This window comes from Halomonas sp. ND22Bw (genome assembly GCF_003011945.1).
GTDB classification, from domain to species: Bacteria; Pseudomonadota; Gammaproteobacteria; order Pseudomonadales; family Halomonadaceae; genus Halomonas; species Halomonas halophila.
In genome coordinates this window covers 1-57,260 of sequence record NZ_PXWD01000007.1, presented here as the reverse complement: position 1 = coordinate 57,260, position 57,260 = coordinate 1, and the positions used below count along the sequence as shown (strand labels likewise).

Genomic DNA, 57,260 nt, shown 5'->3' with positions numbered 1-57,260 from the left:
CCATCGGCGAACGCGCCGCGCAGCGCATGGATCGCGCCGAGGCCGGCATCACCGCGCGTCATCGGGGCGCCGTCACCGGCCTGCTGATCTTCGCCGGGCTGGCCGTCGCCGCGGCCGTGCTGCTGTCGCTGATCATCACCCGCAGCATCGTGCGTCCGCTGCACCAGGCGCTGGCCGTCACCGAACGGGTCGCCGAGGGCGACCTGCGCCAGGTCATCGAGGCGCGAGGCAGCGACGAGACCGCCCGCCTGCTCGGCGCCCTGCGCCGCATGAGCGACTCGCTCTCGGGCCTGGTCGCCTCGATCCGCCGCACCAGCGACACCGTGCATCGGGGCGCCACCTCGATCGCCCGGGACGGCCACGAGCTGGCCGCCTATACCGAACAGCAGGCCAGCGCCCTGCAGCAGAGCGCCGCCAGCATGGAAGAGATCACCGGCTCGGTGACGCAGACAGCGGAGAGCAGCCGCCAGGCCGACCGGCTGGCGGAGGACGCCACCGTCCAGGCCCGCGTCAGCCACGAGAGTGTGGCCAGCAGCGTGGCGCTGATCCGCGACGTGGTCGCCGATGCCGCCCGCATGGACGGCATCATCGAGACCATCGACGCCATCGCCTTCCAGACCAATATCCTGGCCCTCAACGCCTCCGTGGAGGCGGCCCGGGCCGGCGAGCGCGGCCGCGGCTTCGCCGTGGTGGCCACCGAGGTGCGCGCCCTGGCCGGCCGCAGCGCCGAAGCCGCCGGCGAGATCCGCCAGCTGCTGGAGGGCACCCGTCGTCAGCTCGACGAGTGCGCCCGCCAGGCCGAGCAGAGCGACGCCAGCATGACCGACACCAAGCAGAGCATCGAGCGCCTCGGCGAGGAGGTGCTGAGCATCGGCGCGGCCACCCGCGAGCAGTCCGACGGCCTGACGCAGATCGGCACCGCCGTGGCCGAGCTCGACTCGGCGACCCAGCGCAACGCCAGCCTGGCCCAGGCCACCACCGCATCGGCGGCGTCGCTCGAGCAGGACTCGGGCGAACTCAATGCCCTGGTCGCCCGCTTCCGCCTCGCCGAATCGTTCGAGGAGGCACCGGTTCCCCTCGCCGCCCCGACCTCCCGCCGCGCCCACACACCGGCGCTCGCCTGAACGGGCTTTCCCCGCGGCGGCGAAATCGCGAAGATGGACGCGAACCCTTCGCCGCCCGGAGAACCGATGCGAGTCCTGGTCCACACCGATGCCGCCGAGGCCTGGCGCGACGCCCTGGCCGAGCGCCTGCCCGACGCCGAGATCCTCACCAGCGCCGCCCCCGCCGACGAGCGCCGCCGCGCCGACTATCTGGCGGCCTGGAAGCCCTCCGCCGAGCTGCTCGACGAGCTCACCTCGCTCAAGGGCATCGTCAACCTCGGCGCCGGGGTCGATGCGCTGCTGGGCAACCCCGCCCTGCCCCGGGGCGTGCCCATCGTCAAGCTGCGCGACGCCGGCATGGCCGGTCCCATCGCCGACTACGCGCGCTACGGCTTGCTGCACTTCCAGCGCGACTTCGACCGCTATCGTCGCCAGCAGGCCCGCGCCGAGTGGCGCGAGTGCCCGCCGGTCGACAAGGCCGACTGGCCGGTGGGCGTGCTGGGGCTCGGTGCCATCGGCGCCCGGGTGGCGCAGTCACTGGCCGACGACGGCTTCCCGGCGCACGGCTGGAGCCGCTCGCCCAAGACGCTGCCCGGCGTGCGCTGCCATCACGGCGACGACGGCCTGCGCGAGCTGCTGCCCGAGGTGAAGAGCCTGGTGCTGCTGCTGCCCGATACGCCGGCGACCCGCGGCATCATCGACGCCGAGGCCCTGGCCGCCCTGCCCGAAGGCGCCAGCCTGATCAACCCGGGGCGCGGCAGCCTGATCGACGAGGCCGCGCTGCTCGCCGCGCTGGGCGACGGCGAGGCCGAAGGCCGGCTGCGCGGCGCGCTGCTCGACGCCTTCCCCGAAGAGCCACTGCCGGCATCGAGCCCACTGTGGTCGCATCCGCGGGTACTGGTCACCCCGCACATGGCCGGCCCCACGCCGCTCGGCGAGGCGCTCGACCAGGTGGCCGAGGCGCTGCGCGCCATGGATGCCGGCGAGGACGTCGAGACCATCGACCCCGACGCCGGCTACTAGGGTTCTCCAGGTTCGCGAGCCCCTACACGAACGCCGGCTCAGGGCATACGCTGAAGGAGACGTCACCGACCCCGAAGGAGGATCCGATGCCGCATGCCCAGCTGGACTACGGCCCCGCGGACGCGCTGCTGGTGGTGGACATGCAGAACGACTTCTGCGAGGGCGGCCCCCTGGCCGTCGCCGGCGGCAACGCCCTGGTGCCGGGCATCAACGCCGAGATCGCCGCCGCCCGGGCCGGCGGTGCGCTGATCGTCGCCTCGCGGGACTGGCACCCCATCGACCACGTCAGCTTCGACCACCGCGGCGGCCCCTGGCCGGTGCACTGCGTCCAGGACACGCCGGGCGCGGCCTTCCACCCCGACCTCGACCTCGACGCCGATACGCTTCGCGTCAGCAAGGCCACCGCCTTCGACGCCGACGCCTATTCGGCCTTCGACGCCACCGGCCTGGCCGGCTACCTGCGCGAGCGCGGCGTCACCCGGGTGGTCGTCTGCGGCCTGGCGCTGGACGTCTGCGTGCGGGCCACGGTGCTCGACGCCCGCCGGCACGGCTTCGAGACCCTGCTGCTCGAATCGCTGAGCGCGGCGGTGGCCCCGGACGCCGTGGCCGACTGCCGGGCCGCCTTCGCCGAAGCCGGCGCCAGGGTCATGCCGTGAGGGACACGAGCATGGACCATATCGCCCCGCTGAGCGTCGACGAAGACGAGCTGGCACTGCTGACCGACCTCTACCAGCTGACCATGACCCAGGCCTACTGGAAGGAGGCCATGACGGCGCCGGCCACCTTCAGCCTGTTCTTCCGCCGGCTGCCCCCGGAGCGGCGCTTCATGCTCGCCTGCGGCCAGCAACATGCCGCCGAACGCGTCAGCCGGCTGCGCTTCACCGACCGCGCGCTCCGGCGGCTGGCCGAGGTCGATCATCTGGAACCGGCCTTCCTCGACTGGCTGGCCGACTGGCGCTTCGAGGGCGATATCTGGACGCTACCCGAGGGCACGCCGGTGTTCGCCAACGAGCCGCTGCTGGAGGTCGACGCGCCCATCGCCCAGGCCCAGCTGCTGGAAAGCCTGATCATGAATCTGGTGCAGCTCGAGACCGTGCTGGCCTCCAAGGCGGTGCGCATGGTGATGGCCGCCCGGGGCCGGCCGGTGGTGGACTTCGGCCTGCGCCGCATGCACGGCGTGGACGCGGCGGTACGCGGGGTGCGCGCCTATCGCGCGGCGGGGCTTGCCGGTACCAGCAACGTGCTGGGCGGGCTGCGCCACGGCCTGGCGCTGAACGGCACCATGGCCCACAGCTACGTGCTGGCCCACGACAGCGAGCGCGAGGCCTTCCGCGCCTTCGCTCGCCACTACCCCGGCACCACCCTGCTGGTGGACACCCACGACACCCTCGAGGGCGTGAAGACGGTGATCGCGCTGATGCGCGAGGAGGCCGGGCTCGAGATCGGTGCCATCCGGCTGGACTCCGGCGACCTGGGCGAGCTGGCCCGCGGCGCCCGGGCGCTGCTGGATGCGGCCGGCCATACGGACGTGAAGATCGTCGCCAGCAGCGGCCTCGACGAGCACGCCATCGAGGCGCTGATCGCCGACGGCGCGCCGATCGATGCCTTCGGCGTCGGCACCCGGATGGGCGTGGCCGCCGACGCCCCGGTCATCGACCTTTCCTACAAGCTGGTGGAATACGCCGGGCAACCGAAGGTCAAGCGCTCCCCCGGCAAGATCAACCTGCCCGGGCGCAAGCAGGTCTACCGCCGCCACGATGCTCACGGCGGCTTCAGCGGCGACGTCATCGCCGGCCGCGACGAGCACGTGGACGAAGCGACGTCGCTGCTGCATCCCTGCGTGGTGCGGGGCGAGACCGTGCCGGAGGCCATGGCGTCGGCCGACGCCGCCCGGGAACGGGTCACCCGGGACCTCGAACGCCTGCCGGCCGCGCTGCGTGTCCTGGCCCCCGGCGATGGCGACTATCCGGTCACGCTGTCCGAGCACCTCGCCCGCCGCGCCGGCGAGGCGCCCTGACCTCTGCTCTTGCAGCAGCGTTCCCCTTACAGCAGCTCGTGGAAGCGTGCCAGCCAGGCCGGATGCGCCGGCCAGGCCGGGGCGGTCACCAGCTTGCCGCTGACGATGGCCTCGTCCATGCCGATCTCGGCGTAGTCGCCGCCGGCCAGGTGCACCTCCGGGGCGCAGGCGGGATAGGCCGAGACCCGATAGTCGGCCAGCGACACCGCGGCGGCCAGCAGCTGGGCGCCGTGGCAGATGGCGGCCACCGGCTTGTCGGTGTCGAAGAAGTGGCGTACCAGCTCCAGCACCCGCTCGTCCAGGCGCAGATACTCCGGCGCCCGGCCGCCGGGGATCACCAGCGCGTCGTAGTCGCCGGGGGCGACCTCGGCGAAGGTGGCGTTGAGGGTGAAGTTGTGCCCCGGCTTCTCGGTGTAGGTCTGGTCGCCCTCGAAGTCGTGGATGGCGGTGCGGATGCTGTCGCCCTCGCGCTTCTCGGGACACACCGCATCCACCTGGTGACCCATGGCCTGCAGGGCCTGGAACGGCACCATGATCTCGTAGTCCTCGACGAAGTCGCCGGCGATAAGCAGCAGTCTGGCCATGACAACACCTCCTGTGAAAGACGAAAATGGGAGCCTGCCCCGCCAGCCTAACCGCTCACCGATGACTCGGCCATGTCAGAGATATAGCCATCGAGATAGCCAGCGAAAGAGCCGTCGAGCATGCCCGGCGAGCATGGCGGCAGGGAACCCGGCGGCCGCCGCGCCCTCTCAATCGAGTCACCCCGATGCTTTTTCCCGCGAGGAATTCCCGATGACGCTTCGCCTGCCGCGCCGCGCCTGGCTGCTGGGCCTGGCCCTGTTGATCACGGCCCTGCCGAGCCTGGCCGCCACCGCGCCCCAGCCCTTCGACGCCCGCTACCACCTGGAGGTCTCGGGCTGGCCAGACGTCGATATCGAACATCAGCTGTCGCAGGAGGCCGGCCACTGGCACAGCGAGATGCGCGCCAGCCTGCCCGGGGCCAGCGGCCACGAATGGGGCCGCTTCCGGCTCGACGATGAGCGGGTGCGCTCGCTGCACTACGCCGCCGGCTACTCGCTGCTGGGCATCCGCCGCTCCTATTCGCTGCGAGACGCCGATCTCGCCCCCCTGCCCGACCGCCAGAGCGCTCTGGTCGCGCTGGCCCGGCGCGTCATCGACGAGACCGACGGCGGCGAGGCCCGGCTGCGCTATCGCGACCATCGCGGCCGCGAGGAACGGCTCGACTACCGGGTGCTGGACCGCGATCCCGTGACGCTGCCGGCCGGGCGCTTCGCGGCAGTGCGGGTGGCGCTGGCCGAACCCGACGAGGACGACCGCCGCATGGAGATCACCTTCGACGCCGATCGCCCGGGCCTGTTGCTGGGCATGGCCTACTACCGCGACGGCGAGCGCAAGAGCCGCCTCTCCCTGACCCGACTCGACGACGACTGACGCCGCTGCCGCGGCACCGACAAGCTGCTAGAGTGGTCGGTTTTGGCCGTCGCCGACGGCCCGAACGGCCCCATGGCCTGAACCGAAAGGAATCGGAAAAGGAACTCTCGCATGCTCACCGGACTGCTGATCGTCCTGCTACCGCTGATCCTGGGCTATCTGGTCCGGGTGCGCCACGATGCTGTCATGGCGGCGATCAATCGCGGCGTCAACGTCGCCATCTACGCTATCCTGCTGCTGATGGGGGTGAGCCTGGCCGGGCTCGACGACCTCGGTAGCCAGCTCTCCGGCATGGGCGGCCAGGCGCTCGCGCTGCTGGCCATCACCTCGGCCTTCAACCTCGCCGCCCTGGGCTGGCTGTCGCGTCGACTGCACCTGACCGTGGACCCGAGCCATGCGGTGGACGGCGCGCCCACCAGCAAGCTGGCCGCCATGGCCGGCTCGTTGGCGCTGGTCGGCGTGGTGTTCGCCGGCATCGTGCTGGGCCTTCTGATCCATGCCTTGTTCGCCGGCAACGAGGCGCCCTTCGCCTGGGCCGAGCGCCTGTCGGAATGGGTGCTCTACGCCCTGCTGGCGCTGATCGGCTGCCAGCTCAGGAATTCCGGCATGCCGCTCAGGCAGATACTGCTCAACCGCCACGGGCTGGCCATTGCCGTGACCCTGGCGGCGAGTTCGCTGATCGGCGGGCTGGTCGCCGCCCCGCTGCTCGACCTGCGCTGGAACGAGGGCCTGGCCATGGCCGCCGGCTTCGGCTGGTACTCGCTGTCCGGGATCCTGATCGGCGATGAGCTCGGGCCGCTGCTTGGCGGCGTGGCCTTCTTCAACGACCTGGGCCGCGAGCTGCTGGCCTTCGTGCTGATTCCGCTGGTGATCGGCCGCCACCCGGCGCTGGCCATCGGCTACGGTGGCGCCACCTCCATGGACTTCACCCTGCCGGTGATCCAGCAGCATGGCGGCGTGAGGTGCGTGCCGGTGGCCGTGGTCTCCGGCTTTATCCTCTCACTGCTCTCGCCGCCGCTGATCCTGTTCCTGCTGACGCTGTAACGCCAGGTGTCGGGTGTCGGGTACCGGCGACGGTGGCCTCGGGCGTCATCCTCTCGCTGCGCTCTCTACCTTTCCCGCCGCCGATCCTGTTTCTGCTGACGCTGTAGGCCCCAACGAAAATGCCCGCGACCTCGGTCGCGGGCAAGCATCGAAACAGCACTCGGCCAGCGGTTCGCGTCAGAACCAGACCTCGCTCTGCACCCCGAAGGCCCACTCGTCGCCGGTGAAGCCGCCGCTGCCGAGGGCGTCATCCGCGGAATAGTCGTTGAGCTCCTCGTCCCAGTCGCTCCAGGAGGCGAACAGGCGAATCTCCGGACGCTGCCAGAAGCCGCCCACCTCGGGCTTGAAGGTCGGGGCAATGGTGAACTTGGTATAGCTCCCCTCGGCCGCGTTGTTGCCCCCATACCCCTCCGGGGAGAGGTCCATCCACTGATAGCTGCCCTCGTACTGCATCTCGAAGTTCTCGGTCAGCTCGTTGGCCAGGCGCACGTTGAACGTCGCCCAGTCATACCGGTCACCCTCGACATAGCGATCCTCGCTGGTCTCGGCCAGGATGGCAGGCGCCACGCGCCAGCGGGGCGCCAGATAGGTGGTGCCGTACAGCGCGAGGCGGGTCGCGGTGGCATCCTCGCTCAGGTTGCCATTGGAACCGAGGCTCTTGGTTTCGGCGCCGAGTCCCTGGCCATGCAGCACTGCCGCCTTGAAGCTGCCGTCACTCAGGCCGAAGAAGTCATCGCCATGGTAGGCCACCATGGTATGGAGGCCGTCATCCGCCGCATCGACATTGCCTTCGGTCAGCCGCTCTTCGTTGTCGGTGGCGCTCATGCCGCTGATCATCCACTGCCAGTCACCGACGTAGTTGTTGGAGGTCAGGATCAGGTTGTCGGTGCTGCCGGTGTCGTCTGCCGGATTCATGCTGTCGACCGGGAAATCGGTGAAGCTGCGTCCGTAGAGGGACAGGTTGGATGTCCAGTTGTCGGCCAGCTGCATGTCATAGATGCCGCCACCGGTGCCGGCCAGGAAGATGACGTCGCTGTCGAGCCAGTGGATATCGAAGTTGTCGCGGTCGAAGCGCTTGCCGGCCCAGATGGAGGCATTCTCGAAGGCACCGGTGAAGCTCGGCAGGTCGCTGAACTCGGCGTAGACCTGGCGCACGTTGAGACTGGACTCGTCGGACGTCCAGTCATTACTGGTCTGCACCCCGTCGGCGATCATGGTCCGGTAATGCGCCTTGGCGCCGTTGTCGAAGCGCATCTTGTAGTTGAGCACGGCCTCGGCATAGGTATCCGGCTCGTTGCCCAGGCGCCCCACGGCGCCCCCCTGTGCGCCCGCTGGCGACAGATAGGGGCCACCCTCGGCGCTCTTGCCGTCATCGCCGATCAGCAGCCCCGAGCGGGCGTAGGCGTTGAAGGAGAAGCCCTCCTCGCCGCTGGCCTGGCGCTCCACGGCGGCCAGCCGGGTCTCCAGCTCCTCGTCGGACAGCTGCTCGGCCATCTCCTGCTCGGCCTCGTCGGCGCGTCGCTCGGCGGCCGCGGCACGCTGTTCGGCGGCGACGATGCGTTGCTCCAGCTCGGCCAGGCGAGCCTCGAGGTCGCTCGAGGCCTGGGCACTGGCCAGTCCGCTGGCGCTCAGGGCGGCGGCGGCAACGGCCATGACGAGCGGTGACTTGCGCGGGCGTTGGGTCGGAATTGTCATCGTGATCAATGCCTTTGTTGTTGTCGCGTGAGATCTCGATCGCGTCCGGCGAACCGACGCCCTGCCCAGCCGTTGAGCGATGCCGGGCAGCTCCGGGCATCCGGACTTAATCGTTTAAGACAGTAGTTGGAATGTAACGCGAAAAACACACGACTTATGTCTAAAACCCGGCGAGAGACATCAAAAAGTAGTAAATAAACAAGTTTTAACGTCGAAGGTCGCCATTTTCACGACCAAAGTCTAGGTTGCACCGCCGTCTTCGCATCGCTTAACTGAGCGCAGAACTTAATCGATTAAGACACGTCCTGGCAGGCCAGGCTTCCATGCGCCATCGCCGTGCCGGAACGCGACAACAACAAGTGACGAGGATACGCCATGCAACGCAAGTTCCTGATCGCCTCTGGACTCACCCTGCTGGGCACGGCAGGCGCCGCTCCGGCCCTGTCGGCCGAGCTGACCATTTCCTGCGGCGCGGTCGGCGCCGAACTCACGCTCTGCGAGCAGGGCGTCGAGGCCTGGGAGAACGAGACCGGCCACGACGTGGAAATCGTCTCCACGCCCAACTCCTCCACCGAGCGGCTGTCGCTCTATCAGCAGATCCTGTCGGCGCGTTCCGGCGATATCGACGTGCTGCAGATCGACGTGGTCTGGCCGGGCCTGCTGGCCAACCACCTGATCGATCTCGAGGAGACGCTCGGCGAGGATGCCGCCGAGGGCCACTTCGAGACCATCGTCGCCAACAACACCGTCGACGACCGGCTGGTGGCGATGCCCTGGTTCACCGATGCCGGCGTGCTCTACTACCGCAAGGATCTGCTCGAAAAGCACGGCGTCGCGCCGCCCGAGACCTGGCAGCAGCTGACCGACATCGCCGTCGAGATCCAGGCCGCCGAACGCGAGGCGGGCAACGACAAGCTATGGGGCTACGTCTTCCAGGGCCGCGCCTACGAGGGGCTGACCTGTAACGCCCTGGAGTGGGTGGCGAGCCACGGCGGCGGCACCCTCGTCGATGCCGACGGCGAGATCACCATCGACAACGAGAATGCCGCCACGGCGCTGGACCTGGCCGCGAGCTGGATCGGCGAGATCACCCCGCGGGGCGCCCTGAACTACACCGAGGAGGAGGCCCGCGGCATCTTCCAGTCGGGCAACGCCGTGTTCATGCGCAACTGGCCCTATGCCTGGTCGCTGGCCCAGAGCGAGGACAGCGAGGTGGCCGGCAAGGTCGGCGTGGTCAAGCTGCCCCACGGGCCGAATGGAGAGAGCGCGGCCACGCTGGGCGGGTGGAACCTCGCGGTGTCGAAGTACAGCGAGAATCCCGAGCTCGCCGCCGACCTGGTGGCCTACCTGACCGGCGAGGCCGAACAGAAGCGGCGCGCCATCGAGGCGGCCTACAATCCGACGCTCACCTCGCTCTACGCCGACGAGGAAGTCCTCGAGGCCGTGCCCTTCTTCGGCACCCTCTACGACACCTTCACCAACGCCGTGGCCCGACCCTCCGCCGTCACCGGCGACAACTACGGCCGTGTCAGCAACGCCTTCTTCAACGCCGCACACGGCGTGCTCACCGACGAGCAGGACGGCGCCGATGCCGTCGCCGAGCTGGACAGCGAGCTGTCACGCATCAAGCGTCGTCGCTGGTAACCGGAGGTCGACATGTCCACTTCTGCAACCGACAGCGCCCCCCGCGAGGGGCGCACGGCCAAGGCGGGTTATCGGGGCACCAAGGTCCGCCGCCAGCGGGTCCGCGCCGCCTGGACCTATCTGACCCCGATGCTGGTCGCCCTGGCGATGGTCGCCGGCTGGCCGCTGCTGCGTACCTTCTACCTGAGCCTCACCGACGCCTCGCTGTCGGACACCGCCGGCGCGGCCTTCATCGGCTTCGAGAACTATCTGGTCTATGACGACGGCGCCTGGTACGGCCTGCTCACCGACCCGGTGTGGTGGAACGCGGTGTGGAACACCGTCTACTTCAGCGTGGTATCGGTCTCGCTGGAAGTGGTGTTCGGCATCATCGTCGCCCTGCTGCTCAACGCCGAGTTCAAGGGCCGCATGCTGGTGCGGGCCGCGGTGCTGATCCCCTGGGCCATTCCCACCATCGTCTCGGCCAAGATGTGGGCCTGGATGCTCAACGACCAGTTCGGGATCATCAACCACCTGCTGATGGCCCTGGGCCTGATCGATGCGCCCCTGGCCTGGACCGCCGATGCCGACCTCTCCATGTGGGCGGTGATCATGGTCGATGTGTGGAAGACCATTCCCTTTGTCGCCCTGCTGGTGCTGGCCGCCCTGCAGATGCTACCCAAGGACTGCTTCGAGGCCGCCGAGGTCGACGGTATCCATCCGGTCAAGGTGTTCTTCCGCGTCACCCTGCCGCTGATCACCCCGGCACTGCTGGTGGCGGTGATCTTCCGCCTGCTCGATGCCCTGCGCGTGTTCGACGTGATCTACGTGCTGACCTCCAACTCCACCAGCACCATGACCATGTCGATCTATGCCCGTCAGCAGCTGGTCGAGTTCCAGGACGTGGGCTATGGCAGCGCCGCCTCGACGATGCTGTTCCTGATCATCGCCCTGGCCGTGGTCGTCTACCTCTACCTGGGCCGCCGTCAACTGGGAGTCGACCAATGAACCAGTATCAGCTGTTGAAACTCGCCAAGCGCGTCGGCCTCTACGCCCTGATCGCCGTGGTGATGGTCTACGCCATCTTCCCCTTCTACTACGCCGTGATCACCTCGCTGAAGCCCTCGAGCGAGCTGTTCCGGGTCGATTTCTGGCTGTCGTCGGTGGACGTCAGCAACTACGTGCAGATCTTCACCCAGAAGAGCTTCGTGCGCGCCATCTTCAATTCCATCCTCATCTCGGTGTCGGTGGTGGTCATCGCCCTGCTGCTGGGGATCACCGCCTCCTACGCCCTGGGCCGGGTGCGCTTCCGCGGCCGCGCCACGGTGATGCTGACCATCCTCGGGGTGTCGATGTTCCCCCAGGTGGCGGTGCTCTCCGGCCTGTTCGAGGTGATCCGCGCGTTGAACCTCTACAACAACCCGGGCGGCCTGATCCTGAGCTACACCATCTTCACCCTGCCCTTCACCGTCTGGGTGCTGACCACTTTCATGCGCCAGCTGCCCATGGAGCTGGAGGAGGCCGCGATCATGGACGGCGCCACCCCCTGGGTGACCATCACCAAGGTATTCCTGCCGCTGATGTGGCCCGCCATGGCGACCACCGGACTGCTGGCCTTCATCGCCGCCTGGAACGAGTTCCTGTTCGCCCTGACCTTCACCCTCACCGACGACCAGCGCACCGTGCCGGTGGCGATTGCCCTGATCTCCGGCGGCAGCCAGCACGAGCTGCCCTGGGGCCCGATCATGGCCGCCTCGGTCACCGTCACCGTGCCGCTGGTCATCCTGGTGATGATCTTCCAACGCCGCATCGTTTCCGGCCTCACCGCCGGCGCCGTCAAGGGATAGGCCTCATGTCATCAAGGACCCCGATCATGCAAGACAACCTGAGCTGGTGGCGCGGCGGCGTCATCTACCAGATCTACCCGCGCAGCTTCATGGACGCCAACGGCGACGGCATCGGCGACCTGGCCGGCATCACCGAGAAGCTCGACTACGTGGCGAGCCTGGGCGTCGATGGCATCTGGCTGTCGCCCTTTTTCACCTCGCCGATGGCCGACTTCGGCTACGACGTCAGCGACTACCGCGATGTCGACCCGATGTTCGGCACCCTGGACGACTTCAAGGCCCTGCTGGCCCGTGCCCATGCCCTGGGCCTGAAGGTGATGATCGACCAGGTGATCAGCCATGCCTCGGATCAGCATCCCTGGTTCCGGGAGAGCCGCCAGGACCGCACCAACCCCAGGGCCGACTGGTTCGTGTGGGCCGACCCCAGACCCGACGGCACGCCGCCCAACAACTGGCTGTCGATCTTCGGCGGCTCGGCCTGGACCTTCGACTCCCGGCGCCGCCAGTACTACCTGCACAATTTCCTGGCAAGCCAGCCGGACCTGAACTTCCATCACCCGGAGGTCAGGAAGGCCCAGCTGGACAACCTGCGCTTCTGGCTGGAACTCGGCGTCGACGGCTTCCGCCTGGACACCGTCAACTTCTACTTCCATGACACCGAGCTGCGCGACAACCCGCCGCTGCCGGCGGGCGCGGCCAAGACCCTGGGCGCCCCGGACAGCAATCCCTACACCTGGCAGCGCCACGTCTATGACCTGAGCCGCCCGGAGAACCTCGACTTCCTGCGCGAGCTGCGCGCGCTGATGGACGAGTTCCCCGGCACCACCACGGTGGGCGAGATCGGCGATGACAACCCCCTCGAGCGCATGGCCGAGTACACCGCCGGCGGCGACAAGCTGCACATGGCCTACGGCTTCGACCTGCTCAACGACCCGCACTCGCCGGCCTATATCCGCGAAGTGATCGAACGCTTCCAGCGTCTGGCCGGAGACGCCTGGCCATGCTGGGCGCTGTCCAACCACGACGTGGTGAGAAGCGCGACGCGCTGGGGCGCCGACGAGGACCCGCTGGCCTATCCCAAGGTGGCGCTGGCGATGGTGCTGTCGCTGCGCGGCAGCGTCTGCCTCTACCAGGGCGAGGAGCTGGGACTGCCCGAGGCCGAGGTGCCCTTCGAACGCATCCAGGATCCCTACGGCAAGGTGCTGTGGCCGGAATTCAAGGGCCGCGACGGCTGCCGCACGCCGATGCCCTGGACCGATGCGCCGCGGGCCGGCTTCACCGCCGAGGCCGTGGAGCCGTGGCTGCCGGTCGACGCCCGCCATCTGCCGCTGGCCGTAGCGCGCCAGCAGGATGACGCCGCCTCGGTGCTCAATGCCACCCGACGGCTACTGGCGTTCCGCCGCGAACACCCGGCGCTGGTCGACGGCGACCTCGAACTGGTCGACGTCGGCGAGGACCTGCTCGGTTTCCTCCGCAAGAAGGGCGAGGAGACGCTGCTGTGCGTCTTCAACCTGGACGACGAGACGCAGAGCACGACGCTGCCGATGGCCGGCCCCCTGCTCGACGGTCATGGTTTCACCGCCGAGCTGGACGGCGCGACGCTGACCCTGCCGCCCTACCAGGCCGCCTTTCTCCAGCTCGACCGTTAACACTACACAACAACGCCGGCCCCGGGGCCGGCGAGGAGTCGCCAGATGGCAAGCGTGACCCTGGAAAAGCTCAACAAGATCTTTGGCCACACCCCTATCATCAAGGACGTCGACCTCGAGATCGGCGACGGCGAGTTCGTGGTCTTCGTCGGCCCCTCGGGCTGCGGCAAGTCCACCCTGCTGCGGCTGATCGCCGGTCTCGAATCGATCACCGACGGCGAGCTCAGGATCGCCGGCGACGTGGTCAACGACCTGCCGCCCCGCGAACGCGGCGTGGGCATGGTGTTCCAGTCCTACGCCCTCTACCCGCACATGACGGTGTACGAGAACATGGCCTTCGGTCTCAAGCTGGCCAAGACCGACAAGGAAACCGTCGAGCAGCGAGTGATGGCCACCGCCCGCATCCTGCAGCTCGAGGAGCTGCTAGACCGCAAGCCCAAGGCGCTGTCCGGCGGCCAGCGCCAGCGCGTGGCCATGGGCCGCGCCATGGCCAGGGAGCCGCGCATCCTGCTGTTCGACGAGCCGCTGTCCAACCTCGACGCCTCGCTGCGCGTGCAGATGCGCAACGAGATCGCCCGCCTGCACCACCGCCTGGGCTCGACCATGGTCTACGTCACCCACGACCAGGTCGAGGCCATGACCCTGGCCGACAAGATCGTGGTGCTGCGCGACGGCCGCGTCGAGCAGGTCGGTAGCCCCCAGACGCTCTATCAGCAACCGGCCACCAAGTTCGTGGCCGGCTTCATCGGCTCGCCGACCATGAACTTCATGCCGGCGGAACTGCTCGGCAGCGATGGCGACGGCTGCAAGGTCCAGGCCCCGGGCCTCGGCGAGCTGGCCCTGCCCCAGGACGCTGGCAGCGCCGCCCAAGGCACCGGTCTGACCCTCGGCGTACGCCCCGAGCACCTGCACCTGACCGAAGCGGAGGGCGACAACGCCTTCGAGATCGTCAACGTCGAGTACCTGGGCAACGAGGTCTACGTCTACCTCGAGCCCAAGGCCGGGGACACCCTGCTGATCCATCGCAGCGAGGCGCCGAGCCGCTGGGACGTCGGCCAACGGGTGGCACTGGCTCCCGAACTCCAGCACGTGCACCTGTTCGATGCCGATGACAGGGCACTGGCGCTTGCCGGCCAGCGTCGCGCCGCCTGAATCGACACCCGCCTTCCCCTTTCTCTTCCCCCTGTGACGGGAGCTCCGCTCCCGTCCATGGAGACGCGCATGCCGTTATTTCCCGATCAGGACGTCTCGCGACACGACTGGTGGCGCGGCGCGGTCATCTACCAGATCTATCCGCGCAGCTTCCTGGATACCGATGGCGACGGCATCGGCGACCTGCAGGGCGTGATCGACCGACTCGATTACATCGCCTCGCTGGGCGTCGATGCCATCTGGCTGTCCCCCTTCTTCACCTCGCCGATGAAGGACTTCGGCTACGACGTCAGCGACTATCGCGGCGTCGATCCGATGTTCGGCACCCTCGAGGACTTCGACCGCCTGGTCGCGGCGGCCCATGAGCGAGGCCTCAGGGTCACCATCGACCAGGTGCTCTCCCACAGCTCCGACCAGCACCCCTGGTTCCAGGAGAGCCGACAGAGCCGCGACAACCCCAGGGCCGACTGGTACGTCTGGGCCGACCCGAAGCCCGACGGCGCCCCGCCCACCAACTGGCAGGCCATCTTCGGCGGCTCCGCCTGGCAATGGGATACACGGCGCTGCCAGTACTACCTGCACAACTTCCTCGCCGAGCAGCCGGACCTCAACTTCCGCAACCCGGAAGTCGTGGAGGCCATCCTCGGCGAGGTGCGCTTCTGGCTCGAGCGCGGCGTCGACGGCTTCCGCCTGGATGCCATCAACTTCTGCACCCACGGCGAGCTGAAGGACAACCCGCCGCGGGAGGAGATCGCCGAGGGCTTCATCGGCGTGCGCCCCGATAACCCCTACGGCTATCAGCGACACCTCCACGACAAGACCCAGCCGGAGAATCTGATCTTTCTGCAACGGCTGCGCGCGCTGCTCGACGAGTATCCCGGCACCACCAGCGTCGGCGAAGTCGGCGACGACGACGCGCTGGGCGTGATGGCCGACTACACCCGGGGCGGCAGTCGTCTGCACATGTGCTACTCCTTCAACCTGCTCACCGACAGGGCCGCCCCCGAGGACCTGCTGGCGCCGCTGACCGAGATGGAAGCGCGCATCGGCGACGGCTGGCCCTGCTGGGCACTGGGCAATCACGACGTCACCCGGCTGGCCACCCGCTGGCGCGCCGAGGGCGATACGGCCAGGCTGCGCCTCTATCTCGCCTTCCTGCTCACCCAGCGCGGCAGCGTCTGCCTCTACCAGGGCGAGGAGCTGGGCCTTCCCGAGGCCGAGCTCACCTTCGAGCAGCTGGTCGACCCCGCCGGCATCACCTTCTGGCCCAGCTACAAGGGGCGTGACGGCTGCCGCACGCCCCTGCCCTGGCGCGCGGACGCACCCCATGGCGGTTTCTCCACCGCCTCGCCCTGGCTGCCGCTGCCGGACGCCCACCGTCCCTTGGCCGTGGATCGGCAGGAGGACGACCCGGACTCGCTGCTCCATGCCACTCGTGCGCTGCTGGCCTTTCGCCGTCGGCAGCCCGCGCTGGTCAAGGGCGAGATCCGCTATCACCCGCTGCACGACGATGTCATCTGCCTGGAGCGGGAGCATCGGGGCGAGCGCCTGCTGGTAGCGCTGAACTTCGCCGACGAGACCCGCGCGCTCGATGCTCCGCGAGAGGCCCGCCCCCTCGACGATGCGCCGTCGCCGATCAACGGCACCTGGCAGGATGGCCGACTGACGCTCCCTCCCTGCGGCATCGCCATCGCCCGATGCCCGGACGACGCCCGCTGGGTTCCCGCTCCCTGAATCTCGGCGCCGGGAGGCACGGCCTCCCGGCCAGGCACACACGACAACGACAAGATGAGGCCTCCCATGAAGACTTCGAAACATTCCCACGCCGCGCATCGTCAGCTGCTCGCCGGTCTGCTGCTCGGCGGCTCGGCGCTGGCCGCCTCGCCGGCGCTCGCCACCGAGATCGCCATTGCCTGCGGCTCCGGCGACGCCGCCGACTACTGCCCGGCCGCGGCCCAGCTCTGGGCCGAGAAGACCGGCAACAGCGTCAAGGTCGTGTCCACGCCCAATGGCACCACGGAGAAGCTGTCGCTGTATCAGCAGCTGCTGGGCAGCGAGTCCAGCGACGTCGACGTGCTGATGGTGGACATCGTCTGGCCGGGCATGCTGGGCAACCACCTGGCCGATCTCTCGGACTACCTGCCCGAGGGCGCCACCGACGGCTTCTTTCCGGCACTGGTCGAGAACAACACCGTCGATGGCCGGCTGGTCGCCCTGCCCTGGTACACCGACGCCGGACTGCTCTACTACCGCAAGGACCTGCTCGAGAAATACGACAGGGAGGTGCCGACAACCTGGCAGCAGCTGACCGAGACGGCCCGGTTCATCCAGGCCGCCGAACGGGAAGCGGGAAACGACGACTTCTGGGGCTACGCCTTCCAGGGACGCGCCTACGAAGGCCTGACCTGTAACGCCCTCGAGTGGGTCGCCAGCCATGGCGGCGGCACCCTGGTCGATGGCTCGGGTGAGGTCACCATCGACAATCCGCGCGCCGCCGCCGCCCTGGACATGGCCGCCTCATGGATCGGCACCATCGCCCCGGACGGCGCCCTGAACCACACCGAGGAAGAGACGCGCGGCATCTTCCAGTCCGGCAACGCGCTGTTCCTGCGCAACTGGCCCTATGTCTGGTCGCTGGCCAACGGCGAGGGCAGCGAGGTGGCCGATCAGATCGGCATGGCGCCGCTGCCACACGGCCCGGAGGGCGAACCCGCCGCGACCCTCGGCGGCTGGAACTTCGCCGTGTCGCGCTATTCCGAGCATCCCGGACTGGCCGCCGATCTGGCCGCCTTCATCACCTCGCCCGCACAACAGAAGGCTCACGCCCTGGAAAAGGGCATGAACCCCACCCGTGAAGCGCTCTACCAGGACGAGGAAGTGCTGGCCAAGAACCCCTCCATGAGCGATCTCTACGAGACCCTCGCCAACGGCGTGCCGCGTCCGGCCACCGTCACCGGCGATGCCTACGCCCGGGTCTCCAACGCCTTCTTCAATCACACCCACCAGGTGCTCTCCGGCGAGCTGGACGGGGCCGGCGCGGTCCAGCAGCTGGGCCGCGAGCTCGAGCGTCTCGGCCGGCGCGGCTGGTAGGCCCATTCCTGCCGCCCGGCCAAGACGCACCGGCCGGGCGGCCACTCCCTGACAGCGAAAGGACTCCCTGCATGACGCTTTCCCAACGACGCCGGGATAGCCGGCACGACTGGTGGCGCGGCGCCACGATCTATCAGATCTACCCGCGCAGCTTCATGGACGCCAACGGCGACGGCATCGGTGATCTGCCCGGCATCACCTCGCGGCTCGAGCATGTGGCGAGCCTCGGCGTCGACGCCATCTGGCTGTCGCCCTTCTTCACCTCGCCGATGGACGATTTCGGCTATGACGTCGCCGACTATCGCGACGTCGACCCGATGTTCGGCACGCTCGGCGACTTCCGCACGCTGATCGATCGCGCCCACGAACTCGGGCTGCGGGTGATCATCGACCAGGTGCTGTCGCACAGCTCCGACCGGCACGCCTGGTTCCAGGAGAGCCGCCGGGACCGCACCAATCCTAGGGCCGACTGGTACGTCTGGGCCGACCCCGAGCCCGATGGCAATCCGCCCAACAACTGGATGGCGGCCTTCAGCGGTCGCGCCTGGACCTTCGATGCCCGGCGCCGGCAGTACTACCTGCACAACTTCCTGCCCAGCCAGCCGGACCTCAATTTCCACCACCCCGAGGTGCAGCAGGCGCAGCTCGACAACCTACGCTTCTGGCTGGAACTCGGCGTCGATGGCTTCCGCTTCGACGTGGTCAATTACTACTTCCACGATCGCGCCCTCACCGACAATCCGCCGATGCCTCTTGCGCAACGCCGGCCCGGCAACCCGCAGAGCTACCAGTGCCAGCGACACAACATCGAGCAGCCCGAGAATCTGGCGTTCCTCGAGCGTGTCCGTGCCCTGCTCGACGAATACCCGGGCTCGACCACCGTGGGCGAGATCGGCGGCAACGATCCGCTGCCGACCATGGCCGCCTACACCGCCGGCGAATCGCGCCTGCACATGGCCTATACCTTCGACCTGCTGGACAGCACCGGTGAGGCGCGCGAGCTCCACGACGTCCTGGCGCGCTTCGCCGAACTCGGCGACGACACCTGGCCCTGCTGGGCACTTTCCAACCACGACGTCCAGCGCAGCGCCAGCAGCTGGGGCCAGGAACGCGCCCTGCTGGCACTGACGGTGCTCTGTTCGCTACGCGGCAGCCTGTGCCTCTATCAGGGTGAGGAACTGGGCCTGCCCGAGGCCGAGCTGGCCTATGAGGACCTGCAGGACCCGTTCGGCATCAACCTGTGGCCGGAGGTCAAGGGCCGGGATGGCTGCCGCACCCCGATGGTCTGGAACGAGGCCGCCAACGGCGGCTTCTGTGACGCAGGCGCCGCTCCCTGGCTGCCGATCGAGTCGCGTCACCGGCCGCTGGCCGTGGCACGACAGGACAAGGACGCCGACAGCCTGCTGAACCGGGTCCGCCAGCTGCTCCGGCGGCGCGCCGACAGCGACCTCCTGCGTCAGGGCGACCAGCAGCTGATCGCTCCCGAGACCCTGCCTGACGAGGTCTTCGGCGTGATCCGCACTCGGGGCGACCAGCGCCTGCTGTGCTTGGCGCATCTCGGCCATGGCGATGCACCGGTCGAGATCGACCTCGAGGCGCTGGATGCCGGCCCCGAGGAGGGCCGCGCCCTCGACCTGCCCGGCATGCCGACTCCTGCGCTGGAGGAATGCAAGCTGAGCCTGAGACCGGGTACCGCCGCCTGGCTGGCCTGGGCCTGACGCCGTACGGCGCCGCTCACCATGCCGCCCGCGCCACGGCACGGGCGGGCATACTGCCGATGAAGCGGCCCTCGGTCACTGTTCATCGCCGCCAGGGGCGGCTAGGATAGGCCCCTAACTAAATCGATTCAGAGGCGACCCTGTATCGCCGCCAGAGAAGCGAGCCATCCCGTGTCTTCGTCACGCCGCATCACCCTGAAGGAGCTGGCCCAACACCTCGGCGTATCCACGGCCAGCGTGTCCAACGCCTTCAACCGCCCGGACCAGCTGTCCCAGGACCTGCGCGAACGTATCCTCGCCGAGGCCCGCCAGCTGGGCTACCGCGGCCCCGACGCCAAGGCGCGCAGCCTGCGTACCGGCCGTTCGCAGATCGTCGCGGTACTGCTCGCCGAGAGCCTGACCTACAGCCTGAACGATGCGGTGGCCAGCGAACTGCTGTCGGGCATCGCCGAGGTGCTGGACGCCCACGGCCACACGCTTCTGCTGCTATCCGGGCGCCAGGCAAACGATCGCATGCCGGGCTCGGCCAGCATCGCCGACGGCTTCATCGTCTACGGCCTGATGCCCAGCCCCTCGCTGCTCGGCGATCTGCCGTCGCAGCGCCCCCAGGTGGCGGTGGACTTCGACATCTCGGGTCAGGCCAGCGTCCATGTGGACAACGCACCCGCGGCACATGCCATCGCCTGCCATGCGCTGAGGAGTCCGCCGCGTCGCGCCGGCATCATCAACCTGCGCCTCACCGAGCAGGCCTGCAACGGTCGCATCGGCGACGACCAGACACTGCTGTCAGCGGATCAGACCATCACCCGCGCACGCCTGGACGGCTTCTTCCAGGCCTTCGCCGAGCACGATATCGATCCCGCCACGCTGCCGATGTGGAACATCGAGGAGAACACCTTCGATGTCTGCACCCCGGTGATCGAGGGAATCCTCGACCTGCCCGACGAGGAGCGGCCCGACCTGCTGCTGTGCATGTCCGACCGCATCGCCCTGACGGTACTGACCCTGGCCGAACGGCGTGGCATTCGCATTCCCGAGGATCTGCGCATCACCGGGTTCGACGGCATCGCAGAGGGCCAGTACCGCTCGCCGCGGCTGACCACGGTGCGTCAGGACAGCGTCGAGAAGGGCCGCATCGCGGCACGCATGGTGCTGGGGCTGGAGCCGGAAGCGTCCCGCCTGCTCGGCACCGAGCTGCTGGTCGGCGAAAGCTGCCCCTGAGCGGACTTGCACCGGAATTGCATCCTCCCGATGGCCGGTTGCGCTACGCTAGGGCACTTTGCCCGTTCAGCCGAGAGCCCGTGTCATGTCCCTTCGCCACGCCCTGAATCCGGCCGTGTCCCGACTCGGCGTCAAGCTGTTCGCGATCATCCTGATCGTCAACGTCGCCATCTCGGGGCTGGTCTTCATTGCCGTGTCGAGAAGCCTCGATCAGGGCTTCATCGAGTACCTGGACCGGACCCAGACCCGCCGTGCCGAGACCCTGGCCACCGGGCTCGCCGACGAGTGGGCAAGGCGCGGCGACTGGCAGTGGCTGCGCCAGTCGCCGCGGGCCTGGCATCAGGTCGTGCGCCGCCAGCTTTGGCCCGGCGAGGCGCCACCTGAAGGCATCGAACGCCGCCTGGGCGACCCCAAGGACTTCGTGCTCCACGACGCCGGCGGCCTGCCGGTCATCGGCCTGCCGCCGGACAACGATCTCGAGGCCGCGGAGCTGCGCTGGCTGCCCATCGTCAGCGACGGCGAGCGGGTCGGCACCCTCGGCTATCGTCCGCCACAGCAGCTGATGGCGCGCATGGACCGCATCTTTCTCACCCAGCAGCAGCGCAACCTGACGATCATCGTCGGCGCCCTGGGACTGGCCTCGCTGCTGCTCGCGGGGGGGCTCTCCTGGTGGCTGGGGCGGCGGGCCCGGGGCATGATGCTCGGCACCCGCCGGCTCACCGAGGGCGACTACAGCATCCGCCTGCCCGAACGCGGCCGCGATGAGCTGTCGAGCCTGTCGCGGGACTTCAACGTGCTGGCCGCGACCCTGGAGGCCAGCCGCGAGGCCCGCAGCCGCTGGGTCTCGGACATCGCCCACGAGCTGCGCACCCCGCTGGCCGTGCTGCGCGGCGAGATCGAGGCGATGCAGGACGGCATCCGTCCGCTGGACCTCGACAGCCTCGGCTCGCTGGGCCAGGAGGTCGGGCAGCTGGAGCGCCTGGTGGCCGACCTTCGGCTGCTGTCGCAGAGCGATGCCGGCGCCCTGGAGGTGCAGCTGGCACCGCTGGACCTGGCCGCCAGCCTGGGCGATCGCCTCGACGAGGCCGGCACCTGGCTGAAGGATGCCGACATCACCCTCGAGACCGACATCCCCGGCCCGGCCTGGATCCGCGGCGACACCCAGCGCCTGCGCCAGCTGTGGACCAATCTGCTCGACAACACCTGCGCCTACACCCACACGCCAGGACGGCTGCGGGTCACGCTCACTGCGGTAGGCGACCATTACCGGCTGTGCTGGGAAGACAGCGCGCCCGGCGTGCCGGAGGCGGAAATGCCGCGGCTCACCGAGCGCCTCTACCGGGTCGAGGGCTCGCGCAATCGCGCCAGCGGCGGCAGCGGTCTGGGCCTCTCCATCGCCATGGCCCTGGCCCGTGCCCACGGCGCCGAGATGACGCCCAGTGCCTCGTCGCTCGACGGGCTATGCTGGACCCTGACCTTTCCCGCCATCGCCGATCATCAGCTCAGGGAGGAAGACGCATGAGCACAACGGAACTCGCGACCGATACCGTCCTGATCGTCGAGGACGAACCCAAGATCGCCCGCCTGGTGGCCGACTACCTGACGGGCAGCGGCTTCGCGCCGCATCACCTGGAGCACGGCGACGCCGTGATGCCCTGGCTGGAGGAGCGCGAGGCGCTGCCCGAGCTGGTGCTGCTGGACCTCATGCTGCCCGGCACCGACGGCCTGACGCTGTGCCGCGAGATCCGCCAGCGCTGGCCCGGCGTGGCGATCATCATGCTCACCGCCCGGGTCGAGGAGGTCGACCGCCTGCTGGGCCTGGAGCTCGGCGCCGACGACTACATCTGCAAGCCGTTCAGCCCCCGCGAGGTGGTGGCCCGAGCCCGGGCCGTGCTGCGTCGCAGCCGCGCCGCCACCGCGCCGGAGGAGGCACCGGAGGAGGCCCAGCTGAGCCTCGACGACGAGGGCTGGCGGGCGCTGGCCGATGGCCACGACCTGGGGCTGACCGCGGTGGAGTTCCAGCTGCTGCGGGTGATGATGCACTCCCCCGGGCGCATCTTTTCCCGCGAGCAGCTGATGGATCACATGTACCGCGACCATCGCATCGTCTCCGAACGCACCGTGGACAGCCACATCAAGAAACTGCGCAAGAAGATCGCCGAGATCTGGCCCGAGCGCGAGATCATCCGCTCGGTCTACGGCGTCGGCTACAAGTACCAGCCGGAGGAGTGACAGGGCACGAGCCGGACGGCGTCCTCGAAGTTTGCACGCTGGCTGCAAACCGCTTGCACACCCGGGGGCGACAGTGAAGGTGTCCATTCGAGGCCAAGAGGATTGCCCGAGATGAAGAAGACGCACCTGACCCGCACGCTGTTCGCCCCCGCCCTGCTCGCCGCCGCCATCGCGCCGCTGGCGTTCTCCGCCAGCGCCGGCCAGGGTGGGCCCCACGGACAGCCCCAGCCGGGCGGCTTCCACGCCGAGCAGCGCGAGGCACTGTTCGACCGCGCCGGCATCGATGCCGAGACCCGTGACGAGCTCGCCGAGGCCCAGCAGGCGCATCGCGAGGCCATCCGGGAACTGCGTCAGGACTACCGCGAGCAGATCGACGGGATCCTCGACGACGAGCAGCGCGCGGCCCTCGACGAGGCCCGCCAGCAGATCCGCCAGGAACATCGCACCGAGGCGCGGGAGGCGATCAAGGCCCGCGTCGATGCAGTGATCGACGGCTGGGACCTGGACGACGAGACCCGCCAGTCGCTGGACGAGCTGCACCACGCCTTCATGGATGATGCCCAGGCGCTGAAGGCCCAGTCGTTCGACTCGCGAGACGAACGCCGCCAGGCCTGGAAGGCGATGCGCGACCAGCACCATGATGCCCTGGCCGAGCTCCTGAGCGAGGCCCAGATCGCCGAGCTGGAGCAGGCCATGCGCCCGCCCCATGACGGCCCGGGCCATCGCGGCGAGCGCGGTCATCACGGCAAGCCCGGCCCGCATGGTGGTCCCGAGCGGGCCGAGCAAGACGCCGATTAACGCTTAAATTTCATAAAGTTATATCAACCCACGCCCGGCCACTGGCCGGGCGTTTTCGTGTCCGAAAGCAAAAGAATACTTCGCCTTGCGATCCGTGCTGTTGCAGGCATCAGGGGATGTGCGTATTTTATTTGAACGTTCATTCAAAAAAACAAGTCGCCCCTGCGACAGGAGTCATTTGCGAATGTCGGATTACACCGCCCATCCCGAGCGACGAGATCGCATCAATCGCACCGTCTTTCACGGCAGCGTGACAGGCATCCTGGTCTTCCTGGTGCTGACCATGACGTTCACCGAGGAGGCCGGCGCCTTTTTCGACGCCGCCCTGGCCTGGGTGAGCGACACCTTCGGCTGGTATTACATGCTGGCCGCCGTGGTCTATCTGGTCTTCGTGATCGCCATCGGCTGCTCCCGCGTCGGCAACATCCGACTCGGCCCCGACCACGCCCGGCCCGAGTTCTCGCTGCTGTCCTGGGCCTCGATGCTGTTCGCCGCGGGCATCGGCATCGACCTGCTGTTCTTCTGCGTGGCCGAGCCGCTGTCGCACTATCTGACGCCGCCGGACATGGCGCCGGAGAGCGCCGCGGCCATGCGCGCCGCCGTGCCGCAGACCTTCCTTCACTGGGGCCTGTCCGGCTGGGGCATGTACGTGCTGATGGGCATGGCGCTGGCCTACTTCAGCTATCGCCATCGCCTGCCGCTGGCCATCCGCAGCGCCCTCTACCCGCTGCTCGGCAAGCGCATCAACGGCCCGATCGGCAACGCCGTGGACATCACCGCAGTGATCTCCACCGTGTTCGGCATCGCCACCAGCCTCGGCATCGGCGTGATGCAGCTGAACTACGGCCTGACCTTCATGTTCGGCGTGCCCGAGAGCCTGGCCACCCAGGTGGTGCTGATCGTGCTGGTGATGATCCTGGCCACCATCTCCGTGATCACCGGGGTCGAGAAGGGCATCCGCCGGCTGTCCGAGTTCAACATGGCGCTGGCCGTGGCGCTGCTGCTGTTCGTGCTGTTCGCCGGCAACACCCTGCACCTGCTCGATGCCATGGTGCTCAACGCCGGCGACTACCTGAGCAGCTTCGTCGGCAAGAGCTTCGACACCTACGCCTTCGCCGGCGAGGATGCCCAGCAGTGGAAAGGCTGGTGGACCATCTTCTTCTGGGGCTGGTGGATCGCCTGGACGCCCTTCGTCGGCCTGTTCCTGGCTCGCATCTCCCGCGGCCGCACCATCCGCGAGTTCGTCCTCGGCGCCCTGCTGCTGCCGCTCGGCTTCATGATGGCCTGGATGTCGATCTTCGGTAACAGCGGCATCGAGATGGTCGCCAACCAGGGCCTCGTCGAACTCGGCGAGCAGGCGCTGAGCGCGCCCCAGACCACCATCTACACCTTCCTGGAGCAGTACCCCTACATCGGCATCACCGCCTCGGTGGTGACCATCCTCGGCATCGTGTTCTTCGTCACCTCCGCCGACTCCGGCGCCCTGGTGCTGGCGAACTTCACCTCCATCCTGTCGGACGTGAACCACGACGCTCCGATCCGCCTGCGCGTGTTCTGGTCGGCCACCATCGGCCTGGTGACCGTGGCCCTGCTGATGGCCGGCGGCCTCTCGGCGCTGCAGAGCGCGGTGGTGATCACCGCCCTGCCCTTCTCGCTGGTGATCTTCGCCATCATGGCCGGCATGAGCCGCGCCCTGAAGCTGGAGTGCACCAAGGCCGACACCCGCCGCCAGATCGGCGCCACCGGCACCCACAGCGACTGGCGCGAGCGCCTCGACCGGGCGCTGGACACCTCCAACCGTGCCGGCGCCGCCGCCACCCTCGAGCACGCCATCCGGCCGGCCCTGCGCCAGTTCGCCGAGGAACTGGAGAGCCGCGGCCAGACGGCCACGGTGAGCGAGGAGGAGGTCGAGGGCGAGCCGCTGCGCCAGCTGACCCTGCAGGTGGACTTCGACGACGCCGCCAGCTTCGTCTACCAGGTCCGCGCCCACCGCCTGCGCACCCCGAGCTTCCTGCCGGTGGACGACGACTACTACGTGCGCTTCGACGTCTACCTCAACGAGGGTGGCCTGGAGCAGGACCTCAACGGCTACACCCGGGCCCAGGTGATCCATAACGTGGTCACCGAGTACGAGCGCCACCTCTACTTCCTGGCCCGGGCCGGTCAGGACAACGCCAACGTCCAGGCGATGCCGGGCTCGGTGGGCGAACCGCCCCAGGACCTGAATCCGGCCTGAGTCTGACGCTCCGTGCCCTGACGACGGCGACCCTCGGGTCGCCGTCGTCGTGTCCAGCCCGCCTATCGGTTCCTTGTCCCGCTCGACGCCCGAGGCATGCCCGACCGAGCATCGAAAGAAGGCGGGGCACGACTCGCGTCGTGCCCCGCCTCGTTCTGTTGCCGCTTGCCGGGCCCTGGCTCGCCCACGGCCTACTGCATGTCGAGCACCACCCGGCCCTCGATGTTGCCGTCGATCATGCGCTGGAAGACGTCGTTGATGTTCTCCAGCCGGTCGCCGTGGACGGTGGCCTTGACCTTGCCCTCGCCGGCGAAGTCCAGGGCCTCCTGCAGGTCCTGGCGGGTGCCGACGATGGAACCGCGCACGGTGATGCCGTTGAGCACGGTGTCGAAGATCGGCAGCGGGAAGTCGCCGGGCGGCAGGCCGTTGAGCGAGATGGTGCCGCCGCGGCGCACCATGCCCTGGGCCTGCTCGAAGGCCTTGGGCGAGACCGCGGTGACCAGCACGCCGTGGGCGCCGCCGATCTCGCGCTTCAGGTAGGCCGCCGGATCGGTGGTCAGGGCGTTGACCGTCACGCTGGCGCCCAGGCGCCTGGCCAGCGCCAGCTTGTCGTCGTCGATGTCCACCGCGGCGACGTTGAGCCCCATGGCCCGGGCGTACTGCACCGCCATGTGGCCGAGCCCGCCGATGCCCGAGATCACCACCCACTGGCCGGGGCGGGTGTCGGTCATCTTGAGGCCCTTGTAGACGGTGACCCCGGCGCACAGCACCGGCGCGATCTCCAGGAAGTCGACGTTGTCCGGCAGACGCCCCACGTAGCCGGCATCGGCCAGGGCGTAGTCGGCGAAGCCGCCGTTCACCGAGTAGCCGGTGTTCTGCTGCGATTCGCAGAGGGTCTCCCAGCCGCCCAGGCAGTGCTCGCAGTGGCCGCAGGCGGAGTACAGCCAGGGCACGCCGACCCGGTCGCCTTCCCTGAGATGGGTCACGCCCTCGCCCACCGCGGCCACGTGGCCGACGCCCTCGTGCCCCGGGATGAAGGGTGGCTCGGGCTTGACCGGCCAGTCGCCGTGGGCGGCGTGCAGATCGGTGTGGCAGACGCCGGAGGCGGCCACCTTGACCAGGATCTCGCCGCGCCCGGGCCGCGGCACCTCGACCTCCTCGAGGCTCAGCGGCTCACCGAAGGCCCGCACCACGGCGGCTTGCATCGTGCTGTCCATGTGCTTTCTCCTCAACAACGGGTAGGGGAGCCCCGTCGCCGGAGGCGACGGAGCAGGCTGCGTCAGGGAGGAAATGCCCCGGGTTCGATGCCCGGGGTCGGGGCTTTCCGGGAATGACGGCGCCATGTCACTGGCGCAGCGACACGTCAGTCTGTCCTAGAAGAAGCCGAGGGGATTGGTGTCATAGCTGACCAGCAGGTTCTTGGTCTGCTGGTAGTGCTCGAGCGCGACCTTGTGGGTCTCGCGGCCGACGCCGGACTTCTTGTAACCGCCGAAGGCGGCGTGGGCCGGATACTGGTGGTAGCAGTTGGTCCACACCCGGCCGGCCTGGATGCCGCGGCCCATGCGGAAGGCGACGTTGATGTCGCGGCTCCAGACCCCGGCGCCGAGGCCGAACTCGGTGTCGTTGGCGATGGCCAGCGCCTCTTCCTCGTCCTTGAAGGTGGTCACCGCCACCACCGGGCCGAAGATCTCTTCCTGGAACACACGCATCTTGTTGTGGCCCTTGAGCAGGGTCGGCTGGATGTAATAGCCGCTGTCATAGGCCGGATCGAAGTGCTCCTTGTCGCCGCCGGTCAGGAACTCGGCGCCCTCCTCGCGGGCCACCTCCATGTACGACATGATCTTGTCGAACTGCTCCTGGGAGGCCTGGGCGCCGACCTTGACGTCGGTGTCCAGCGGGTTGCCGCGAGTGATGGTCGCGACCTTCTTCATCACCTTGGCCATGAAGGCGTCGTAGATGTCTTCCTGGATCAGCGCCCGCGACGGGCAGGTGCACACCTCGCCCTGGTTGAAGAAGGCCAGCACCAGGCCCTCGGCGGCCTTGTCGATGAACTCGGGCTCGGCGTCCATGATGTCGGCGAAGTAGATGTTCGGCGACTTGCCGCCCAGCTCCACGGTGGAGGGAATGATGTTCTCGGCGGCGCACTTGAGGATGTGCGAGCCCACCGGGGTCGAGCCGGTGAAAGCGATCTTGGCGATCCGAGTGCTGGTGGCCAGCGCCTGGCCGGCCTCGGCGCCGTAGCCGTTGACGACGTTGACCACGCCCGGCGGCAGCAGGTCGCCGACCAGCTCCATCAGCTTGAGGATCGAGGCCGGGGTCTGCTCGGCGGGCTTGAGCACCACGCAGTTGCCCGCGGCCAGGGCCGGCGCCAGCTTCCACACCGCCATCAGGATCGGGAAGTTCCAGGGAATGATCTGCCCCACCACGCCCAGCGGCTCGTGGAAGTGATAGGCCACGGTATTGGCGTCGATGTCCGCCGCGGTGCCTTCCTGGGCGCGGATGCAGCCGGCGAAGTAGCGGAAGTGGTCCACCGCCAGCGGCAGGTCGGCGTTCAGGGTCTCGCGCACCGCCTTGCCGTTGTCCCAGGTCTCGGCCACGGCCAGCAGCTCGAGGTTCTGCTCGATGCGGTCGGCGATCCTCAGCAGGATATTGCCGCGCTCGGCGGCCGAGGTCTTGCCCCAGGCCGGTGCCGCGGCGTGGGCGGCGTCCAGCGCCTTGTCGATGTCCTCGGCGGTGGAACGGGGAATCTCGCAGAACGGCTTGCCGTTGACCGGGCTGACGTTGTCGAAATACTGGCCCTTGACCGGCGGCACGAACTCGCCGCCGATGTAGTTGCCGTAGCGCGCGTCGAAGCTCACCACGGACTCGGGGCTTCCGGGGTTGGCGTAGATCATGGCGTGTCTCCCGCTGTTGTGGTTATGTGACTGCCACCCCAGTCTTGGCCAGCCCCGGCGTCTAGGACATACTGCGATGGCAGGAGAACGCCTCCTCCTTCGGTAGGAGGGCCCAGGGAAAGACGGACCGGCGCCCGAGCGTTCCAAGGAGTCCCCCATGAACACCCTGATGGTGGCCGACGACCACCCACTGTTTCGCGAGGCGATCGGCGCGGCGATCCGTGCCGGCCTGCCCAACTGCCGGCTGCTCGAGGCCGGCAGCCTCGAGGATGCCCTGAAGGGCATCGCCGAGGAGAGCGAAGAGCTCGACCTGCTGCTGCTCGACCTGGGGCTGCCCGATGCCGCCGGGCTGGCCGGGCTCGAGCGGCTGCGCGAGGCCTGTCCGGCGCTGCCGGTGGTGGTGGTCTCCGCCGAGCGCGAACGCAACCTGATCCTCGAGTCCATCGCCCTGGGCGCGGTGGGCTACATTCCCAAGTCGACGCCGCGCCGCGCGATGCTCGAGGCGCTGCGCCAGGTGCTGAGCGGCCAGATCTACCTGCCCCCGGACATCATGCGTCGTCCGCCTTCGCCCACGCTGGAGGATCATGCCTCGTTCGCCGCGCCCCCCGCCCCGGAGGCGCCCTCGCCGCTGGACGCCCTCACCGACAAGCAGCTCGAGGTGCTCGCCCGCCTGGTGCGGGGCGACGCCAACAAGGTGATCGCCCGGGATCTCGACATCGCCGAGACCACGGTCAAGACGCATGTCTCGGCGATCCTGCGCAAGCTCAACGTCGGCAGCCGGGTCCAGGCCATCCTGGCCGCCGACCAGGGTGAACTGGCCACCCGGCTGGCACGCCTGTCGCCCACGACGCCACAGCACGACTAGGCGCCGCCCGCCTCCAGCCGATGGGCAATCAACAGCCTCAGCCGCAGCGGCTTCACCGGCTTGAGCAGGCAGTCGTAACCGCGCTCCCGGGCCCGCTGCGTGAGCTCGCCATCCTGATGAGCGGAGATCACCACCACGCCGAGCCCGGGGTGGCGTCGGCGCAGCCGGTCCGCCACGCTGAGCCCGTCCGGGTCGCCTGGCGCCAGCTGGTAGTCGACCAGCAGCAGGTCGGCGCGCTCGCGCCGGCCGGCGGCCTCCAGCGCCGCCGGCGTGGCCGCGCAGCGCACCCGACAGCCCCAGCCCTCCAGCAGCGCCGCCATGCCCTCGAGGATCGCCGGGTCGTCGTCGAGCACCCAGACCCGCGCCCCGCTCAGATCGTGCAGGCCCGGCGGCACCTCCGCCGTCGGCGCCTCCTCGCGCCGGCCATAGGGCACCCGGATCGAGAACAGCGCCCCGCGCCCCGGCCGCGAGGCCAGATGCAGCGGGTGATCGAGCATGGCGGCGATGCGGTCGACGATGGCGAGCCCCAGCCCCAGGCCGCGATCGCCCTCGGCCGGCTCGCTCACGGCGCGACGGAACTCGAGGAAGATCGCCTGCTGCTGGGCCTCGTCGATGCCGGGCCCGGTATCGCCGACCAGGATCTCGAGCCCGTCGCGGCGGCGCCGGCAGCCCAGCAGCAGCCGGCCGTGCTCGGTGTAGCGCACCGCGTTGGTCAGGAAGTTGCGCACCACCCGGGCGAGCAGCGCCAGGTCGGAGCTGACCACGGCCTCGCTGGGCACGTAGCGGAAGTCGAGTCCCCGGGCACCGGCCAGCTGGCGGAACTCCTCGGCGATGACGTCGAGCAGCTCGGCCACCGGGAAGGTCGCGATATCCGGCGTCAGCACGCCCGCGTCCAGCCGCGAGATGTCCACCAGGGTGCCGAGCAACGCCTCGACGTCCTTGAGCGAACGGCCGATATGGCCGACCTGGCGCGCCGCCGCCTCGGGCAGGGCCTGGTCCTCCAGGGCGCTGGCGAACAGGCGGGCGGCGTTGAGCGGCTGCAGCAGGTCGTGGCTCACGGCGGCCAGGAAACGGGTCTTGGAACGATTGGCCGCCTCGGCCTCGGCCCGGGCCTCCTCCAGCGCCTCGAGGGTGCGATGCAGGCTGTCGGTGCGCTCGCGCACCTGCTCGGCGAGCAGCACGGCGTGTTCGAAGGCGCCGTAGGGCGCACCGTCGGCCATGCCGGCGGATTCCACCCGCTCGATCAGCGCGCCGCAGATGCGCCGCAGTCGCGCGTTCTCCTCTACCAGCGCCCGTTCGCGCTCGGTGGCGGGCTCGATGTCCGCTCGCTCAGCCCCGAGATCCAATCGCCACCCCCGTGAAGGTCTGGTTGATGTGCCGTCCCTGGTGCTGCTCGCCGTAGGTGTTGAAGCCCACCACCCGCGCCTCGGCCAGCCGTCGCGAGGCCTCCTCCATCCGCCCCTGGGCCTCCAGCTCCAGGCGCCGCAGGAAGCAGTCGCAGCCGAGGATCAGCGCCGGCGGCCCGAGGCGTCGCTCCAGCCCCTCCAGCATTGCGGAAAGCTCCTCGAGAAGCGGTGCCGGCTCCATGGCGGTCAGCACGATGCCGTTCTCCACCGCACAGTAGAAGCGCAGGCCGCCGTCGTCGTCGACCCGCTGGATCGAGCGCACGTAGTGGGCCTCGCCGATGCGCACCGCCAGCGGGTGGTGGGCGAAGACCCCGGGGTCGAGCTCGGTGACCGAACGCCCCACCAGGCGGGCATACTCCTCGGCGGCGGGCGCGGCATTGAGCTCCAGCACCCGCCGCCGCTCCCGGTCCACCGCGGTGACCACCAGCTTCTCGCGGCGTGGCCGCAGATGATGGGTGGTGAAGACCTCGAAGGGCCGGCGGCTGGCGATCATCACCACCACCGCCGAGGCATCATGGAAGCCGCCATCGGCATAGACGTAGGTGTGACTCAGTCGGTTGTCGTCGCCGGCGGAGCCGCCGAAGTTCGGGATGCCGCCGAGCGCGGCCTCGAGGGTCGACAGCACCTGCTCCTCGCGGCTGGAGAGGCCATCGAGCAGGGTCAGCACGAAGGGACGAACGTCGTCGCCGGGCGCCCGGCGACGACAGTCGGCGAGCAGGCCGTCGACCATCCGCTGCGCCTGGGGCAGCGCGAAGGCGTCGAGGTCGGCGACCCGCGCGCAGGCGATAGCGAAGTCGTCGCGGTCGAAGCCGATGGCCACGATGCAGCCGCGGCCGTAGCCCACGGGAGTGATCTCGCCGGCCGTGGTGCAGCCGGCCAGGGGCACGGGGGCGAAGGCACGCTCCAGGGCCTCGCCGAGTGCCGCCAGCGGATAGTCGGCGCTGCAGAAGAACACCACGAAGCCGAGCGCTGGCCCGGCCAGCGCCTCGGACAGCTCGGCGGCGGCCCGTTCGGGGTCGAGGCTGTCGCTGGCGGCCGTGCGCGGCGAAGCGGGCCGGAGGGAAGAAGCGGGAGCGGCGGAAGCAGCGGGCATGGCGACCTCGCGAGACGACGATCTGCGCAGTGTAGGCGGCGGCCGGCCACGGCCACAACGCCTCGCGTCCGATGCCAGGCTCAGGGAGCGGCGGTCTCGCCCTCCAACGCCGCCAGGGCCTCGTCCAGCCGCCGGCGCAGGGCGGCCAGGGTCGCCTCCTCGCCGGCCAGGGCATCGTCCCGGGCGGCATGCTCCAGCCGGGCGGCCAGCGCGGCCACCCGTACCGCCCCGAGGGTGGCGGACTCGCCCTTGAGCTGATGTGCCAGGCGCTGCACGTCCTCGGCCTGGTACGCGGCGAAGGCGGCGTCCAGCGACGCGAGATGCCCCTCGGCCTCCTGGCGATAGCGCGCCACCAGCGCCGCCATCGCCTCGGCGTCGAGACTCTCTCGCAGCGCCGCCATCGCCTCGTCGTCCAGCGTCGGCTCCGCCGCCGTCACGGGCTCCCCGGAGAGCGTCGGCGAGGCCGGTCGTGCCAGCGTCTCCCGACATGCCAGATGGCGATGCAGCACCTTGAGCAGCGAGGCCTGCAACAGCGGCTTGGCCAGATAGCCGTTCATGCCCGCCGCCAGGCAGCGCGCCTGATCGCCCAGCGGCCCGCCCGCGGTCATCGCCACGATCGGCATGTCGGCCAGCCAGCCACCCCGTGAGCGGATGCGCCGGGTCACCTCGAGGCCGTCCATGTCCGGCATCTGCACGTCCATGAACACCAGATCGAAGCGCTCCTGGGCGACGCTCGCCAAGGCCTCGGCGCCGGAGCTCGCCAGGCTGGCGCGACAGCCAAGCTTGGTGAGCATGGCCAGCGCCACCTGCTGGTTGACCGGATTGTCCTCGACCACCAGCAGGCGGGCGTCGTGCAGGGCGGGGCTGTCCACGGCCAGCGCGGTCGTCGAGGCCTCTGCCGGGGCCGCCGCCTCGAGCAACGGCACCCGGAACCAGCAGCGGCTGCCCTCGCCGGGCCGGCTTTCCATGCCGATCTCGCCGCCCAGCGCCTCCACCAGTCGCTTGCTGATCGCCAGCCCCAGGCCGCTGCCGCCGAAGCGGCGGGCCGTGCCGGGATCGCCCTGGCGGAAGGGTTCGAACAGCCGGGAGCGCTGATCGGCGGTGATGCCGCAGCCGGTATCGATCACCGCGAAGCACAGCTCCCCTTCGCCGTCGCGCTCCACCTCGACGCGAACCGTACCCTCGTCGGTGAACTTCACGGCGTTGGACAGCAGGTTCAGCAGCACCTGACGCAGCCGGCCGGGGTCGCTGATGACATGGGCCGGCAGCGTCGGATCGAGGATTCGCTCGAGCCGCAGGCCTCGGGCCTCGGCGTGGGGGCGAAACAGCGATACCGCGCCATCGACGAGCTCGGACACATCCAGGGTGCGATGCTCGAGCTCCAGGCGACCGGCCTCGATCTTGGAGAAGTCGAGGATATCGTTGATCAGTTCCATCAGGCGGCTGGCGCTCTCATGGATGGTGTCGGCGTAATGACGGGCCCGCTCGGGCAGGGACTGTTCCACCAGCAGGTCGCTCATGCCGATCACGCCGTTGAGCGGCGTGCGGATCTCGTGGCTGACGGTGGCGAGGAACTCGGACTTGGCCTGACTGGCCGACTCGGCGCGACGCGCCGTGGTCTCCAGCTCGCGGCTGAGCGATTCCAGGGCGCGACGCGCGGCGGCGTTGTCACGGGCCTCGCGGATCAGGAAGGTCACCACCAGCATGGCCGCCACGCTCATGCCCAGGATCAGCGCCAGCAGCAGGCCATAGAGCCACTGCAGGCGATCGCGCTCGTGGGTCGACACGCTCGCCAGATGCCCGTTGATGGTGATGATCAGCCGCTCGGCCGGCCGGCTGATCCTGCCCAGGCGCTCGATCATGTCCTGGCGGGCGACGGGGGTCAGGGTATCGAGCCCCTGCAGCCGCCTGTCCAGCGCCTGCAGCTGCTGCTCGATCTCGTCGACCAGCGACTCGGAGCCCGGCACCCGATCGATGAGATCGGCGATCTTGCCGCCACGCAGCAGCGTCAGCCGGCTATACAGAAGCTCGAAGCGCAACCGCGCCTCGTCGAGGGCCTCGGGGGCCGCCTCGCTCATGGCCAGGTAGCTGCGCAGCTCGACGGCGTCACGGTCGAGCTTGTAGGCGTGCCAGACGGTATCGCCGCCGACCCGCCAGACCAGGCTGTCCTGGCGCCAGGCGACCAGTCCGACCAGCAGGATGGCGGCGACGAACAGCAGCAGGGCCGCGACGACGCCGAGCTTCAGGCGCAGCGGAGAATGGCGCACCGGGCGGCTCCTCGTCGGTCAGTGGATCTCGATGCGCACGACCTGCCACACCGAGCGAAAGCGGGTTTCCTCGTTGAGCAGGTGGGGGCGTTCGTCGAAGGGATAGAGCACGAACAGGGGGCCGAAGCGGCGGATCGGCATGGGCTCCCCGTCGCGCGTCATCGCCAGGATGACGCCGTAGCGGGTGAAGTCGCTGAGCGGCACCTCGGCCTCGAAGCCGTTCAACGCCATCACCCTGGCCTGGTCGCCCCGTGCGCCCACCGCCTCGAATATCGCCTCGCCCAGCGGGCCTTCGTAGCGGGCCGACGCCTCGTGCCAGGGGGTGTGAGTCTCGATGATACGGGACGGCAGGGCCTCGAGCATGGCGCGATCGAAGCGCGCCTCGCCCTCACCGTTGGTGCGCGTGATGTCGCCGCTGACGGTCAGCATCACGCGCCCCTCAGGCTCGGGCAGGGGCTCGGCGGCGGTCGCCGCCAGGCACCAGGGCAGGACCAGGATCAAGGGCAGCAGGCGTCGAAGGCGCATGTCGGGGCTCCGGATTGGCAGTCTCGGCGCCAAGATTACGCGAATCCCGCCACGCCGTCAGGCACGGCAGCGGGAGCGCGCGCCTGCGGCTCAGGCCCGCGTGTCCCCCTCGTCGGTATCGATGCGCACCAGGTCTTCATAGGCGTGCCAGCTGGCATGGCCGAGCACCGGCAGGATCAGCGCCAGGCCGATATAGAAGGTGGCCACCCCGACCATCACGCACCCGGTGATGATGGCGGCCCACAGCATCATCGGGCGCAGGTTGCCGGCCACCGCCCGGATGCTGGCCTCGATGCCCTCCATGAAGGTCAGGTCCTGGTCCATCAGGGTCGGAATGGCCACCACGCTGATGGCGAAGGCGCCGAAGGCCAGCAGCGCCCCGACCGCCGTCCCCACGGCCAGCATGCCGAGCCCTTCCACCGTGGTCAGCAGCGTCGCGTAGAGAGTCGCCGGATCCGGGGCGCCGAGGCCGAAGAACAGCGCGAACAGCAGGGTGGCGAGGCGGATCCAGGCGAGAAAGAAGATCATCATCATCACGCCCATCATCGCCAGCGAGCCGACATGGCCGGTCCAGGCACCGAAGGCGTCGCCGAGGGTCGGCTCGCGCCCGGCTTCCAGCGCCCGGCTGATGCCGTAGGAGCCTACCGCCACCAGCGGACCGAGGAACATGAAACCGGCGATCAGCGGCAGCAGCCAGTGCCACAGCCCCAGCACGAAGGCCCCCGCGGTGATGGCGAGGCTCAGCCCCACCCAGAACAGCCCGTAGGCCAGGCTCACCGTCGTGGCACGCCGGAAGTCGGCGAACCCCTCGGCCAGCCAGATTCGTGGCTTGTCCATGCCGATCGGACGGATGCGGATTCGCACCTGAGAACCGTCCTTACCGCCGCTCTTCGTGGCTGCTGCACACATGGTGACACCCCCGTTTACCGACGCTGGAGTCCCGGATTTGCCGGGTCGAGCAGGCGACCGCCGTCGCCCCTTCGGCCCGGCATCGCCGCCTGTCACTGGTTACTCTAGTCGTTCCCCCGCCACCCCGCCGTGATCCGGATCATTCCCGCCGACACGACGACGCCCACGCCCCGGGTGGGGACATGGGCGTCGCGGAACGCGGAACGCGGAACGCGCCTCAGCGCACGATCATCACCGACATCTTGCTGTGATGCACCACATGCTCGGCGTTGGGACCGAGCACGTAATCGGCGAACTTGCGCTTGTTGTGGGAGGCCATCACGATCAGGTCGATGTCGAGCTTCTTGGCGGCCTTGATGATCGCCTCCCAGGGCGAGCCATCGACGATCACGCTCTGCACCTGGACGTCGTCCGGCACGTGCTGCTGGATGAACTCGTGCTGTGCCTTGGTCACCTCCTGGTGAGCCCTGGCGGCGAAGTCCTCGGGGAAATAGGCCCCCACCAGCGGCATGCGGTAATCCGGCATCACCGTCACCACGTGCAGCGAGGCACCGAAGCTCTTGCACAGTGCCAGCGCCGTGGGCAGCGCCTTGCTCCAGGAGGCCTCCTCGTTGAGGTCCACCGGCAACATGATCTTGCTATACATGGGTCACCTCCATCAGGCCGAGATCGGCTTGCCACCGCGATCGCGGCGCCGCCGCTGAAGCATCACCACCAGGGCCAGCACCAGGAAGGCGGGAATCCACATCCACTCCTTGGTCCAGCGATCCACCGGCGCCTGCACCTGGATGATTTCCTGGTCGAAGTCGAAACCGAGCTTCGCTGCCTCGCTGCCGTAGGTGACCATGTCGACCATGGCACGATCGTCCTCGACATTGAGCATCAGCCCCAGGTTCGACAAGCGATCCTCGCCGGTCTCGCCGTCCGGCACCGGCAGCGTCATGTAGGTGGTCATCGGATCGCCGTAGGCGTCCAGGCCGCTGATCTGCAGGCGCAGCGAGGAATCGGGGTCTGCCTCGCCCAGCGCCTCGACGAACTGCGCCGGCGGCACGTCCTGGTAGGGATCATGGATCATGTCCATCCAGAAGCCCGGGCGGAACAGCGTGAAGGCCACCAGCAGCAGCAGCAGCGACTCGTACCAGCGATTGCGGGCGATCATGAAGCCCTGGGTCGCCGCCGCGAAGATCAGCATCGCCACCGTCGCCACCACGAAGATCAGGATGCCCTGCAACAGCGAGACATCGATCAGCAGCAGGTCGGTGTTGAAGATGAACAGGAACGGCAGCGCCGCGGTGCGCAGGCTGTAGTAGAACGCCTGGAAGCCGGTACGGATCGGGTCGCCCCCGGAGACCGCCGCCGCGGCGAACGAGGCCAGCCCCACCGGCGGCGTCACGTCGGCCATGATGCCGAAGTAGAACACGAACAGGTGCACCGCGATCAGCGGCACCAGCAGGCCGTTCTGCTCGCCGAGCTGGACGATCACCGGCGCCAGCAGCGCCGACACCACGATGTAGTTGGCCGTGGTGGGCAGGCCCATGCCGAGGATCAGGCTGAGCACCGCGGTGAGCAGCAGGATCAGCAGCAGGTTGCCCATGGAGAGGATCTCCACCACATCGGCCAGTACCAGGCCCACGCCGGTCTGGGACACGGCGCCGACGATGATGCCCGCCGTGGCGGTGGCGATGCCGATGCCGATCATGTTGCGGGCACCGGTGACCAGGCCGTCCCAGAGGTCGTGGAAGCCTTCGCGCACGTCCGCCGCCAGGTTGCTGCGGTGACGGAACATGGCCGTGATCGGGCGCTGGGTGATCATGATGAAGACCATGAACACCGTGGCCCAGAAGGCCGACAGCCCAGGCGACAGGCGTTCCACCATCAGGCACCAGATCAGCACGATCACCGGCAGGATGTACTGCAGGCCGACCATCACCGTGGGGCGGGTCTGGGGCAGCTTGTAGACCGGCTCGTCGGGGTCATCGAGCTCCAGCTCCGGATAGCCCGAGGCCAGCTTGAGCAGGCTCACGTAGACCGCGGCCAGCACCACGGCGACCACCCAGGGCGTGGCATCGCCGAGCAGCGGCTTGAGCCAGCCGAGGCCGTAGTAGACCACCAGGGCGGTGATCATCATCAGCAGCAGCCCGGCCAGGAAACCCACCGCCTTGCGCACCAGCGGCTTCGGCGGATTGCTGCTCTCGAGGCCCTGCATGTTGGCCTTGAGGGCCTCCAGGTGGACGATGTAGACGAGCGCGATATAGGAAATCAGCGCCGGCAGGAAGGCATGCTTGATCACCTCCACGTAGGAGATGCCGACATACTCGACCATCAGGAAGGCCGCGGCGCCCATCACCGGCGGCATGATCTGGCCGTTGACCGAGGAGGCCACCTCCACGGCGCCGGCCTTCTCGGCCGGGAAGCCGACGCGCTTCATCATCGGCACGGTGAAGGTACCGGTGGTCACCACGTTGGCGATCGAGGAGCCGGAGATCAGGCCGGTCATGCCGGAGGCCACCACGGCGGCCTTGGCCGGACCGCCGCGATAGTGGCCGAGCAGCGAGAAGGCGACCTTGATGAAGTAGTTGCCGGCCCCGGCCTTGTCGAGCAGGGCACCGAACAGCACGAACAGGAACACGAAGCTGGTCGACACGCCCAGGGCGATGCCGAACACCCCCTGGGTGGTCAGCCACTGGTGATTGACCAGCCCGTTGAGGCTGACCCCGCCGTGGGCGAGGATGCCCGGCATCCAGGGCCCGGCCAGGCTGTAGACGAGGAACACCAGGGCCACGATCATCAGCGGCGGCCCCAGGGCACGGCGCGTCGCCTCGAGCAGCAGCACGATGCCGATCACGCCGACGATCACGTCCTGGGTGATCGGCGCGCCGGGGCGCTGGGCCAGCTGTTCGTAGAACATGAACATGTAGGCGCCGCAGAACGCCGCGGCGAAGGCCAGGCCCCAGTCCAGCAGCGGGATGCGATCCCGCGGCGAGCGCTTGAGGGCCGGATAGGCCATGTAGGCGAGGAACAGCGCGAAGGCCAGGTGGATGGAGCGCGCCTCGGTGGCGTTGAAGACACCGAATCCCAGCACGAAGGGGATCGGCGAGGCGATCCACAGCTGGAACAGCGACCAGACCGCGGCGATGCTCACCAGCAGCTTGCCCGGCGTTCCCGCCGGCTTGCGCGCCCCCGAGTCGCTGGAGGCGACCATGTCCTCCAGATCGACCTCGGCGCCCGGCGCCCTTGTCTTGTCGTCAGTCATAAGCGTGCCCTGGTTGGTTAAGATGACACATGGCGTGCTCGACGCTCTCTTTCACTCTTTTTTCGGAATCACAAACGCAATGCGCGGCCCTCGGCGAGGGCCGCGCATGCTTTGGCGAATGACGCAGGTTCAGCGGCTGACGATCACTCGATCCAGCCCTGTTCGCGGTAGTAGCGCGCGGCCCCTTCGTGGAGCGGTGCCGAGAGCCCCTGGGTGACCATTTCCTGCGGGTCCAGGTTGGCGAAGGCCGGGTGCAGCTGCTTGAAGCGATCGAAGTTGTCGAAGATCGCCTTGACGGTCTGGTAGACCACCTCGTCGCTGGTATCGGAGTCGGTCACGAAGGTGGCCGCCACGCCGAAGGTCTCGACGTCGTCCGGGTTACCCTTGTAGAGCCCGCCCGGGATCACCGACATGGAGTAGTAGGGATACTCGTCGACGATGCCCTGGACGTCCTCGTCGTTGAGCGGCACCAGGCGCGAATCGACGGTGGTGGTGGCTTCCTGGATCGCACCGTTGGGGTGGCCGACCACGTAGGCCATGGCGTCGATGTTGTTGTCGGCCAGGGCGGAGGCCATCTCGGCGGCATCCAGCTGGGAGGCCAGCGAGAAGGAGTCCTCGGTCCAGCCCTTGGCGTCCATCACCACTTCCATGGTGTTGCGCTGGCCGGAGCCCGGGTTGCCGATGTTGACGCGCTTGCCTTCCAGATCGTCGAGGGTCTCGATGTCGGCGTCGGCGCGGGCCAGGATGGTCAGCGGCTCGCCGTGCACGCGGAAGACGGCCCGCAGCTTGTCGTAGGCCTCGTCCTCGAAGTTACCGGTGCCGTTGTAGGCCTGGAACTGGACGTCGGACTGCACCACGCCCATGTCCAGCTCACCGGACTTGATGCCGTTGATGTTGGCCACGGAACCGCCGGTGGAGGGCGCGTTGCACTTGATGTTGGCGTCGTCGAGACGATTGACCAGGCGGCAGACGGACTGGCCGACCACGTAGTACACGCCGGTCTGGCCACCGGTGCCGATGGTGATGAACTGCTCTTCGTCCTGCGCCATGGCCGGCGACGCGAACATGGCGGCACCCAGCAGCGCACCGGAGAAGGCGGCGGTGGAGAAAGCATGGCGTTTCATTGACGCACCTCGTTGACGTTGTTGGCAAAACGTTTGGCAAAGCCATTCGATCGACGGCGCATCCTGAGCCAGTTCGATCTATTCGACAATACCTACTTTAGCGAAAAAACGTCTGTCCGATGGAGTTTATTGCTTCCACCCCAGTGTAGTTGCCGTCAACGTTCGTGGCCCATTGCCTTGGCCAACGCCCGCACTGCGGCGCCAAGCGGCGCCTTGTCAGCCGCCCGGGGCGGCCGCCAGACTGGGAAGGGCACCCAGCCCAGGAGGATCCCGACATGCACGCCCACGCATCGCGCATCGAATGCCGTCAGGGCGACATTGCCCGGCAGGACGACATCGAGGCGGTGGTCAACGCCGCCAACGCCCGGCTGATGAGCGGCGGTGGGGTGGCCGGCGCCCTGCACCGCGCCGCCGGCCCCGAGCTTGCCGAGGCCTGCGCGCCCCTGGCGCCGATCCATCCCGGCGAGGCCGTGATCACCGACGCCTTCGGCCTGCCCAACCGCCATGTCATTCACTGCCTGGGGCCGGTCTACGGCGTCGATGAGCCCTCCGACGCGCTGCTGGCCGACTGCTACCGCCACGCCCTGGAACTGGCGCAGCGGCATGACATCGAGAGCCTCGCCTTTCCGGCGCTGTCCACCGGCGCCTTCGGCTATCCGGCGGCCGAAGCGGCGCGCATCGCCCTGTCCACCGTGCTCACCACCCTGCCCCACTGTCCGGCGGTCAGACAGGTACGCTTCGTGCTGTTCGACGCCGCCGGCGCCGAGCTGCATCGGCACACCCTCGAGGCACTGAGCGCAGGCTGACTCAGACGTTGTAGCCCAACAGCTCCGGCAACCACAGGGCGAGCTGCGGGAAGATCACCACCAGCGCCAGCGCGCTGGCCATGGCCGCCACGAACACCAGCGCCCAGCCCACGGTCTGCTCCAGGCGCACCCGCGCCACCTCGGTGGTGACCATCAGGTTGACCGCCACCGGCGGCGTGAACTGGCCGATGGCGATGTTCATCGCCAGCAAGATGCCGAACCACACCGGGTTCCAGCCGAAGTGCTGCATCACCGGCACCAGGATCGGCATCATGATCAGGTAGATCGAGATGGCATCCAGCAGCATGCCGGCCAGCAGCACCGCCAGCATGATCAGCACCAGCAGCAGCGTGCCGTTGTCCGACAGCCCGATCACCCACTCCGCCAGGTGACGGAAGGTGCCCAGCATGGTGCCGGCCCAGGCGAAGATGCCGGCCAGGGCGATGATCAGCATCACCACCCCGGAGATCACCGCGGCCTCGCCGAGCAGCGCCCAGAGGTCGCGCCAGCCGAGCTCGCGGGTCAGCCACAGGCCCACCACCACGCCATAGGCCACCGCCACCACCGCCGCCTCGGTGGGCGTGAACAGTCCCGAGCGCAGCCCGCCGAGGATCAGCACCGGGGCGAACAGCGCCGGGATCGCCTGGCGGAAGCTCTCGCCGATCGGCGGACGCTCCGTCTCGCCAGGCGCCTCCCAGCCGTTACGCTTCGACAGCCACCAGGCCGGCACCAGCAGCGCCGCCCCGGCCAGCATGCCCGGGAACAGGCCGGCGGCGAACAGCGCGCGCAGGTCCACACCCGGCACCACGATGGAATACAGGATCAGCGCCACCGAGGGCGGAATCAGGATCGCCGTGGAGGCCGACGCCGCGATCAGCGTCGCCGAGAAGGGCCTGGGATAACCGGCCTTGGTCATGCTGGGCAGCATCACCATGGCCACGGCCGCGGCGTCGGCCGGGCCGGAGCCGCTCATGCCGCCCATGATCATGCACACCAGCACCGCCACCAGCGCCAGGCCGCCGTGGCGCGGGCCGATCAGCGCCTGGGCGAAGCGCACCAGGCGCGCCGCCACCCCGGCACGCTCGAAGATCAGCCCGGTGAGGATGAACAGCGGAATGGCGATCAGCGGGTACTTGGCGACGCTGTTGTAGGTGTTGGTGCCCAGCGTCGCCAGCATCGCCGGCGACAGCCCGGCGACGATGCCCACCGCCCCGGACAGCCCCAGCGAGAAGGCCACCGGCACGCCGGCGATCAGCAGGCCGGCGAAGGCCAGCAGCATCCACAGGTCAGGACTCATCGTCGAGCCCTCCGCGCAGGCGGTCGAGGGTCTGCTGGCACTGGCGCCACAGCATCAGCCCGGCGAGCAGCGGCAGCCACACCAGGTACCACCACTGGGGCAGTCCCAGGCCCGGCGACAGGGTCTCCCACTGGTATTCCTGCCACGCCAGCTTGCCGCCGTACCAGGCCACCAGCCCCAGCACGACCAGTCCGCACAGGCCCTGGAACAGGATCAGCGCGCGCCGCGGCCCCGGCGGCAGGGCCCGCTCCAGCAGGGCGATGCGGATATGGCGATGGCGGCGCAGCGCCACCGAGGCGCCGGCGAAAGTCAGCAGCACCAACAGGAACACCGAGAATTCCTCGGTGAAGGCGAAGGAGGCGTCGGTGACGTAGCGCACCACCACGTTGGCCAGGCTGATCAGGCCGATGATCAGGATGGCCAGGGTCGCGAGCACGCGCTCGAGTCTTGCGTCGGGACGTTTCATGACGGGGGATCTTGAAGGGTGAGGAACGACGACGTCGCCCGGCCGAGGCCGGGCGACGTCTCATGGGGGTGAGGCGAGCGTCAGGGCGCGTCGATGTCGCGGCGGGCAGCCTCGACGATCTCCTCGCCGATGCGCGGCACCCAGGTGTCGTGAACGCTCTCGGTCGCCTCGACGAAGGCCTGGTACTGACTCTCGTCGAGCTCTGTGACGGTCACGCCGCGCTCGCGGATCGCCGCCAGGCGCCCGGCCTGCTCCTCGCGGGTCTTGGCGATCTCCCAGGCGCCGGCCTCGACCGCGGTCTCACGCAGCATCTGCTGCTGCTCCTCGGACAGCGAGCCCCACACCTGGCGGTTGGCGGCGAACACCAGCGGGTCGTTCATGTAGTTCCACAGCGTCAGGTGGGCCTGGCCGACCTGATCGATGCGCGCCACGTCGAACACCGACAGCGGGTTCTCCTGACCGTCCACGGCGCCGGTGGTCAACGCCGGCTTGGCATCCGCCCAGCTCATCTGGGTCGGGTTGGCGCCCAGTGCGGTGAAGGTGTCCTGGAACAGCGGCGAGCCCACCACCCGGATCTTCAGGCCCTCGAGATCGCTCGGCGCATCGATGTCGGTGCGGGAATTGGAAAGCTGGCGGAAGCCGTTCTCGCCCCAGCCCAGCGGCACCACGCCCTTGTCCTCGATGGCGGAGAAGATCATGTCGCCGGCTTCGCCGCCGGTCACCGCGTCCACGGCGTCCTCGTCGGGGAGGAAGAACGGCAGCGAAAAGAGATTGAGCGCCGGCACCTGGGGCGACCAGTTGATGGTCGAACCGACCGCCAGATCGATCAGTCCGGAACGCATGGCAGAGAACTCGCGGGTCTGGTCGCCACTGACCAGCTGGGCGTTGGGATAGACGCGCAGGGTCAGCTCGCCGTCGGAGCGTTCCTCCACCAGTTCCGCCCACTTCTCGGCGGCCTGCCCCCAGGGGAAGGCGTCGGACAGCACGGTGGAGACGGAAAGCTCGCGGGCCTGGGCGGTCAGCGTCGAGGTCAGCAGGGCGGCGCCGGCCAGGGTGGCGGCGAGACGCCCGAGAGAGCGGGAGGTGGGCATAGCGTGTCCTTGTGTCCGCGGGGAGCGGTTATCGGCGTTATGGATACTTCACAAAAAGAAAATATGCCTGCTGTCCCCCGCCACGACAAGAGTCGACGTTGGTCGACTCACTATTGTCACCACCGAATTGTATACATAAACACATTGATAACGTCGACAATAATACCTATAAACGCCTACTGGTTGTTCACAATAACAACCATCAATGATGAACATCATTGAATACAAAATGAGCACGTCATGCCGGGCTGAGCGCCCGTCTCTCGCCGAGACGAGCCACACCGAGCAGGCCCTGCCAGACAGTCCCCGGCACCACGACGCGCCCAGCCTGCATCGCCCACTCCACGACCAACACCAACAACGGAGATCCCGGATGCCCATCAAGACCACCGCCCCGCTCGCCCTCGCCGCCGCGCTGTTCGCGGCCCAGGGCGCCAGCGCCGCCGTCTACAGCACCACCAAGGTCGAGGCGCTCTACGGCTGGGACTACGAGGACACCGCCGACGCCGGCTTCGGCATCGACAACGCCGAGCACGCCATCTTCACCGTGGCCAACGCCACCGGCTGGACCTACGGCGACAGCTTCTTCTTCGCCGACTTCACCAACCTCGACCAGGGCAGCGCGAGCGAGCAGGACCATGGCAGCACCCACGCGGAGTGGAACCTGCGCGGCAATATCGGCAAGGTCACCGGCCTCGATCTGTCCATCGGCCCGCTGACCGGCCTCTACCTGACCGGCCAGATGGACATCGACCGCAACGCGTCCGTGCGCAAGACCACCCACATGGCAGGGCTTTCCGCCGACGTGGCGATGCCGGGCTTCGATTTTTTCAAGGTGTACGCCTTGTATCGCGACGACGAGACCGCCGAGGGCAGCGCGATGCAGTACACGGCGGCCTGGAACGCGCCGTTCCGGCTGGGCGGCGCCGACTTCAGCTTCGAGGGCTTCATCGACGTCATCACCGAGGAGGGCGATCTCGCCGCCCAGGTGCTAACCCAGCCACAGCTGGTCTGGCACGCCACCGAGCACCTGGGCGTGGGGCTGGAGTATCAGTACTGGGAGAACAAGTTCGGCCTCGAGCACACCGACGAGTCACTGCCCCAGGCCATGATCCGCTGGACCTTCTGATGTCGTGACGCGCGGCACCGGCACGGCGATTCCTGCTAGGCTGTGGCTTCATTCCACGACCGATCAAGGAAGAGCCGTGCCCCTCAAGGACCTGGCCCTGGGACTGGGCGTCATCGTCATCTGGGCGCTCAACATCATCGTCATCAAGCTCGGCGTGACCGAGCTTCCGCCACTGCTGCTGACCACCCTGCGCTTCGCCCTGGTGGCCGCCCTGCTGGTGCCCTTCCATCCGGTGTCACGGGCGCGCTTGCCGTTCCTGGCGCTGCTGTCGGTGACCTTCGGCACCCTGCACTTCGCCCTGCTGTTCATCGGCCTCGGCCAGGCCGAGGCCGGTACCGGCGCCCTGCTGGTGCAGATGGGCACGCCCTTCGCCACCCTGCTGGCAGTGATATTCCTCAAGGAGAAGCTGGGCCCGCGGCGGCTGGCGGGCCTGCTGCTGTCGTTCGCCGGCGTGGTGGTGCTGGCCGGCGGCCCGACGCTGCCCGCCCCGCTGCCCACCGCCCTGCTGCTGGCCAGCGCCCTGGCCTGGGCGGTGTCGCAGCTATTGATCAAGCAGGGCCCGGCGGTGCCCCCCATGGCGCTGGCCGGCTGGATCGCGCTGTTCGCCACCCCGCAGGTGGCGCTGGGATCCTGGTGGTTCGAGCAGGCGCACTGGGCCGCCCTGACCGAGGCCGGCTGGCGCGGCTGGGGCGCGGTGCTCTACACGGCGGTGATGTCGTCGATCGTCGCCTACGGCATCTGGTACGGCCTGCTGCGGCGCCACCCGGTCAACCGCGTGGTGCCGCTGATGCTGCTGATGCCGGTGCTGGCGGTGGCGCTGGGCATGCTGCTGCTGGGCGACCCGCTCGGCCCCAACAAGCTGATCGGCGGCGGCCTGGTGGTGGCCGGCATCGCCCTGATCGTGGTCCGCCTCGGCGGCCGCACGCGGCGCGGCGCCTCGGCCTGAGCGACGACGCTCAGCCGTTCACGTCGGCGGCGGTGGGGCATTCGCCGCCGTCGCCGGGCCAGCTGACGCAGTCGCCCACCGCGATGCCGTGCGCCTCGAAGACGCCGGCATTGACCTCCAGCGCCGCTTGATAGGGCGCATCCGGGCGCGTCACCGGGCACTCCCGGGCCGACGCCGAGGTGCAGGGCGCCATGCGGCGGATATCGACGATGCGTCCGGCCTCGTCGATGAAGGCGATGTCCAGCGGGATCAGGGTGCGATACATCCAGAAGCCGTTGCGCGAGGGTTGAGTGCGGTCGTAGAGGAACAGCATGCCGGCATCCTGCGGCAGGCGCTCGCGCCCCATCAGCCCCTGGGCGCGCTCGGCCAGCCGGCGCGCCACCTCGACGGTCAGCCGGCGGGGCCCCGCCTCGCCGTGCACCGTCAGCGGCACCCGCGGCAGGCGCGCCTCCTGGGCCGAGGCGAGGCCGGGCCAGGAGGCCGCCAGTGGCAGCGCGGGAAACAGGGAAAGCGCCTGGAGCAGGCGGCGGCGGGTCGGATTCATGACACTCCTCTCATGGGGATGCGGCGCGGTTGCCGAACAGGGTAGCCGATGGTGCCACCCACGGTCCCGGGATCAGTCGTGGGGCGGCGCGGTGCTGTCGCGAATCACCAGCTCGTGGGGCAGCACGACCCTGGGCGCGATCTCGCCGCGCCCCTCCAGGATATCGATCAGCATCTCCACGGCGTGGCGACCGAAGGCCTCGGCGGGCTGGGCAATGGTGGTCAGTGCCGGGACGCTGTAGGAAGCGAAGGCGATATCGTCGAAGCCGGCCACCGAAACGTCGGCGGGTACCGACAGCCCCGCCTGCCGGAGGCGGCTGATGGCGCCGATGGCCATCTCGTCGCTCTCGCAGAAGATCGCGGTCGGCGGCGCCTCGCCGGCCAGCAGGCTGCCCGCCGCCGCATGCCCGGAGGCCGGGGTGAAGTCGCCGGGACACAGCAGGGTCTCGTCGGGGGCGATGCCTGCGGCCGCCAGCGCATCGCGATAGCCCGCCACGCGATCGCGGGTCAGCGGGCTGCGCCGCGGCCCCTGGATCATGGCGATGCGCCGGTGGCCCAGCGCGATCAGGTGCTCGGTGAGGGTACGCGCCGCCGCCCGGTTGTCGATCCGGAGCGTCGGACAGGGAGCGTCGTCGAGCACCTCACAGGCGTTGACCATGGGCAGCGGCCGGCCCGGCTCGACGGCATCGTCCGAAAAGGGGTTGAAGGCGCGCAGCTGGATGACGCCGTCGGCCTGGCGGGCGGCCACCATGCCGGCGTACTGGATCTCGTCTTCCTCCTGCCCCAGGGTGTTGCACAGCAGCACGCCGTAGCCCTGCTCTCGGGCCGCCTGCTGGACCCCGGCGATCACCCGGGCGAAGAAGGTGTTGGCGATGGTCGGCACCAGCACCGCCAGGTTGTGGCTGCGCCGGGAGCGGAACTGCACGGCCATCTGGTTGGGGCGGTAGCCCGAGGCTTCGATGGCCCGGCGCACCCTGTCGCGGGTAGCCGGCGACACGATATCCGGCGACTTGAGGGTCCGTGACACCGTGGCCACGGAGACGCCCGCCAGTTCGGCGACCTTGCGTATATTGGACATGCGTCCTCTTCTCGATGCGACACGATCCGCCGCCCCGGCTCGCCCGACGAACCGGCCGCGGCGGACGCCCCAGCTTATCGCATGCGACCGGCGATATCCTTAGAGCCTTCTGATCCAAACGTTGCGAAAGCTCACTGCCGCGTCGTGATCCTGCAGGGCGAGCGGGGCGCAGCCGTGGGCCTCGTCGTAGGAAGGCGCGCCGATCCACTCGGTGGTGCCCTGGATGGTGGCGTGATGCTGTACCAGCACGCCGTTGTGCAGCACCGTGACGTGGGCCGGCGCGTCCAGCTCGCCGTCCTCGTCGAAGCGCGGCGCGGTGTAGAGGATGTCGTAGGCCTGCCACTCGCCCGGCCCCCGGGAGGCGTTGACCAGCGGCATGTGTTGCTTGTAGATCGAGGCCGCCTGGCCGTTGGCGTAGGTAGGATTGTCGTGGGAATCCAGCACCTGGATCTCGTAGCGCTGCTGCAGGAAGACGCCGCTGTTGCCGCGATCCTGGCCGTCGACGCCGTCGGTGTCGGCCGGGGTGCGCCACTCCAGGTGCAGCTGGGCGTCGCAGAACGCCTCCCGGGTGCGGATGCCGCCGGCGCCGGGCACCACCGTCATGGCGCCGTCCTCCACCCGCCACTCGGCCGGCCCGCCCGCCTCGCCTTCCCAGGCGGACAGATCCGTGCCGTCGAACAGCACCACGGCGTCCGACGGCACGCCGCCGGCCGGTGCCGCCACCACCGGCGGCGCCGGCTCCCAGACCTCCGTCCTGGCCGCTCGCTCGGCGTCACTGAGCGCGTCGGCCTGGGTGGCGGTCGATGCCAGGGCGGCCAGCGTGGCCAGCCCGGTCATCAGCGCGCCCGCAGACACTCCCTTGTGCATAAGATGTCTCCTCTCGTTGCATGAGCCGCGCGGGCGGTGACGCCCGCGCCGGGATGGCGCGAAGGCGCTCAGGTGGTCGCCCAGGCCGGCTCGCCGGGCTCGTAGGCGAGATCGCCGTCGTAGCGGCCTGGCACGGCCACGTAGCGCAGCACCTCGGTGCCGCCGACCTTCGAGGTGAAGAAGCCGAACAGGGTCAGCTGCTTGATCAGGGTGAAGCCGTGGGGCTCGCCCTCGGTGTCCACCTGCGCCCGAGCCTCGCTTTCCATCCGCGCCCGGGCCTCGCGGTCGAGGGCGGCGACGACCTCGCCGCGGCGCGGCGCGTCCAGAGCCAGGAAGCCCGCGCCGTGGGCCGCGCGGCTGTGGGCCTCGATCCGGGCGATGCCGTCGCGGAACCGCGCCTGCTGCTCGGCGGTGTAGCAGTCGCGCACGAACACCCGCATGAAGTCGCCGACCTCGGCGTCCTTGGCGCCCGGGGTATCGGTGCGCGGCAGCAGAGTCTCGGCCACCTCGTCGAGCAGACGCACGTCCGCGTCCGTCAGTGCCTCCTCGCCCCCGCCGCCGGCGAAGGCGGTGAGGGCCTGGCCGCCGACCAGCGCGGTGCCGGTGGCGACGGCGATCATCTTGAGCAGTTCGCGACGATTCATGCCAGATTCCCCCTCTTCAGCTCGCGCACGGCGTGGTCGACCGCCCGGGCGGTCAGCGCCATGTAGGTCAGCGATGGATTGACGCAGGACGACGAGGTCATGCAGGCGCCGTCGGTGACATAGACGTTGGGCGCATCCCACACCTGGTTGTGGGCGTTGAGCACCGAGGTGGCGGGATCGCGCCCCATGCGCGCGGTGCCCATCTCGTGGATGCCCATGCCCGGCGCGTAATCGCCCTCTTCGGGCGTCACGTTCCGCACCCCGGCGGCCTCGAGCATGTCCACCGCGTCCTGCACCATGTCGCGGCGCATGGCGCGCTCGTTGTCGCCGAGCCCGACGTCCATCGCCAGCACCGGCAGGCCCCAGGCGTCGGTGACGCCGTGGTCCAGCGAGATGCGGTTGGCGTGGCGGGGCAGCATCTCGCCGAAGGCGGTCATGCCGATGCTCCAGCCCCCCGGCTGGCTGAGCGCCTGCTTGAGCGCGGCGCCGTGGCTGACCTCGGCGACCTCGCGCTCCCAGCGCTCGCGGCTGGCCGAGCCCTGGTAGCCGAAGCCGCGCAGGTAGTCGCGGCGGTCGTCGCCGACGTTGCGGAAGCGTGGAATGTAGAAGCCCGCGGGGCGTCGCCCGAAGTAGTAGGTATCCTCGTAGCCCTCGATCTCGCCGCTGGCGCCGACGCGGAAGTGGTGGTCCATGACGTTGTGGCCGAGCTCGCCGCTGCTGCTGCCGAGCCCGCCCGGCCAGACGTCGGTGGCCGAGTTCATCAGCACCCAGGTGGAGTTGAAGGTGGAGGCGTTGAGGAACACCACGTCGGCGGTGTACTCGTAGGTCTGGCCGTTCTCGGCGTCCAGCACCTCGACGCCCCGGGCGCGGCCGCGGTCCTTGTCGTAGAGCACCTGAGTCACGATCGAGAAGGGCCGCAGGGTCAGGTTGCCGGTGGCCATGGCCACCGGCAGGGTCGCCGACTGGGTGCTGAAGTAGCCGCCGTAGGGGCAGCCCAGCCAGCACTTGTTGCGGAACTGGCAGTTGACCCGGTTCTGCTCCGGCTTGGGCTGGGTGATGTTGGCCGTCCGGCTGTGGATGAGATGGCGACGGCCGCCGAAGGATTGCTGGAGGCGCGCGGCCACGTCCTTCTCCACGCGGTTGAGCGGGATCGGCGGCAGGAACTCGCCGTCGGGCAGGATATCCAGCCCCTCGCGGGTCCCGGCGATGCCGGCGAAGCGCTCGACGTAGTCGTACCAGGACGCCAGGTCCTGGTAGCGGATCGGCCAGTCGACGGCCACGCCCTCGCGCTGGTTGGCCTCGAAGTCCGTCGGCGCCCAGCGGTAGCTCTGGCGCCCCCACAGCAGCGAGCGGCCGCCGACGTGATAGCCGCGGAACCAGTCGAAGCGCTGCCGCTCGACGTAGGGGTTGGCCCGCTCGTCGGCCCACATGCCCAGGGTCTGCTCGTTGAGCGGGTAGTCGCGGCTGAGCACCGGATAGTCGGCCTTCATCTGCTGGGTCGGCTCGCCGCGGTGCGGGTAGTCCCAGGCCTCCTTGTGGGCGTTGTGGTAGTCCTTGATGTGCTCGATGTTGCGGCCGCGCTCCAGCAGCAGCACCTTGAGTCCCTTCTCGGTGAGCTCCTTGGCGGCCCAGCCGCCGCTGATGCCCGAACCCACCACGATGGCGTCGTAATGATGATCTGCCACGATCGGTCTCCCTGTCCTTGTCGTTATCGTGTCTCGCCCGAGACCGGCGTCACTCGGCCGGCGCCGACAGCGCCTCGCCGAGGAAGCGATTGCCCTCGGTCAGCACCGCCTGGGCATCCTTCGGCTGGTCGTGCTCGATGACGTAGACCTCGGCGCCGGCCTCGCGGGCGGCGGGCAGGAGCTCGTCCCAGTCGAGAACGCCCTGGCCGATGATGGCGAAGCCGCGCTGGTCCTCGGCGGTGCCGGTCGGGGCGTTGTCCTTGGCGTGGATCGCGAACAGCCGGCCGTCGAAGTGCTCGAGGTACTCGGCCGGGTCCTGGCCGCCGCGGGCCACCCAGGCCAGGTCGACCTCGCCCAGCACCTCGGGGCCGGCGGCCTCCAGCAGGATCTCCAGCGCCGTGCGGCCGTCGAAGGTCCGCATCTCGAAGTCGTGGTTGTGGTAGGCCAGGCGCATGTCGTGCTCGGCGAGTCGGCTGGCCAGGCCGCCGATCTCCTCACCGAGCGCCCGCCAGCCCTCGGCGCTGTCGGGTCGCTCGTCCTCGGCCAGGTAGGGAATCACCAGGGTGTCGTTGCCGATCGCGCGGTGGAAGGCGACCACGTCGTCGAGATCGTGGCGCAGGTCGTCGAGGGGCACGTGGCTGGAGCTGACCGACAGCTCGTGCTCGGCCAGCAGCGCGTTCATCTCCTCGGCCTCGACGCCCTGGTCGCCGACCAGTTCCACCGAGGCGATGCCGGCGCGCTCGACGGCCGCGAACTGCTGCTCCAGCGAGCCGACATCGCGCAGGGTGTACATCTGGGCGGCCACCGGCGAGGCGGCCGGGTCCTGAGACTGGGCGTGAGCCAGGCCCGGCAGCGCCAGGGCGGCCCCCAGGCAGGCCAGCAGCGTGCGGCGGCGGAAGGCGGCGAGCGGGCGTGCGGTGTTGTGGTTCATGGCGGGCGTGTCTCCGTGTCGAGTGGGCTCAGCGGCGAGCCATGACCGCTTCCGGCGGACATGTAACCGGTTACACGATATATGTCATCGTTCCGTCTTGCGCAATGTATCGACCGGCCCGCCGGCCGGCCTCGCGACAAGGTGCCCGAGCGCCCGGCCCCGGCATGGCGGCGTTTGCGCGCCTCGCCCGGCATGCACTAGACATTGGCCGCATAGCCTTTGGTCGCATTGCTCGATCCACGCCGCGTCCCCTACTTTGCGAAACACAGCATGTAACCGGTTACATCACCACTATTCACCCACGATCCGGGAGCGATCGATGTCCCCCACCCCGAGAGTCCGCCTGGGCATGGTCGGCGGCGGCGAAGGCGCCTTCATCGGCCAGGTCCATCGCCTGGCCGCCAACCTCGACGGCCACTTCGAGCTGGTCTGCGGCGCCTTCAGCCGCGACGGCGACAACAACGCCCGCACCGGCGCCGCCTGCGGCGTGGCGGCATCGCGCCTGTACGCGGACTGGCAGAGCCTGCTCGACGGCGAGCGCGCCCTGCCCGCCGACCAGCGCATGCAGCTGCTGGTGATCGTCACCCCCAATCACCTGCATGTGCCGATCTCCGAGGCCGCCCTCGCCGCCGGCTTCCACGTCTTCTGCGAGAAGCCCGCCGCCCTGTCGCTGGACGAGGCCCGCGGCCTCGAGGCTACCTGGCGCGAGCATGGCGGCCTGTACGGCCTGGCCCACACCTACCTGGGCTACCCGATGGTGTGGCAGGCCCGCGCCATGGTCGACGCCGGCGCGCTTGGCCGGCTGCGCAAGATCCACGTCGAGTATCCCCAGGGCTGGCTCGGCGAGACCCTCGAGGCCCAGGGCAACAAGCAGGCCGGCTGGCGCACCGACCCGGCCCTGGCCGGCCCCAGCGGCTGCATGGCCGACATCGGCACCCACGCCTTCGGCCTGGCCGAGTTCGTCTCCGGGCAGCGCGTCACATCGCTGTGCGCCTCGCTCGGCAGCCACGTCGACGGCCGCCGGCTGGACGACGACGGCGACGTGTTGCTGCGCACCGCCGAGGGCGCCAGCGGCACCCTGATGGCCAGCCAGGTCAGCACCGGCGAGGAGAACGCGCTGAAGCTGCGCCTCTACGGCGAGGACGGCGCCCTGGAATGGCGCCAGATGGAGCCCAACAGCCTGATCCACCGCTCGCGGGGCGCGCCGATGCGCGTGCTGCGCGCCGGCATCGACCAGCCGGAGCTGGTCGACGCGGCGCTGTCGCGGCTGCGCCTGCCCGGCGGCCACCCCGAGGGCTATCTCGAGGCACTGGCCAACCTCTACGGCGACGCCGCCACGGCAATCCGGCGCGGCGACCGCGGCGACATCGCCGGCGTGCCCGGCATGGCCTCGGGGCTGCGCGGCATGGCCTTCATCGAGGCGGTCACCCAGAGCCAGGCCGGCGGCAGCCGCTGGACCGACCTGCCCTCCATCGACTGAACGGGAGCCTCCCATGAGCGACACGTCTTCCGGCATCCGCGGCCCGGCGATCTTCCTGGCCCAGTTCATCGGCGACGAGGCGCCCTTCGACGGCCTCGACGCCATCGCCCGCTGGGCCGCCGAGCAGGGCTATCGCGGCATCCAGGTGCCGACCCACGACCCGCGCTTCATCGACCTCGAGCGCGCCGCCGAGAGTCAGGCCTACTGCGACGAGCTCAAGGCCCGCTGCGCCGCGGCCGGCGTCGAGATCAGCGAGCTCTCCACCCACCTGCAGGGCCAGCTGGTGGCGGTTCACCCGGCCTTCGACGAGCTGTTCGACGGCTTCGCCCCGGCCGAGCTGCACGGCGATCCCGAGGCCCGCACCGAGTGGGCCATCGCCCAGCTCAAGCTGGCGGCGAAGGCCAGCCAGCGGCTCGGGCTCAAGGCCCACGCCACCTTCTCCGGCGCCCTGCTGTGGCCCTTCTTCTATCCCTGGCCACAGCGCCCCGCCGGGCTGGTCGAGGAAGGCTTCGCCGAGCTCGGCCGGCGCTGGCGGCCGATCCTCGACGCCTTCGAGGAGGCCGGGGTCGATCTGTGCTACGAGATCCATCCCGGCGAGGACCTGCACGACGGCGCCTCCTTCGAGCGCTTCCTCGAGGCGGTGGATCATCATCCGCGAGCCAGGATCCTCTACGACCCGAGCCACCTGCTGCTGCAGCAGCTCGACTACCTGGGCTTCATCGACCGCTACCACGAGCGCATCGGCATGTTCCACGTCAAGGACGCCGAGTTCACCCCCGACGCGCGCAGCGGCGTCTACGGCGGCTACCAGGGCTGGGTCGATCGCCCCGGGCGCTTCCGCTCGCTGGGCGACGGCCAGGTCGACTTCAAGGGCATCTTCAGCCGCCTGACCCGGTACGGCTTCGACGGCTGGGCGGTGCTCGAGTGGGAATGCTGCCTGAAGGACGCCGCCCAGGGCGCTGCCGAGGGCGCGCCCTTCATCGCCGAGCACCTGATCACCCGCGCCGGCCGCGCCTTCGACGACTTCGCCGGCCAGGACACCAGCCCGGCCCGCAATCGCCGCATCCTGGGGCTGGCGCGCTAGCGCGCCGCCCCGACAGAACCGCGCCAACGAGCCTCACAACAACAAGCCTCACGAGAAGGAAAACGCCATGTCACTGCTACGCTCGCGCCTGAGCCTGATGATGTTCCTGCAGTTCTTCATCTGGGGCGGCTGGTTCGTCACCCTGGGCACCTTCCTGGCCAGCAATCTGGAGGCCAGCGGCGGCCAGATCGGGATGGCCTTCGCCACCCAGTCCTGGGGGGCGATCATCGCGCCCTTCGTCATCGGCCTGATCGCCGACCGCTACTTCCACGCCGAGCGCCTGCTCGGGGTACTGCACCTGCTGGGCGCGGCGCTGATGGTCGGGCTCTACCTGGCCGAGGACTTCGCGACCTTCTATCCACTGGTGCTGGCCTACATGATCCTCTACATGCCGACCCTGGCGCTGGTGAACTCGGTCTCGTTCCACCAGCTGCGCGACCCGGCCACCGAGTTCGCCCGCATCCGCGTGTGGGGCACCCTCGGCTGGATCGTCGCCGGCCTCGGCATCAGCTACGTGTTCGCCTGGGACTCCGCCGCCGGCATCGGCGAGGGCCTGCTGCGCAACACCTTCCTGATGGGGGCGATCGCCTCTCTGGCGCTCGGCGTGTACAGCTTCACCCTGCCCGCCACCCCGCCCAAGGCCAGCGGCCAGACCGGCCTGCGCGAGGTGCTCGGCCTGGATGCCCTGTCGCTGCTGAAGGACCGCAACTACGCGATCTTCTTCGCCGCCTCGGTGCTGATCTGCATTCCGCTGGCCTTCTACTACCAGAACGCCAACCCCTTCCTGGCCGAGGTCGGCGTGGCCAATCCCACCGGCAAGATGACCCTGGGACAGGCCTCCGAGGTGCTGTTCATGCTGCTGCTGCCGCTGTTCATCGGCCGCTTCGGCATCAAGAAGACGCTGCTGATCGGCATGCTGGCCTGGGCGCTGCGCTACGCGATGTTCGCCTTCGGCGACGCCGAGGGGCAGCTCTACCTGCTGCTGCTGGGCATCGCGCTGCACGGCATCTGCTACGACTTCTTCTTCGTCACCGGGCAGATCTACACCGATGCCAAGGCCGGCGAGCGGTTCAAGAGCGCCGCCCAGGGCATGATCACCCTGGCCACCTACGGCGTCGGCATGCTGATCGGCTTCTGGATCGCCGGCCAGGTCACCGACCACTACGCGCTGGCCGAGGGCGGCCACGACTGGCAGGGCATCTGGCTGTTCCCGGCGGCCTTCGCCCTGGCGGTGCTGGTGCTGTTCCTGATCGCCTTTCGCGAGCGCCGCGCCCGGGCCGGTACCGAGGCGGCCTCCCGCGCCTGACGCCACCCGCCCCGCCGCGGGCGGGGCCCTCGACGCCAAACGACACCGCCGCGCCTCTCGACAAGAGGCGCGGCGGTGTCGTCTGGGAATGCCGGGGGCGACGTCTGAAACGTCGACGGAGAACGGCATCAGATCGCGGGTCACTACCCCAGGATCGACTTCAGATCGATGCGCGACTCCCGCGGGCTCAGGTCCAGCAGCGCCTCCAGCCCGAACAGGTGATCGTGGATCGCCCCGCGGGCGGCTTCCGCCTCGCCCGCGGCCAGCAGCTCGACCAGCCGCTCGTGCTGGGCCTCCTGATAGCAGGACGAAAGCCCCGAGCGCTTGTAGAGCGCCACCACGATGGAGGTGCGCAGCACCAGGTCGGTGAGCATGCCGCCCAGCACCCGGTTGGGCGAGTGCTCGGCCAGCAGGTGATGCAGATTCAGCGAGTGCTCGATGCGCGCCGGCTCGTCGCCGCGGCGATAGGCTTCGGTCTCCTCATTCGCCTGGATCCTGAACGCGTCCAGCGTCTCGGCGGACAGCGTGCCGGCCAGCAGCGCGACCACCTCGCCCTCCACCAGGCGCCGGGCGGCGAAGGTCTCGCGGGTCTCCTCGATGCTCGGCGCCCGCACCCGGGCCACCTGATTGGGGCGCTGGTCGACGACGTGCTCCGAGGCCAGCCGGGTCAGCGCCTTGCGCACCACCGAGCGGCTGACGCCGAACACCTCGCCGAGCGTCACCTCGGGCAGCTTGGTGCCCGGCGGCAGCCGCTGCATCAGCACCGCTCGGCGCACCTTGTCGGCGATATCGCGGTCGCCGACGCGGGCACCGCTCCTGACGTCGGCCTGCAACTCCTCGTGCCAGGCTTGGCTCATGACGTGGGTCTCCTGATCGTCCGCGCGGACTGTCGCATGTGGGCGGATGGCTGACTGTATCGCATCCCGACATTGTATACAGAAAATGCCCCGACCGTCGGCAACGGTCGGGGCAAACCGGCGAGTACCAGGACAAACGAGCGAGTGCCGGGGACAGGCCGCAGAGGGGGTCCTATGCCATGGGTGAGGAGTCCACCTCCGAACGGGCTGGTCATGGATGACCAGCACCGGTCCTGCAAGCGGAGCAGGATGCGGGAGCGCCGCAGGGCATCGGTAGCGCCCAGGGATGGGGTTACAGCGCCCCCTCGCAGGCCTGTCACCGGGACAATGACAGAATCCTTGCGTCAGTCGGTGCGATGCCGCTCGTTGACGTCGAGGATCTTGAGGGTATTGGTGCCGCCGTGGGCGTTCATGTGGTCGCCGCGGGTGAGGATCACGTGATCGCCCGGCTCGGCCACGCCCTGCCCCACCAGCAGTGCCATGGCGCGGTCGTTGAGCTCGGCGGCCGACATCTCGCTGGTGTCGAAGGGCAGCGAGATCACCCCGCGATACAGCGCCATGCGCCGCTGGGCGACGGGATTGTGCGCCAGCCCGACGATCGGCAGCCCGGAGCGGATGCGCGAGGCGATCAGCGGCGTGTAGCCGGTGGCGGTCATGCAGGCGATGGCGGCCACGCCGGTGAGATGGTTGGCGGCGTACATCGCCGACAGGGCGATGGTCTCGTCGATGCGCTCGAAGCCCTCGTGGATGCGGTGGCCGGAGGACTGGGCGACCCGCTCGCGCTCGGCGCCCAGGCACACCCGGGCCATGG

49 protein-coding genes (1 of these 49 running past the window's edge) are annotated in these 57,260 nt (G+C 69.1%); 26 read left to right on the top strand and 23 right to left on the bottom strand.

Going from position 1 to position 57,260, the window contains the following annotated elements; all coding sequences use genetic code 11:
- From CVH10_RS10460 to CVH10_RS10445, 4 genes are all read left to right on the top strand, one after another.
- Positions 1–1,124, top strand: partial view of a methyl-accepting chemotaxis protein gene (locus tag CVH10_RS10460; protein WP_106488637.1) — the 3' portion only. It extends 499 nt beyond the left edge of the window; the window shows 1,124 of its 1,623 coding nt (coding positions 500–1,623); the start codon falls outside the window, past its left edge; it ends in the stop codon at positions 1,122–1,124.
- 66 nt (positions 1,125–1,190) lie between these two features.
- Positions 1,191–2,126 carry a glyoxylate/hydroxypyruvate reductase A gene (locus tag CVH10_RS10455; RefSeq protein WP_106488636.1) on the top strand — a complete coding sequence of 312 codons (936 nt, stop codon included), beginning with the start codon at positions 1,191–1,193 and terminating at the stop codon, positions 2,124–2,126.
- An 86-nt stretch (positions 2,127–2,212) separates the two neighbouring features.
- The gene (locus CVH10_RS10450; protein WP_106488635.1) at positions 2,213–2,782 is read left to right on the top strand and encodes a nicotinamidase; all 570 of its coding nucleotides are present in this window, start codon (positions 2,213–2,215) and stop codon (positions 2,780–2,782) included.
- Positions 2,783–2,793: 11 nt separating this feature from the next.
- Positions 2,794–4,143, top strand: a complete 1,350-nt coding sequence (locus CVH10_RS10445; RefSeq protein WP_106488634.1) for a nicotinate phosphoribosyltransferase — start codon at positions 2,794–2,796, stop codon at positions 4,141–4,143.
- 26 nt (positions 4,144–4,169) lie between these two features.
- Here CVH10_RS10445 and CVH10_RS10440 read toward each other — a convergent pair whose 3' ends face one another.
- On the bottom strand, positions 4,170–4,727 hold the full coding sequence (locus CVH10_RS10440) for a DJ-1/PfpI family protein (RefSeq protein ID WP_035594844.1): 558 nt from the start codon (positions 4,725–4,727) through the stop codon (positions 4,170–4,172).
- A 211-nt stretch (positions 4,728–4,938) separates the two neighbouring features.
- On the opposite strand from CVH10_RS10440, the gene CVH10_RS10435 reads away from it, so the two are divergent.
- A complete protein-coding gene (locus CVH10_RS10435; RefSeq protein ID WP_106488633.1) occupies positions 4,939–5,598 on the top strand; it encodes a hypothetical protein in 660 nt (219 codons plus the stop codon).
- Between the two features lie 111 nt (positions 5,599–5,709).
- A complete protein-coding gene (locus tag CVH10_RS10430) occupies positions 5,710–6,642 on the top strand; it encodes a lysine exporter LysO family protein (RefSeq protein WP_035594850.1) in 933 nt (310 codons plus the stop codon).
- 177 nt (positions 6,643–6,819) lie between these two features.
- Here CVH10_RS10430 and CVH10_RS10425 read toward each other — a convergent pair whose 3' ends face one another.
- Entirely contained in the window at positions 6,820–8,337 is a 1,518-nt protein-coding gene (locus CVH10_RS10425; RefSeq protein ID WP_106488632.1) for a carbohydrate porin, read from the bottom strand.
- A gap of 375 nt (positions 8,338–8,712) precedes the next feature.
- Here CVH10_RS10425 and CVH10_RS10420 point away from each other — a divergent pair, with 375 nt between their 5' ends.
- The 13 genes from CVH10_RS10420 (at position 8,713) to betT (ending at position 25,903) form a co-directional block, all read left to right on the top strand.
- On the top strand, positions 8,713–9,981 hold the full coding sequence (locus tag CVH10_RS10420; RefSeq protein WP_106488631.1) for an ABC transporter substrate-binding protein: 1,269 nt from the start codon (positions 8,713–8,715) through the stop codon (positions 9,979–9,981).
- Positions 9,982–9,993: 12 nt separating this feature from the next.
- On the top strand, positions 9,994–10,968 hold the full coding sequence (locus tag CVH10_RS10415; RefSeq protein ID WP_106488630.1) for a carbohydrate ABC transporter permease: 975 nt from the start codon (positions 9,994–9,996) through the stop codon (positions 10,966–10,968).
- Positions 10,965–11,807 carry a carbohydrate ABC transporter permease gene (locus CVH10_RS10410; protein ID WP_106488629.1) on the top strand — a complete coding sequence of 281 codons (843 nt, stop codon included), beginning with the start codon at positions 10,965–10,967 and terminating at the stop codon, positions 11,805–11,807. Before CVH10_RS10415 ends, CVH10_RS10410 begins: the two co-directional genes overlap by 4 nt.
- Before the next feature lie 26 nt (positions 11,808–11,833).
- A complete protein-coding gene (locus CVH10_RS10405) occupies positions 11,834–13,456 on the top strand; it encodes an alpha-glucosidase family protein (protein WP_106488628.1) in 1,623 nt (540 codons plus the stop codon).
- Between the two features lie 45 nt (positions 13,457–13,501).
- Complete coding sequence (locus CVH10_RS10400) at positions 13,502–14,608, top strand: ABC transporter ATP-binding protein (RefSeq protein WP_106488627.1); 1,107 nt, start codon at positions 13,502–13,504, stop codon at positions 14,606–14,608.
- Between the two features lie 69 nt (positions 14,609–14,677).
- Positions 14,678–16,342 carry an alpha-amylase family glycosyl hydrolase gene (locus CVH10_RS10395; RefSeq protein ID WP_106488626.1) on the top strand — a complete coding sequence of 555 codons (1,665 nt, stop codon included), beginning with the start codon at positions 14,678–14,680 and terminating at the stop codon, positions 16,340–16,342.
- A gap of 66 nt (positions 16,343–16,408) precedes the next feature.
- Positions 16,409–17,698 (top strand): ABC transporter substrate-binding protein, encoded by a 1,290-nt coding sequence (locus tag CVH10_RS10390; RefSeq protein ID WP_035594872.1) that lies wholly within the window; start codon positions 16,409–16,411, stop codon positions 17,696–17,698.
- A 71-nt stretch (positions 17,699–17,769) separates the two neighbouring features.
- Positions 17,770–19,416 (top strand): alpha-amylase family glycosyl hydrolase, encoded by a 1,647-nt coding sequence (locus CVH10_RS10385; RefSeq protein WP_106488625.1) that lies wholly within the window; start codon positions 17,770–17,772, stop codon positions 19,414–19,416.
- A gap of 171 nt (positions 19,417–19,587) precedes the next feature.
- Positions 19,588–20,637, top strand: coding sequence for a LacI family DNA-binding transcriptional regulator (locus tag CVH10_RS10380; RefSeq protein ID WP_181244386.1), 1,050 nt, complete (start codon positions 19,588–19,590; stop codon positions 20,635–20,637).
- Between the two features lie 85 nt (positions 20,638–20,722).
- On the top strand, positions 20,723–22,159 hold the full coding sequence (locus CVH10_RS10375) for an ATP-binding protein (RefSeq protein ID WP_035594877.1): 1,437 nt from the start codon (positions 20,723–20,725) through the stop codon (positions 22,157–22,159).
- Positions 22,156–22,869, top strand: a complete 714-nt coding sequence (locus CVH10_RS10370) for a response regulator (protein WP_046079307.1) — start codon at positions 22,156–22,158, stop codon at positions 22,867–22,869. The genes CVH10_RS10375 and CVH10_RS10370 overlap by 4 nt, the downstream gene beginning before the upstream one ends.
- A 111-nt stretch (positions 22,870–22,980) precedes the next feature.
- A complete protein-coding gene (locus CVH10_RS10365) occupies positions 22,981–23,667 on the top strand; it encodes a hypothetical protein (RefSeq protein WP_052052426.1) in 687 nt (228 codons plus the stop codon).
- Between the two features lie 184 nt (positions 23,668–23,851).
- Positions 23,852–25,903: a choline BCCT transporter BetT gene (betT, locus tag CVH10_RS10360; RefSeq protein ID WP_106488624.1), complete on the top strand. Its 2,052-nt coding sequence runs from the start codon at positions 23,852–23,854 to the stop codon at positions 25,901–25,903.
- A 191-nt stretch (positions 25,904–26,094) separates the two neighbouring features.
- Here the strand turns inward: betT and adhP are convergent, their stop codons facing one another.
- On the bottom strand, positions 26,095–27,120 hold the full coding sequence (adhP, locus tag CVH10_RS10355; protein ID WP_181244385.1) for an alcohol dehydrogenase AdhP: 1,026 nt from the start codon (positions 27,118–27,120) through the stop codon (positions 26,095–26,097).
- Positions 27,121–27,276: 156 nt separating this feature from the next.
- Positions 27,277–28,797 (bottom strand): aldehyde dehydrogenase family protein, encoded by a 1,521-nt coding sequence (locus CVH10_RS10350; protein WP_106488623.1) that lies wholly within the window; start codon positions 28,795–28,797, stop codon positions 27,277–27,279.
- Between the two features lie 157 nt (positions 28,798–28,954).
- On the opposite strand from CVH10_RS10350, the gene CVH10_RS10345 reads away from it, so the two are divergent.
- Complete coding sequence (locus CVH10_RS10345; RefSeq protein ID WP_106488622.1) at positions 28,955–29,662, top strand: response regulator transcription factor; 708 nt, start codon at positions 28,955–28,957, stop codon at positions 29,660–29,662.
- Here the strand turns inward: CVH10_RS10345 and CVH10_RS10340 are convergent.
- The 8 genes from CVH10_RS10340 to CVH10_RS10305 all read right to left on the bottom strand — a co-directional run bounded on the left by CVH10_RS10340 (position 29,659) and on the right by CVH10_RS10305 (position 40,239).
- Complete coding sequence (locus CVH10_RS10340; RefSeq protein WP_106488621.1) at positions 29,659–31,008, bottom strand: hybrid sensor histidine kinase/response regulator; 1,350 nt, start codon at positions 31,006–31,008, stop codon at positions 29,659–29,661. The genes CVH10_RS10345 and CVH10_RS10340 overlap by 4 nt on opposite strands.
- Positions 30,992–32,161 carry a nitric oxide-sensing protein NosP gene (nosP, locus tag CVH10_RS10335; RefSeq protein ID WP_035594901.1) on the bottom strand — a complete coding sequence of 390 codons (1,170 nt, stop codon included), beginning with the start codon at positions 32,159–32,161 and terminating at the stop codon, positions 30,992–30,994. Before nosP ends, CVH10_RS10340 begins: the two co-directional genes overlap by 17 nt.
- An 80-nt stretch (positions 32,162–32,241) precedes the next feature.
- Positions 32,242–34,428: an ATP-binding protein gene (locus CVH10_RS10330; protein WP_106488620.1), complete on the bottom strand. Its 2,187-nt coding sequence runs from the start codon at positions 34,426–34,428 to the stop codon at positions 32,242–32,244.
- A gap of 18 nt (positions 34,429–34,446) precedes the next feature.
- On the bottom strand, positions 34,447–34,953 hold the full coding sequence (locus CVH10_RS10325; protein ID WP_106488619.1) for an oxidoreductase: 507 nt from the start codon (positions 34,951–34,953) through the stop codon (positions 34,447–34,449).
- Between the two features lie 90 nt (positions 34,954–35,043).
- Entirely contained in the window at positions 35,044–35,862 is an 819-nt protein-coding gene (locus CVH10_RS10320; protein WP_035594908.1) for a DUF2189 domain-containing protein, read from the bottom strand.
- Positions 35,863–36,079: 217 nt separating this feature from the next.
- Positions 36,080–36,508 carry a universal stress protein gene (locus CVH10_RS10315; protein WP_106488618.1) on the bottom strand — a complete coding sequence of 143 codons (429 nt, stop codon included), beginning with the start codon at positions 36,506–36,508 and terminating at the stop codon, positions 36,080–36,082.
- A 12-nt stretch (positions 36,509–36,520) separates the two neighbouring features.
- Complete coding sequence (locus CVH10_RS10310) at positions 36,521–39,115, bottom strand: TRAP transporter permease (RefSeq protein WP_035594914.1); 2,595 nt, start codon at positions 39,113–39,115, stop codon at positions 36,521–36,523.
- 143 nt (positions 39,116–39,258) lie between these two features.
- Positions 39,259–40,239, bottom strand: a complete 981-nt coding sequence (locus CVH10_RS10305; protein WP_035594916.1) for a TAXI family TRAP transporter solute-binding subunit — start codon at positions 40,237–40,239, stop codon at positions 39,259–39,261.
- 275 nt (positions 40,240–40,514) lie between these two features.
- Between CVH10_RS10305 and CVH10_RS10300 the strand changes: the two genes are divergently transcribed.
- Positions 40,515–41,045: a macro domain-containing protein gene (locus CVH10_RS10300; RefSeq protein WP_035594919.1), complete on the top strand. Its 531-nt coding sequence runs from the start codon at positions 40,515–40,517 to the stop codon at positions 41,043–41,045.
- A gap of 1 nt (position 41,046) precedes the next feature.
- On the opposite strand, the gene CVH10_RS10295 is transcribed toward CVH10_RS10300, so the two are convergent.
- From CVH10_RS10295 to CVH10_RS10285, 3 genes are all read right to left on the bottom strand, one after another.
- Positions 41,047–42,342 (bottom strand): TRAP transporter large permease, encoded by a 1,296-nt coding sequence (locus tag CVH10_RS10295; RefSeq protein ID WP_035594922.1) that lies wholly within the window; start codon positions 42,340–42,342, stop codon positions 41,047–41,049.
- On the bottom strand, positions 42,332–42,808 hold the full coding sequence (locus CVH10_RS10290; RefSeq protein ID WP_035594926.1) for a TRAP transporter small permease: 477 nt from the start codon (positions 42,806–42,808) through the stop codon (positions 42,332–42,334). Before CVH10_RS10290 ends, CVH10_RS10295 begins: the two co-directional genes overlap by 11 nt.
- A gap of 80 nt (positions 42,809–42,888) precedes the next feature.
- Entirely contained in the window at positions 42,889–43,899 is a 1,011-nt protein-coding gene (locus CVH10_RS10285; protein WP_035594929.1) for a DctP family TRAP transporter solute-binding subunit, read from the bottom strand.
- A 373-nt stretch (positions 43,900–44,272) separates the two neighbouring features.
- Here CVH10_RS10285 and CVH10_RS10280 point away from each other — a divergent pair, with 373 nt between their 5' ends.
- The gene (locus CVH10_RS10280) at positions 44,273–45,028 is read left to right on the top strand and encodes an outer membrane protein OmpK (RefSeq protein WP_181244384.1); all 756 of its coding nucleotides are present in this window, start codon (positions 44,273–44,275) and stop codon (positions 45,026–45,028) included.
- 76 nt (positions 45,029–45,104) lie between these two features.
- The gene (locus CVH10_RS10275; RefSeq protein WP_035594935.1) at positions 45,105–45,974 is read left to right on the top strand and encodes a DMT family transporter; all 870 of its coding nucleotides are present in this window, start codon (positions 45,105–45,107) and stop codon (positions 45,972–45,974) included.
- A gap of 10 nt (positions 45,975–45,984) precedes the next feature.
- On the opposite strand, the gene CVH10_RS10270 is transcribed toward CVH10_RS10275, so the two are convergent.
- From CVH10_RS10270 to CVH10_RS10245, 6 genes are all read right to left on the bottom strand, one after another.
- Complete coding sequence (locus CVH10_RS10270; protein ID WP_106488616.1) at positions 45,985–46,518, bottom strand: DUF192 domain-containing protein; 534 nt, start codon at positions 46,516–46,518, stop codon at positions 45,985–45,987.
- 72 nt (positions 46,519–46,590) lie between these two features.
- The gene (locus CVH10_RS10265; RefSeq protein WP_106488615.1) at positions 46,591–47,595 is read right to left on the bottom strand and encodes a LacI family DNA-binding transcriptional regulator; all 1,005 of its coding nucleotides are present in this window, start codon (positions 47,593–47,595) and stop codon (positions 46,591–46,593) included.
- Between the two features lie 99 nt (positions 47,596–47,694).
- The gene (locus tag CVH10_RS10260; protein WP_219924697.1) at positions 47,695–48,462 is read right to left on the bottom strand and encodes a DUF1080 domain-containing protein; all 768 of its coding nucleotides are present in this window, start codon (positions 48,460–48,462) and stop codon (positions 47,695–47,697) included.
- Between the two features lie 68 nt (positions 48,463–48,530).
- On the bottom strand, positions 48,531–49,106 hold the full coding sequence (locus tag CVH10_RS10255; protein WP_035594945.1) for a gluconate 2-dehydrogenase subunit 3 family protein: 576 nt from the start codon (positions 49,104–49,106) through the stop codon (positions 48,531–48,533).
- Complete coding sequence (locus CVH10_RS10250; protein WP_106488614.1) at positions 49,103–50,791, bottom strand: GMC family oxidoreductase; 1,689 nt, start codon at positions 50,789–50,791, stop codon at positions 49,103–49,105. The genes CVH10_RS10255 and CVH10_RS10250 overlap by 4 nt, the downstream gene beginning before the upstream one ends.
- A gap of 49 nt (positions 50,792–50,840) precedes the next feature.
- The gene (locus CVH10_RS10245; RefSeq protein WP_106488613.1) at positions 50,841–51,722 is read right to left on the bottom strand and encodes a sugar phosphate isomerase/epimerase; all 882 of its coding nucleotides are present in this window, start codon (positions 51,720–51,722) and stop codon (positions 50,841–50,843) included.
- Positions 51,723–52,041: 319 nt separating this feature from the next.
- On the opposite strand from CVH10_RS10245, the gene CVH10_RS10240 reads away from it, so the two are divergent.
- The 3 genes from CVH10_RS10240 to CVH10_RS10230 all read left to right on the top strand — a co-directional run bounded on the left by CVH10_RS10240 (position 52,042) and on the right by CVH10_RS10230 (position 55,592).
- A complete protein-coding gene (locus CVH10_RS10240) occupies positions 52,042–53,202 on the top strand; it encodes a Gfo/Idh/MocA family protein (RefSeq protein ID WP_369335781.1) in 1,161 nt (386 codons plus the stop codon).
- Positions 53,203–53,215: 13 nt separating this feature from the next.
- The gene (locus tag CVH10_RS10235; protein WP_106488611.1) at positions 53,216–54,286 is read left to right on the top strand and encodes a sugar phosphate isomerase/epimerase; all 1,071 of its coding nucleotides are present in this window, start codon (positions 53,216–53,218) and stop codon (positions 54,284–54,286) included.
- 67 nt (positions 54,287–54,353) lie between these two features.
- Positions 54,354–55,592 carry a nucleoside permease gene (locus CVH10_RS10230; protein ID WP_106488610.1) on the top strand — a complete coding sequence of 413 codons (1,239 nt, stop codon included), beginning with the start codon at positions 54,354–54,356 and terminating at the stop codon, positions 55,590–55,592.
- Between the two features lie 143 nt (positions 55,593–55,735).
- Here CVH10_RS10230 and CVH10_RS10225 read toward each other — a convergent pair whose 3' ends face one another.
- Positions 55,736–56,449: a GntR family transcriptional regulator gene (locus CVH10_RS10225; protein WP_106488609.1), complete on the bottom strand. Its 714-nt coding sequence runs from the start codon at positions 56,447–56,449 to the stop codon at positions 55,736–55,738.
- A 344-nt stretch (positions 56,450–56,793) separates the two neighbouring features.
- Positions 56,794–57,260, bottom strand: a 467-nt coding sequence (locus CVH10_RS10220; protein WP_369335780.1) for a pyruvate kinase alpha/beta domain-containing protein, incomplete at its 5' end; no start/stop codon positions are given.

Coding starts and splice junctions, on each gene's coding strand:
- CVH10_RS10310 (WP_035594914.1), bottom strand. CDS start 39,115: ATGACTGACGACAAGACAAGGGCGCCGGGCGCCGAGGTCGATCTGGAG.
- CVH10_RS10270 (WP_106488616.1), bottom strand. CDS start 46,518: ATGAATCCGACCCGCCGCCGCCTGCTCCAGGCGCTTTCCCTGTTTCCC.
- nosP (WP_035594901.1), bottom strand. CDS start 32,161: ATGCCCGCTGCTTCCGCCGCTCCCGCTTCTTCCCTCCGGCCCGCTTCG.
- CVH10_RS10325 (WP_106488619.1), bottom strand. CDS start 34,953: ATGCGCCTTCGACGCCTGCTGCCCTTGATCCTGGTCCTGCCCTGGTGC.
- CVH10_RS10425 (WP_106488632.1), bottom strand. CDS start 8,337: ATGACAATTCCGACCCAACGCCCGCGCAAGTCACCGCTCGTCATGGCC.
- CVH10_RS10260 (WP_219924697.1), bottom strand. CDS start 48,462: ATGCACAAGGGAGTGTCTGCGGGCGCGCTGATGACCGGGCTGGCCACG.
- CVH10_RS10350 (WP_106488623.1), bottom strand. CDS start 28,797: ATGATCTACGCCAACCCCGGAAGCCCCGAGTCCGTGGTGAGCTTCGAC.
- CVH10_RS10315 (WP_106488618.1), bottom strand. CDS start 36,508: ATGTATAGCAAGATCATGTTGCCGGTGGACCTCAACGAGGAGGCCTCC.
- CVH10_RS10390 (WP_035594872.1), top strand. CDS start 16,409: ATGAAGACTTCGAAACATTCCCACGCCGCGCATCGTCAGCTGCTCGCC.
- CVH10_RS10285 (WP_035594929.1), bottom strand. CDS start 43,899: ATGCCCACCTCCCGCTCTCTCGGGCGTCTCGCCGCCACCCTGGCCGGC.
- CVH10_RS10445 (WP_106488634.1), top strand. CDS start 2,794: ATGGACCATATCGCCCCGCTGAGCGTCGACGAAGACGAGCTGGCACTG.
- CVH10_RS10415 (WP_106488630.1), top strand. CDS start 9,994: ATGTCCACTTCTGCAACCGACAGCGCCCCCCGCGAGGGGCGCACGGCC.
- CVH10_RS10280 (WP_181244384.1), top strand. CDS start 44,273: ATGCCCATCAAGACCACCGCCCCGCTCGCCCTCGCCGCCGCGCTGTTC.
- CVH10_RS10455 (WP_106488636.1), top strand. CDS start 1,191: ATGCGAGTCCTGGTCCACACCGATGCCGCCGAGGCCTGGCGCGACGCC.
- CVH10_RS10435 (WP_106488633.1), top strand. CDS start 4,939: ATGACGCTTCGCCTGCCGCGCCGCGCCTGGCTGCTGGGCCTGGCCCTG.
- CVH10_RS10290 (WP_035594926.1), bottom strand. CDS start 42,808: ATGAAACGTCCCGACGCAAGACTCGAGCGCGTGCTCGCGACCCTGGCC.
- CVH10_RS10320 (WP_035594908.1), bottom strand. CDS start 35,862: ATGTGTGCAGCAGCCACGAAGAGCGGCGGTAAGGACGGTTCTCAGGTG.
- CVH10_RS10405 (WP_106488628.1), top strand. CDS start 11,834: ATGCAAGACAACCTGAGCTGGTGGCGCGGCGGCGTCATCTACCAGATC.
- CVH10_RS10345 (WP_106488622.1), top strand. CDS start 28,955: ATGAACACCCTGATGGTGGCCGACGACCACCCACTGTTTCGCGAGGCG.
- CVH10_RS10410 (WP_106488629.1), top strand. CDS start 10,965: ATGAACCAGTATCAGCTGTTGAAACTCGCCAAGCGCGTCGGCCTCTAC.
- CVH10_RS10370 (WP_046079307.1), top strand. CDS start 22,156: ATGAGCACAACGGAACTCGCGACCGATACCGTCCTGATCGTCGAGGAC.
- CVH10_RS10230 (WP_106488610.1), top strand. CDS start 54,354: ATGTCACTGCTACGCTCGCGCCTGAGCCTGATGATGTTCCTGCAGTTC.
- CVH10_RS10300 (WP_035594919.1), top strand. CDS start 40,515: ATGCACGCCCACGCATCGCGCATCGAATGCCGTCAGGGCGACATTGCC.
- CVH10_RS10430 (WP_035594850.1), top strand. CDS start 5,710: ATGCTCACCGGACTGCTGATCGTCCTGCTACCGCTGATCCTGGGCTAT.
- CVH10_RS10400 (WP_106488627.1), top strand. CDS start 13,502: ATGGCAAGCGTGACCCTGGAAAAGCTCAACAAGATCTTTGGCCACACC.
- CVH10_RS10395 (WP_106488626.1), top strand. CDS start 14,678: ATGCCGTTATTTCCCGATCAGGACGTCTCGCGACACGACTGGTGGCGC.
- CVH10_RS10295 (WP_035594922.1), bottom strand. CDS start 42,342: ATGAGTCCTGACCTGTGGATGCTGCTGGCCTTCGCCGGCCTGCTGATC.
- CVH10_RS10305 (WP_035594916.1), bottom strand. CDS start 40,239: ATGAAACGCCATGCTTTCTCCACCGCCGCCTTCTCCGGTGCGCTGCTG.
- CVH10_RS10225 (WP_106488609.1), bottom strand. CDS start 56,449: ATGAGCCAAGCCTGGCACGAGGAGTTGCAGGCCGACGTCAGGAGCGGT.
- CVH10_RS10375 (WP_035594877.1), top strand. CDS start 20,723: ATGTCCCTTCGCCACGCCCTGAATCCGGCCGTGTCCCGACTCGGCGTC.
- CVH10_RS10255 (WP_035594945.1), bottom strand. CDS start 49,106: ATGAATCGTCGCGAACTGCTCAAGATGATCGCCGTCGCCACCGGCACC.
- betT (WP_106488624.1), top strand. CDS start 23,852: ATGTCGGATTACACCGCCCATCCCGAGCGACGAGATCGCATCAATCGC.
- CVH10_RS10365 (WP_052052426.1), top strand. CDS start 22,981: ATGAAGAAGACGCACCTGACCCGCACGCTGTTCGCCCCCGCCCTGCTC.
- CVH10_RS10235 (WP_106488611.1), top strand. CDS start 53,216: ATGAGCGACACGTCTTCCGGCATCCGCGGCCCGGCGATCTTCCTGGCC.
- CVH10_RS10450 (WP_106488635.1), top strand. CDS start 2,213: ATGCCGCATGCCCAGCTGGACTACGGCCCCGCGGACGCGCTGCTGGTG.
- CVH10_RS10240 (WP_369335781.1), top strand. CDS start 52,042: ATGTCCCCCACCCCGAGAGTCCGCCTGGGCATGGTCGGCGGCGGCGAA.
- CVH10_RS10440 (WP_035594844.1), bottom strand. CDS start 4,727: ATGGCCAGACTGCTGCTTATCGCCGGCGACTTCGTCGAGGACTACGAG.
- CVH10_RS10245 (WP_106488613.1), bottom strand. CDS start 51,722: ATGAACCACAACACCGCACGCCCGCTCGCCGCCTTCCGCCGCCGCACG.
- adhP (WP_181244385.1), bottom strand. CDS start 27,120: ATGGACAGCACGATGCAAGCCGCCGTGGTGCGGGCCTTCGGTGAGCCG.
- CVH10_RS10420 (WP_106488631.1), top strand. CDS start 8,713: ATGCAACGCAAGTTCCTGATCGCCTCTGGACTCACCCTGCTGGGCACG.
- CVH10_RS10265 (WP_106488615.1), bottom strand. CDS start 47,595: ATGTCCAATATACGCAAGGTCGCCGAACTGGCGGGCGTCTCCGTGGCC.
- CVH10_RS10385 (WP_106488625.1), top strand. CDS start 17,770: ATGACGCTTTCCCAACGACGCCGGGATAGCCGGCACGACTGGTGGCGC.